Annotated in this window: 51 protein-coding genes (2 of these 51 only partly in view); 20 read left to right on the plus strand and 31 right to left on the minus strand. The window is 60.2% G+C overall.

Annotated features, from left to right (window positions below; genetic code table 11):
• The 6 genes from ACVWYF_RS07370 to ACVWYF_RS07395 form a co-directional block, all read left to right on the plus strand.
• Positions 1–275, plus strand: the 3' end of a protein-coding gene (locus tag ACVWYF_RS07370) for a cation diffusion facilitator family transporter (protein ID WP_457066154.1). Its footprint begins 700 nt before the window's first position; only the last 275 of its 975 coding nucleotides appear in the window; its start codon lies off the left edge, out of view; its stop codon occupies positions 273–275.
• 275 nt (positions 276–550) lie between these two features.
• A complete protein-coding gene (locus ACVWYF_RS07375) occupies positions 551–1,795 on the plus strand; it encodes an MFS transporter (RefSeq protein WP_457066156.1) in 1,245 nt (414 codons plus the stop codon).
• A 107-nt stretch (positions 1,796–1,902) separates the two neighbouring features.
• A complete protein-coding gene (locus ACVWYF_RS07380; protein ID WP_457066158.1) occupies positions 1,903–2,295 on the plus strand; it encodes a hypothetical protein in 393 nt (130 codons plus the stop codon).
• Between the two features lie 114 nt (positions 2,296–2,409).
• A complete protein-coding gene (locus tag ACVWYF_RS07385) occupies positions 2,410–2,859 on the plus strand; it encodes a DUF6526 family protein (protein WP_457066160.1) in 450 nt (149 codons plus the stop codon).
• A gap of 104 nt (positions 2,860–2,963) precedes the next feature.
• Entirely contained in the window at positions 2,964–3,266 is a 303-nt protein-coding gene (locus ACVWYF_RS07390; protein WP_457066162.1) for a DUF4286 family protein, read from the plus strand.
• A gap of 57 nt (positions 3,267–3,323) precedes the next feature.
• The gene (locus ACVWYF_RS07395; RefSeq protein WP_457066164.1) at positions 3,324–3,914 is read left to right on the plus strand and encodes an arylesterase; all 591 of its coding nucleotides are present in this window, start codon (positions 3,324–3,326) and stop codon (positions 3,912–3,914) included.
• A gap of 142 nt (positions 3,915–4,056) precedes the next feature.
• Here the strand turns inward: ACVWYF_RS07395 and ACVWYF_RS07400 are convergent, their stop codons facing one another.
• Positions 4,057–4,983 carry a DUF72 domain-containing protein gene (locus ACVWYF_RS07400; RefSeq protein WP_457066166.1) on the minus strand — a complete coding sequence of 309 codons (927 nt, stop codon included), beginning with the start codon at positions 4,981–4,983 and terminating at the stop codon, positions 4,057–4,059.
• A gap of 346 nt (positions 4,984–5,329) precedes the next feature.
• Here ACVWYF_RS07400 and ACVWYF_RS07405 point away from each other — a divergent pair, with 346 nt between their 5' ends.
• The 4 genes from ACVWYF_RS07405 (at position 5,330) to ACVWYF_RS07420 (ending at position 10,948) form a co-directional block, all read left to right on the plus strand.
• Positions 5,330–6,217, plus strand: a complete 888-nt coding sequence (locus tag ACVWYF_RS07405; protein ID WP_457066168.1) for a septal ring lytic transglycosylase RlpA family protein — start codon at positions 5,330–5,332, stop codon at positions 6,215–6,217.
• A 231-nt stretch (positions 6,218–6,448) separates the two neighbouring features.
• Positions 6,449–8,884 carry a penicillin acylase family protein gene (locus ACVWYF_RS07410; protein ID WP_457066170.1) on the plus strand — a complete coding sequence of 812 codons (2,436 nt, stop codon included), beginning with the start codon at positions 6,449–6,451 and terminating at the stop codon, positions 8,882–8,884.
• 94 nt (positions 8,885–8,978) lie between these two features.
• Positions 8,979–9,701: an energy transducer TonB gene (locus tag ACVWYF_RS07415; protein ID WP_457066172.1), complete on the plus strand. Its 723-nt coding sequence runs from the start codon at positions 8,979–8,981 to the stop codon at positions 9,699–9,701.
• Between the two features lie 185 nt (positions 9,702–9,886).
• The gene (locus tag ACVWYF_RS07420; protein ID WP_457066174.1) at positions 9,887–10,948 is read left to right on the plus strand and encodes an energy transducer TonB; all 1,062 of its coding nucleotides are present in this window, start codon (positions 9,887–9,889) and stop codon (positions 10,946–10,948) included.
• 120 nt (positions 10,949–11,068) lie between these two features.
• On the opposite strand, the gene ACVWYF_RS07425 is transcribed toward ACVWYF_RS07420, so the two are convergent.
• The 4 genes from ACVWYF_RS07425 to ACVWYF_RS07440 form a co-directional block, all read right to left on the minus strand.
• A complete protein-coding gene (locus tag ACVWYF_RS07425) occupies positions 11,069–11,308 on the minus strand; it encodes a hypothetical protein (RefSeq protein ID WP_457066176.1) in 240 nt (79 codons plus the stop codon).
• A 184-nt stretch (positions 11,309–11,492) separates the two neighbouring features.
• Entirely contained in the window at positions 11,493–13,070 is a 1,578-nt protein-coding gene (locus ACVWYF_RS07430; RefSeq protein ID WP_457066178.1) for a DUF1501 domain-containing protein, read from the minus strand.
• 100 nt (positions 13,071–13,170) lie between these two features.
• Positions 13,171–14,919 (minus strand): DUF1800 domain-containing protein, encoded by a 1,749-nt coding sequence (locus tag ACVWYF_RS07435; RefSeq protein WP_457066180.1) that lies wholly within the window; start codon positions 14,917–14,919, stop codon positions 13,171–13,173.
• Between the two features lie 266 nt (positions 14,920–15,185).
• Positions 15,186–15,890: a C40 family peptidase gene (locus tag ACVWYF_RS07440; RefSeq protein ID WP_457066182.1), complete on the minus strand. Its 705-nt coding sequence runs from the start codon at positions 15,888–15,890 to the stop codon at positions 15,186–15,188.
• A 335-nt stretch (positions 15,891–16,225) separates the two neighbouring features.
• Here ACVWYF_RS07440 and ACVWYF_RS07445 point away from each other — a divergent pair, with 335 nt between their 5' ends.
• The 5 genes from ACVWYF_RS07445 (at position 16,226) to ACVWYF_RS07465 (ending at position 24,355) form a co-directional block, all read left to right on the plus strand.
• Positions 16,226–16,588, plus strand: a complete 363-nt coding sequence (locus ACVWYF_RS07445) for a hypothetical protein (protein WP_457066184.1) — start codon at positions 16,226–16,228, stop codon at positions 16,586–16,588.
• Positions 16,589–16,724: 136 nt separating this feature from the next.
• Complete coding sequence (locus ACVWYF_RS07450; protein WP_457066186.1) at positions 16,725–17,531, plus strand: hypothetical protein; 807 nt, start codon at positions 16,725–16,727, stop codon at positions 17,529–17,531.
• Between the two features lie 350 nt (positions 17,532–17,881).
• Positions 17,882–18,463, plus strand: coding sequence for a hypothetical protein (locus ACVWYF_RS07455; protein ID WP_457066188.1), 582 nt, complete (start codon positions 17,882–17,884; stop codon positions 18,461–18,463).
• Positions 18,464–18,497: 34 nt separating this feature from the next.
• Positions 18,498–21,719: a T9SS type A sorting domain-containing protein gene (locus tag ACVWYF_RS07460; protein ID WP_457066190.1), complete on the plus strand. Its 3,222-nt coding sequence runs from the start codon at positions 18,498–18,500 to the stop codon at positions 21,717–21,719.
• A gap of 68 nt (positions 21,720–21,787) precedes the next feature.
• Positions 21,788–24,355, plus strand: coding sequence for a T9SS type A sorting domain-containing protein (locus ACVWYF_RS07465; protein WP_457066192.1), 2,568 nt, complete (start codon positions 21,788–21,790; stop codon positions 24,353–24,355).
• A 91-nt stretch (positions 24,356–24,446) separates the two neighbouring features.
• On the opposite strand, the gene ACVWYF_RS07470 is transcribed toward ACVWYF_RS07465, so the two are convergent.
• Complete coding sequence (locus ACVWYF_RS07470; protein ID WP_457066194.1) at positions 24,447–25,373, minus strand: helix-turn-helix domain-containing protein; 927 nt, start codon at positions 25,371–25,373, stop codon at positions 24,447–24,449.
• 158 nt (positions 25,374–25,531) lie between these two features.
• Positions 25,532–26,692 carry an acyl-CoA dehydrogenase gene (locus ACVWYF_RS07475; protein ID WP_457066196.1) on the minus strand — a complete coding sequence of 387 codons (1,161 nt, stop codon included), beginning with the start codon at positions 26,690–26,692 and terminating at the stop codon, positions 25,532–25,534.
• Positions 26,693–26,868: 176 nt separating this feature from the next.
• Between ACVWYF_RS07475 and ACVWYF_RS07480 the strand changes: the two genes are divergently transcribed.
• Together ACVWYF_RS07480 and ACVWYF_RS07485 are read left to right on the plus strand one after the other, a co-directional pair.
• Positions 26,869–27,231: a DoxX family protein gene (locus ACVWYF_RS07480; protein WP_457066198.1), complete on the plus strand. Its 363-nt coding sequence runs from the start codon at positions 26,869–26,871 to the stop codon at positions 27,229–27,231.
• Between the two features lie 40 nt (positions 27,232–27,271).
• Positions 27,272–27,880, plus strand: a complete 609-nt coding sequence (locus ACVWYF_RS07485; protein ID WP_457066200.1) for a hypothetical protein — start codon at positions 27,272–27,274, stop codon at positions 27,878–27,880.
• A gap of 15 nt (positions 27,881–27,895) precedes the next feature.
• Here ACVWYF_RS07485 and recJ read toward each other — a convergent pair whose 3' ends face one another.
• The 12 genes from recJ to pdhA all read right to left on the minus strand — a co-directional run bounded on the left by recJ (position 27,896) and on the right by pdhA (position 42,490).
• The gene (gene recJ, locus ACVWYF_RS07490; protein ID WP_457066202.1) at positions 27,896–29,635 is read right to left on the minus strand and encodes a single-stranded-DNA-specific exonuclease RecJ; all 1,740 of its coding nucleotides are present in this window, start codon (positions 29,633–29,635) and stop codon (positions 27,896–27,898) included.
• A gap of 217 nt (positions 29,636–29,852) precedes the next feature.
• Positions 29,853–31,679 (minus strand): tetratricopeptide repeat protein, encoded by a 1,827-nt coding sequence (locus tag ACVWYF_RS07495; RefSeq protein WP_457066204.1) that lies wholly within the window; start codon positions 31,677–31,679, stop codon positions 29,853–29,855.
• A gap of 192 nt (positions 31,680–31,871) precedes the next feature.
• Positions 31,872–33,998 (minus strand): SurA N-terminal domain-containing protein, encoded by a 2,127-nt coding sequence (locus ACVWYF_RS07500; protein WP_457066206.1) that lies wholly within the window; start codon positions 33,996–33,998, stop codon positions 31,872–31,874.
• Between the two features lie 164 nt (positions 33,999–34,162).
• Positions 34,163–34,426 carry a hypothetical protein gene (locus tag ACVWYF_RS07505; RefSeq protein ID WP_342296033.1) on the minus strand — a complete coding sequence of 88 codons (264 nt, stop codon included), beginning with the start codon at positions 34,424–34,426 and terminating at the stop codon, positions 34,163–34,165.
• Between the two features lie 21 nt (positions 34,427–34,447).
• On the minus strand, positions 34,448–35,026 hold the full coding sequence (lptC, locus tag ACVWYF_RS07510) for an LPS export ABC transporter periplasmic protein LptC (RefSeq protein ID WP_457066209.1): 579 nt from the start codon (positions 35,024–35,026) through the stop codon (positions 34,448–34,450).
• A gap of 27 nt (positions 35,027–35,053) precedes the next feature.
• Complete coding sequence (locus ACVWYF_RS07515) at positions 35,054–36,385, minus strand: hypothetical protein (RefSeq protein WP_457066211.1); 1,332 nt, start codon at positions 36,383–36,385, stop codon at positions 35,054–35,056.
• A complete protein-coding gene (locus ACVWYF_RS07520) occupies positions 36,372–37,112 on the minus strand; it encodes a type III pantothenate kinase (RefSeq protein WP_457066213.1) in 741 nt (246 codons plus the stop codon). Before ACVWYF_RS07520 ends, ACVWYF_RS07515 begins: the two co-directional genes overlap by 14 nt.
• A gap of 139 nt (positions 37,113–37,251) precedes the next feature.
• The gene (locus ACVWYF_RS07525) at positions 37,252–39,273 is read right to left on the minus strand and encodes a pseudouridine synthase (protein WP_457066215.1); all 2,022 of its coding nucleotides are present in this window, start codon (positions 39,271–39,273) and stop codon (positions 37,252–37,254) included.
• Positions 39,274–39,426: 153 nt separating this feature from the next.
• Positions 39,427–39,810, minus strand: coding sequence for a TraR/DksA family transcriptional regulator (locus tag ACVWYF_RS07530; RefSeq protein ID WP_457066217.1), 384 nt, complete (start codon positions 39,808–39,810; stop codon positions 39,427–39,429).
• Positions 39,811–39,996: 186 nt separating this feature from the next.
• Positions 39,997–40,473 (minus strand): 6,7-dimethyl-8-ribityllumazine synthase, encoded by a 477-nt coding sequence (ribH, locus tag ACVWYF_RS07535; RefSeq protein ID WP_457066219.1) that lies wholly within the window; start codon positions 40,471–40,473, stop codon positions 39,997–39,999.
• Positions 40,474–40,601: 128 nt separating this feature from the next.
• Entirely contained in the window at positions 40,602–41,378 is a 777-nt protein-coding gene (locus tag ACVWYF_RS07540) for a tetratricopeptide repeat protein (RefSeq protein WP_457066221.1), read from the minus strand.
• Between the two features lie 59 nt (positions 41,379–41,437).
• On the minus strand, positions 41,438–42,490 hold the full coding sequence (gene pdhA / locus ACVWYF_RS07545) for a pyruvate dehydrogenase (acetyl-transferring) E1 component subunit alpha (protein ID WP_457066223.1): 1,053 nt from the start codon (positions 42,488–42,490) through the stop codon (positions 41,438–41,440).
• Positions 42,491–42,692: 202 nt separating this feature from the next.
• On the opposite strand from pdhA, the gene recF reads away from it, so the two are divergent.
• Positions 42,693–43,811 carry a DNA replication/repair protein RecF gene (gene recF, locus ACVWYF_RS07550; protein ID WP_457066225.1) on the plus strand — a complete coding sequence of 373 codons (1,119 nt, stop codon included), beginning with the start codon at positions 42,693–42,695 and terminating at the stop codon, positions 43,809–43,811.
• A gap of 71 nt (positions 43,812–43,882) precedes the next feature.
• Positions 43,883–44,194 (plus strand): DUF721 domain-containing protein, encoded by a 312-nt coding sequence (locus ACVWYF_RS07555; RefSeq protein WP_457066227.1) that lies wholly within the window; start codon positions 43,883–43,885, stop codon positions 44,192–44,194.
• 223 nt (positions 44,195–44,417) lie between these two features.
• Here the strand turns inward: ACVWYF_RS07555 and ACVWYF_RS07560 are convergent, their stop codons facing one another.
• Together ACVWYF_RS07560 and ACVWYF_RS07565 are read right to left on the minus strand one after the other, a co-directional pair.
• Positions 44,418–44,804 carry a helix-turn-helix domain-containing protein gene (locus ACVWYF_RS07560; protein WP_457066229.1) on the minus strand — a complete coding sequence of 129 codons (387 nt, stop codon included), beginning with the start codon at positions 44,802–44,804 and terminating at the stop codon, positions 44,418–44,420.
• 277 nt (positions 44,805–45,081) lie between these two features.
• The gene (locus ACVWYF_RS07565) at positions 45,082–45,933 is read right to left on the minus strand and encodes a glycerophosphodiester phosphodiesterase family protein (RefSeq protein ID WP_457066231.1); all 852 of its coding nucleotides are present in this window, start codon (positions 45,931–45,933) and stop codon (positions 45,082–45,084) included.
• Between the two features lie 120 nt (positions 45,934–46,053).
• On the opposite strand from ACVWYF_RS07565, the gene ACVWYF_RS07570 reads away from it, so the two are divergent.
• A complete protein-coding gene (locus tag ACVWYF_RS07570) occupies positions 46,054–46,674 on the plus strand; it encodes a hypothetical protein (RefSeq protein WP_457066233.1) in 621 nt (206 codons plus the stop codon).
• A 104-nt stretch (positions 46,675–46,778) separates the two neighbouring features.
• Here the strand turns inward: ACVWYF_RS07570 and ACVWYF_RS07575 are convergent, their stop codons facing one another.
• From ACVWYF_RS07575 to ileS, 10 genes are all read right to left on the minus strand, one after another.
• Entirely contained in the window at positions 46,779–47,057 is a 279-nt protein-coding gene (locus ACVWYF_RS07575; RefSeq protein ID WP_457066235.1) for a PLD nuclease N-terminal domain-containing protein, read from the minus strand.
• A gap of 95 nt (positions 47,058–47,152) precedes the next feature.
• A complete protein-coding gene (locus tag ACVWYF_RS07580) occupies positions 47,153–47,815 on the minus strand; it encodes a rhomboid family intramembrane serine protease (RefSeq protein WP_457066237.1) in 663 nt (220 codons plus the stop codon).
• Between the two features lie 88 nt (positions 47,816–47,903).
• Positions 47,904–48,875: a polyprenyl synthetase family protein gene (locus ACVWYF_RS07585; RefSeq protein WP_457066239.1), complete on the minus strand. Its 972-nt coding sequence runs from the start codon at positions 48,873–48,875 to the stop codon at positions 47,904–47,906.
• 204 nt (positions 48,876–49,079) lie between these two features.
• Positions 49,080–51,563, minus strand: coding sequence for a ribonuclease R (gene rnr / locus ACVWYF_RS07590; protein ID WP_457066241.1), 2,484 nt, complete (start codon positions 51,561–51,563; stop codon positions 49,080–49,082).
• Positions 51,564–51,888: 325 nt separating this feature from the next.
• Complete coding sequence (locus tag ACVWYF_RS07595; RefSeq protein ID WP_457066243.1) at positions 51,889–53,781, minus strand: ABC transporter ATP-binding protein; 1,893 nt, start codon at positions 53,779–53,781, stop codon at positions 51,889–51,891.
• A gap of 138 nt (positions 53,782–53,919) precedes the next feature.
• Complete coding sequence (locus ACVWYF_RS07600) at positions 53,920–54,210, minus strand: GIY-YIG nuclease family protein (protein WP_457066245.1); 291 nt, start codon at positions 54,208–54,210, stop codon at positions 53,920–53,922.
• Between the two features lie 41 nt (positions 54,211–54,251).
• Positions 54,252–54,596 (minus strand): DUF7668 domain-containing protein, encoded by a 345-nt coding sequence (locus tag ACVWYF_RS07605; protein WP_457066247.1) that lies wholly within the window; start codon positions 54,594–54,596, stop codon positions 54,252–54,254.
• 110 nt (positions 54,597–54,706) lie between these two features.
• Positions 54,707–55,375: a lipoprotein signal peptidase gene (locus ACVWYF_RS07610; protein WP_457066248.1), complete on the minus strand. Its 669-nt coding sequence runs from the start codon at positions 55,373–55,375 to the stop codon at positions 54,707–54,709.
• A 235-nt stretch (positions 55,376–55,610) separates the two neighbouring features.
• On the minus strand, positions 55,611–56,282 hold the full coding sequence (locus ACVWYF_RS07615) for a lipoprotein signal peptidase (RefSeq protein ID WP_457066250.1): 672 nt from the start codon (positions 56,280–56,282) through the stop codon (positions 55,611–55,613).
• A gap of 303 nt (positions 56,283–56,585) precedes the next feature.
• On the minus strand, positions 56,586–57,671 hold the final stretch of the coding sequence (gene ileS / locus ACVWYF_RS07620) for an isoleucine--tRNA ligase (RefSeq protein WP_457066252.1). 2,478 nt of this gene lie beyond the right edge of the window; the window shows 1,086 of its 3,564 coding nt (coding positions 2,479–3,564); its start codon lies off the right edge, out of view — the gene reads right to left on this strand; the stop codon is at positions 56,586–56,588.

A 57,671-nucleotide genomic window follows, 5' to 3' on the forward strand; every position in this document is an offset into this window, starting at 1 on the left:
CCGTGCGCGCCTACCTGCTACAGCAGCCGCAGGTCGAATCCGTCCACGACCTCCACATCTGGAGCCTCAGCAGCGCCGGCCACGACGCCGCCCTCATGGCCCACCTCATCCGTCCCGGCGGGGCCGATGCCGCCTGGCTCGGCACCCTCACCCACGGCCTCGAAACCCAGTTCAACATCCGCCACAGCACCGTGCAGGTCGAAGACGGCCCCCTGCCCGGCGGCTGCCACAGCCACTGCGAAGTGCCCGCGCCAGTGGCTTCATCCGTCGCCTAGCCTCATTGCTGCCCACCGAGCGTCGATTCCTATCTGCTGAGCAACGGTTCCTACCCACGGAACTGAATTTAATCAATGCCGAGCAGGATTTAATTTGCATCAATTAGGATTTCCTTCGAACCGAGTAGGATTTCCTTTAGGCCCGACCCAATTCCTGCCCGCCGAGCAAGATTTTCTTCGCCCCGAGCAGGATTTAATCCAGAACACACCGGCTTATTGTGGTCCTTCCCTTGATTTTAAGGTCTGTATAAGGCTTTCCGGCGCTACATTTCGCCATGCAAGCCTCCCACCCTGCCAAAAACACTGGCACCTTCCTCACTGCTGCCGTCATCGTGGCCGCGCTGGGCTATTTCGTCGACATCTACGACCTGATTCTGTTCAGCATCGTGCGCGTCAAAAGCCTCAACGACCTCGGCATTCTCGACAAAGCCGCCGTCACGGACCGGGGCCTGTTCCTGATAAATATGCAGATGGGCGGCATGCTGCTCGGCGGCATTTTGTGGGGCATTTTGGGCGATAAAAAGGGCCGGCTCTCGGTACTCTTCGGCTCCATTCTGCTGTATTCGCTGGCCAACATTGCCAACGGCTTCGTGCATACCATCGAGCAATACGCCTGGCTGCGCCTCATCGCCGGCATCGGGCTGGCCGGCGAGCTGGGCGCGGGCATCACCCTCGTGAGCGAGAGCCTGCCCAAGGAAAAGCGCGGCTACGGCACCATGATAGTGGCCACCGTGGGCGTGAGCGGAGCCATGCTGGGCTACTGGGTGGGCGAGAAGCTGGGCTGGCGCAATGCTTATTTCGTGGGTGGCGGGCTGGGCCTGGCCTTGCTGCTGCTACGCGTGAGCGTGTTCGAGTCGGGCATGTTCCAGCAGGTGCAGGCCCAGGCTGGCGTCACGCGCGGCAATTTCCTGAGCCTGTTCACCCACCCCGCCCGGCTGGGCAAGTACCTGCGCATTCTGCTGATTGGGGTGCCGCTGTGGTTCGTGGTGGGCATCCTGGTCACGCTGGCCCCGGAGTTTGGGCGGGCGCTGGGCCTCACAGGCGAGGTCACGGCTGGGCTGGCGGTGTTCTGGTGCTACTTCGGGCTGGTATTCGGCGATTTTATGAGCGGGGCGCTGAGCCAGCTGTGGCACTCGCGCAACAAGGCGCTGCAGGTGTTTTTGATTTTTTGCGCCGTGCTGGTAGGCGTGTACCTGTTCGGCATCAAAGGCGCTTCGCCCACTACCTTCTATACCGTGTGTTTCGTATTGGGCATGTCGGTGGGCTTCTGGGCGCTGTTTGTGACGGTGGCCGCCGAGCAGTTTGGCACCAACCTGCGGGCCACGGTGGCCACCACCGCGCCCAACTTTGCGCGGGGCGCGGTGGTGGGACTGGTGCCCGCCTTCAAGTATCTGAGCGGGCAGTTGGGCTTCGTACCGGGCGCAGCGGTGCTGGGCGGCGTGTCGCTGCTTGTGGCCTTCTGGGCTGTGAGTACCCTGCCCGAGAGCTATGGCAAAGACTTGGATTACGTGGAGGAATAGCGCCCCCGCGCAGGAGCTGGACGTTATCCGGAGCTGCCGTTTTGAAAACCTTGCGTTAGGCGCGGCGTACACAGGCCAAACCTAAAGGGGTTTCAAAACCCACTTCCATGAAAAAATTCTTCGGCCTCCTGGCCATTATGGCGGCTTCCGCCTTTTCGGCGCAAGCACAGACTACCCCCGTCCCCGCCGCTGCCGACCCGGCGCTCACGCCCGAAATGCAACAGCAACGGGCTAACGATGCCAAAGCCACCTATGACGCCCAGAAGCAGCAAAGCAACAACAGCGACCAGGCCGTCCGCGACAGCAAGAACCAGCTGAAAGAGCAGCGCAATCAGGAGCAGGACCTCAAAAAGCAAATGAGGGAACAGCGTGATGCTCAGAAAGCCCAGAAAGCCCAGCTCAAGGAGCAGCGCAACGCCGCTTCCGAAGCCAAAAAGCAGGAGCGCGCCGCCCGCGACATGGCCAAGGCCGAAAAGAAACGCGCCAAGGAAATGAAATAACGAAGCGGCCATTCCGTCGTATTCAGAAAAACTCCGGCTCCGGCCGGAGTTTTTTATTGCCCGCTTTCCACAGCCAACTCCCTACTTTCGCCCGCTTCAACCCCGCTGCTTCGTATGGCTACTACGCCCACCAAGAACACCCCCATGTACTACCCGTGGCACCATTTCGTGCTGCTGCCGCTGGCCCTGCTCATGGCCGGCTACACCATTCTGCGTTACACCAAAGTGGCCGGCGACGACGACCAGACGGCCCGGCTCTGGTTCAGCGTGGCAGCGCTGGCCGTCATCGGCCTGGGCGTGCTCGTGATGCTGCGCCAGCACTACGCCCTGCAATTGCAGGACCGCATCTGCCGGCTCGAAGTGCGCCAGCGCTATTTTGAGGTGAGCGGCCAGCGTTTTGCCCCGCTCGAAAAGCAGCTCAGCCTCGGCCAAATCCTGAGCCTGCGCCTGGCCGGCGATGCCGAGCTACCCGCCCTGGCCCAGGCCGCCGCCACGTCCAACCTTTCACCCAAAGACATTCAGGCGCGTATCACCGATTTTCAGTTCGACGCCATGCGCGTCTGATTTGGCAGATTGGTGGGCGAATGGATTAGTGGGTTTGAAACTTATTTACCCCACTATTTCGAAAACCCGCTAATCTACCCACCCACCAACCCACCAAACGAAGTATGATTCTCTACAACGTCACCAGCAGCCTTGAGCCCAGCGCCGCCGACCAATGGCTCGACTACATGCGCTCCACCCACATCCCAGAAGTAATGGAAACCGGTTTTTTCATCAAAAGCCAGCTCCTGCGCCTGCTCGATGAGGAAGAAGGCGGCATCACCTACGCCGCCCAATACTACTGCCTCAGCCTGGAGCAGCTGGAAGAATACCAAGCCATCTGCGCCCCCGCCCTGCGCGCCGACATGGAGAAGCACTTCGCCGGCAAGTACGTCTCGTTCCGCACCGTGTTGGAAGTGGTGGAGTAGGTTAGCTGCAAGCTAAGCGGCACGAAAAAGCCCTCCGTGCTGTTAAAACAGCACTCCATGAAAAACATCATCTTCTTCGGCGACAGCCTCACCGCCGGTCACGGCCTGCCAGCCGCCAACAGCTTCCCCAGCATCCTACAGAAGCGGCTCGATAGCGAGCCGCTTCCTTATAAAGCCTACAACTACGGCGTGAGTGGCGAAACCAGCGCCGGTGGTCGCCAGCGCCTGTCCGCCGTATTGGCCCGCCACCCGATTGACGTATTCGTACTGGCCCTCGGGGCCAACGACGGCATCCGGGGCATCCCGGTCCGCGAAACCACCCAGAACCTGCAGTTCATCACCGATGCCGTGCGGCGGCAGTACCCCGAGGCCCAGCTGATACTGGCCGGCCTGGAGTTTCCCTTCGACCTCGGCCCGCTTGGCGGCCACCGCTTGGCCCACTACGCCGCCGAATTCAAAGCCCTGTTTCGCACCCTGGCCGATAAAAACGCGCTGCCCTTCGTACCCTTCCTATTACAAGGAGTGTTAGGCCGCCGCGAGTTGAACCTAGCCGACGGCGTGCATCCCAACGCGGCCGGCCAGAAAATCCTGGCCGAAAACGTGTGGCAAGTGTTGGGGCCGCTGTTGCAGCAGCCGGTTGCTCAGTAGTTTATGGAGTTATTAGAACGCCATGCCGAGCGCAGCCGAGGCATCTCGCATGTGGTAGTAAATCAATCGTCAGACCAAAGTATTACTACTGCAAGCGAGATGCCTCGGCTGCGCTTGGCATGACGTTTCCGCAAACTCCTGCCTAAAACCCAAACAGATTCCCCTGCACCGGTTGCGGGATGATATGCGGCGGCGGCACCACAATCCCCGTCAACCCCCGGATTTTCTCCAATAAGTATTGGGCAAAAACCGGCGCGTGGCGTACATCCTTTTGATGGATGAAGAAATAAACTTCATGTACGCCCTGCGCCACCCAGGCCGCGATGCGCTCGGCCCAGGCATCGGCGCGCTGGTAGTCGGTGCTATGCAGGCCGTGGCCATTGAAGCGGATAAAAGCCGTGGGCGTGGTCAGGCGCAGGGGCAGTACATCACGCCGGCCGGCCACGTCGGTTATCACCAGCGTTTTGTTGAGGGCTTCGAGGGTGGCGAACACGGCATCGGCCAAAACCCGGTCGGCAAACCAGCGCGGGTGGCGCAACTCCACGGCCAACGGCACGGCGGCGGGGAAGTCGACCAGGAAGCGCTCCAGGCGCGGCAGGTGCTCGGGGCCGAAGTGCGGCGGCAGCTGCAAAAACGCCCAACCCAATTTCTCGCCCAGCCCCTCGAAGGCCCGCGCCGTGGTCACCACCAGGTCATCGGCCTGAAATAACTCCCGCTCGTGGCTAATGCTGCGCGGCAGCTTCGGGCAGAATTTAAAGCCGGAATCAGGCCCCACGGCTTCGCGCCAGCGCCGCACGGTGGTGGCATCAGGAATGCGGTAGTGGGTGGTATTCAGCTCGATGCTGTTGAACTGCTGCGCGTAGTAGCGCAGGTAGTCGGGCTCCTTGATGCCGGCGGGGAAGTACGTACCCAGCCATTCCTTATTGGTCCAGATGGGACAGCCGACGTACAGGCGGGCCGGTGCGGGCTGCATGGGCCGGGCGCGGGCCAGCACCCGGGCCGTCTCGGGATGGTCGGGCGGCAGACTAAAATCAACGTAGCGAAGGTCGGGCAGACGGCCAAAATCCATGGGGCAAAGGTAGCGGCCGGTCTCGGTGGCAGGCTACTACTCTTACGAAAAAAGCCGGACTTATGCAACCCGGTTTTAAAGGTACTCGTAGGGCCGATGCCCAAATTTTACACCCGTCGCATAATCTAATTTTGGCATTTGCGCAATGGCAAAGGCCTCATTCAGCAAAATATACTTTGAGGCAACCTCACGGCTACTTTTACCTCTAACATGAAGATTAATTAAATGCAAGTTTTCTGGATATAGGACAATTTTTAACCCAATTCGATTAGTAGAGGTCAGTGGATTTTTAGCATTGCTCAAATGGATGGGTCTATGTTTGTCGTGCTCACCATCTGCAAGTCGCATGATTTTATTTCGTCGCCTACAAGTACTCGTCCTCTCCAGTTGCTTCTTTTTTCTGCTGACTTTGCTGGGCGCTTCGGCGCGCACCGCCCCCGGTACCACCAAAGCAGTTCCCGCTACCACCACCGCCACCACGGTGCTACGGGGCCGGGCCTCCTGGTATGGCAGTTACTTCCAAGGCCGACGCACCACCAGCGGCGAGCGCTACAACCGCTTCGCCTACACCTGCGCCCACAAAACGCTACCCTTCGGCACCCGCCTGCGGGTTACGAACGTGAAGAACGGCAAGTCGGTCGTCGTTCGTGTTTCAGACCGCGGCCCGTTCCGCCATCAGCGCATCATCGACCTTTCGGAAATTGCCGCCAAGCCTCTGGGCCTGGTTGAATGCGGCGCGGCTACCGTAGTAGCCGAAGTAGTAGCTCCCGAAACGCCTCTCGGCCCGGCTTCTACCCCCGAAAACCTGGCCGTCCTCTTCGCCGCCGACCCCAATCCCAACGCCGCGTTCACGACCTATTCCGTAACCCCGGAAGCCCCCATCAGCCCCGCCGATTCGGTGGCCCGGGTCGGCGCTACGGCAACGCTCATCGCAGCTTCCACCGCCGGCAAGGCGGAGGTTATCACGGCCACCGAATCGGTGAACTGCCCGGCAGGCTTCCTCATTCAAGCTGGCTCTTTCCTTGATGCCGCCAATGCCCAGACGGTGCAGGCCCGTATCAAGTCGCTGCTGCCCGACGTGAGCGTAACCATCTCCCAGGATTTGCTCGATGGCCGCCAGCGCAGCCGCGTGCTCGTGGGCCAGTTCGGCGAGCGCCCCGAGGCCGAAGCCATCCGCCAGCAATTGCTGGTTTGGGGCATCGGCGGGCTGGTGCGCGAAGTTGCGCTTCGGTGAGTTCAGCCCTGCTCTGATACGCCAATACTAGCCGCAGCGCGGCGACATATCGGTAGCAGTAGCAGCACCCCCCAATAATTTTAAAGCCCCAGCGGGGCGACACTTGAATCAACGAGTGTCGCCCCGCTGGGGCTTTTGCTATTTTATCCTCACTTCTTGCTACCGATATGCCGCCGCGCTGCGGCTTCGGGCGTTAGCTTGCGCCCGGAAACCTGAACCACACTTCCTGCCATGATAAAAGCGCTACTAGCCCTGGCTGCGTGCCTGTCTCTCATCTGGGTGCTGAATACCCGGCAGGGCAGCCTGCCCCCCTTCGGCAAGCTGCTGAGCCCGTACCGGGGCTTCTGGCTGAATGGCGAGCGGCCCGAGGACTTCCCGGCCCATCAGCAGCTGGCCCTCACGGGCCTGCAACAGCCCGTGACGGTGCGCTACGACGACCGCCGCGTGCCCCACATCTTCGCCCAGAACGACCATGACCTGTACCTGGCCCAGGGCTACCTCACGGCCCGCGACCGGCTCTGGCAGATGGATTTCGTGGCCCACGTAGCGGCCGGGCGGCTGGCCGAAATCGTGGGGCCGGAGCGGCTGGAGACGGACCGGTTTTTCCGGCGCATGGGCCTGGGTTTCGGGGCGCAGAAATCGGTGGCCGCCGTGCTGGCCGACCCCGTGACCAGCGTGGTAGCGCGGGCGTATTCCGATGGCATCAACGCCTACATCAACAGCCTCACGCCCGCCACTTATCCGTTTGAGTACAAGCTGCTCGACTACGCGCCCGAGCCTTGGGAACCACTAAAAAGCGCCCTCATTCTCAAATACATGGCCTTCGACCTCACCGGCCGTTCCGACGACCTGCGCATGAGCAACGCCCTGCGCAAGTACGGCCCGGCGGTGATGCGCGACCTGTTTCCGGACTACCCCACCCGCGAGTCGCCGGTAATTCCGGCTGGTACGTCCTTGGATTTCAAACCGCTGGCTACGCCGCCCGTGCCACCAGCTTTCGTGGCGGCCGAAGCGCCGTATGCGCCTACTCAGGAGCCTTCGCGCGACCTGGGTTCTAATAACTTCGCGGTGAGCGGGGCACGCTCCGCTACTGGCTTTCCGATGCTGGCCAACGACCCGCACCTGCAACTTAACTTGCCCAGCATCTGGTACCAGGTGCAAATGACCGCGCCGGGCGTGAACGTGTACGGCGTGTCGATTCCGGGCGCGCCGCTGGCCATCATCGGCTTTAACGAGCAGGTGGCCTGGGGCGTGACCAATACCTACGCCGATGTGCTGGACTGGTATCAGGTGCAGTTTCGGGACGCGAACAAGCGCGAATACTGGCACGCCGGCCGCTGGAAACCGGTGCGCCGCGTGATAGAGCGCATCAAAGTACGCGGCCAGCCCGACCGCCTCGATACCGTATTATACACCCACCACGGCCCGGTGGTGTACGACCGTCCCGAGAAGCCTTTCTTAAACTACGTGCCCATCGGCTACGCGGCTCGCTGGACGGCCCACGACGCGGCCAACGAGTTCAAAACGTTTTACCAGCTCAACCGCGCCCGCACCTACGCCGACTACACCGCCGCGCTGGCCAGCTACGGCGCGCCGGCCCAGAACTTCGTGTTTGCCGATGCCGGCCAGGACATTGCCATCTGGCCCAACGGCCACCTGCCGCTCAAATGGCACGAACAGGGCAAGTACCTGCTCGACGGCCGCGACCCGGCCCAGGACTGGCAGGGCTGGATTCCGGCCGCCCAAAACCCGCACGCGAAGAACCCAGCCCGGGGCTTCGTGTCGTCGGCCAACCAGTCGTCGGTGCGACCCCAGGACTATCCTTATTATATGAACTGGGACTACGGCTCGTCGGAGCGCGGCCGGCGCATCAACCAGCGCCTCGGCCAGATGCCCATGGTAACGGCCGACAGCCTGCGCCTGCTCCAGAACGACGTGCTCGGCCTGAATGCCCAGCTGATGCTGCCGCGCCTGCTGGCGCTGGCCGGCGCATCGCCCGCCACCACGCCCGAAGGCCAGGCCCTGGCCGCCCTGCGCGCCTGGAACTACCAGTACACCGCCGATGCCGTCGGGCCGAGCCTATTTGAGCTGTGGTACGACAATCTCGTGAAGCGCCTCTGGGACGATGACTTCCCCCTCGGCCCCCAAGGCCCGGCCTACCGCTACCCCGCCCGCGACCGCACCAACAACCTGATTCTGACCGAAGACAGCAGCCGCTGGATTGACGACCGCCGCACCCGCGCCCGCGAAACCCTGCCCCTGCTGGCCCGCCAAAGCCTGCGCTGGGCCGTGGACAGCCTCACCCGCAAGTACGGCGCGCAAGGCCCCAAATGGCGCTGGGCCAGCCAGAAAAGCACCGACATCCTGCACCTGCTCAAGCTCCCCGGCTTCGGGCAGATGGATGTGGACTGCGGCGGCGGCGGCGGCATCGTGAACGCCACCACCGAGCGCCAGGGCCCCAGCTGGCGCATGGTGGTGGCCCTGGGCCCGCAGGTGCGCGCCTACGGCGTATACCCCGGCGGCCAGAGCGGCAACCCCGGCTCACCCTTCTACACCAATCTGCTGGAAACCTGGCGCGTGGGCCAGCTCGATGAGCTGGTATTTCTGCGCAGCGCGGAGGAGCCACATGCGCGGGTGGCTACGAGTTGGACGTTGAAAGCGAAGTAATTTGCGCGAAGCTGGCCAATCGTCGCCAATTTTTAAGTTTCAACTCTTCAATCTAACCCTGGTGAAACCTGCCCTGCTTTCTACCAAAACCCTTGTGTCTCCCGCCGTTGGTTTGCTGCTGGGGCTGGCGGCACCCCGGTTTGCCGTAGCGCAGGCCACTCCGGCTGCGCCAGCCGGTTCTAAAGTTGAACGGGTTGTGGGAAAAGAATATACATATGTGGAGCAAATGCCGCAATTGCCCGGTGGCGGTGGCAACGCGGCTATTGTGGAAGCGCTTCAGCGGCAGGTGCATTACCCGGCAGCGGCCCTGCGGCAACAGTTGCAAGGCCGGGTATTCGTCAGCTTTCTGGTAACGGAAAGCGGTGAGGTACGGAACGGCAAGATTGTCAAGGGCATCGGAGAAGGATGCGATGAGGAAGTGCTGGCCGCCGTGCAACTCCTACCCCGCTTCATTCCCGGCACCCAGCAGGGCAGGCCGGTAGCCGTTTCCTTCACGGTACCCGTCACGTTCAAGATTCAGGACGCCAAATCCGCAGCTGCCGACACGCTGACGCACATTTACCAGCTGGTCGACCAGATGTCGCGCCTCCCGTCCGGGGATGGTGGCCGCCCCATTGCCCAAGCCATTCAGCGGGCGCTGGTGATGCCCGCTGGGGTAGCCAATGATTCTTTGCTCCGCAAGGTGTTCGTGAGCTTCATCGTGGGGCCGAGTGGGGTGATTCGGGACGTAAAAGTAGTGCGCGGGTTAAACGCGGGCTGCAATGCTGCCGCGCTGGCCGCCGTGCGGCAACTGCCGCGCTTCGTGGGGGCAAGCTGAACGGGCTGCCCGCATCCGTGAGCATGACCGTGCCCGTGCTGTTTGGCCGACTCCCGCAAAAGCCCTGAACGGACGCTTTCGCAACAGATTGAGCACCGCTTTAAATTTGTTGTATGGATAACTGTCAACTCCAGCACCCATGCCCGCCCGTCTGCTGCCATTTCCGAGGCGGCAGGCCGCTCCTCTTGCTGCTCCTCGCCCTCCTAGCTCGCCCCTGCGCCGCCCAGTCCTACGGCCAGTACGCCACCGATACAACCCAGATTTTCAACTACGTAGACCAGATGCCCATTCTGCCCGATGGCGGTGGCAACCTGGCCCTGGTAAAAGCTGTGCAGAAACAGCTTCAGCTACCCGTAGAGGTGCGCGAAGGCCGCACCGAAGGCCGGGTATTCGTGCGCGTCGTGGTGGGAGTGAGTGGCGTGGGGCGGAAGGCAGCCGTGGTGCAATCTCTCAGCCCCGCCTGCGATGCGGCCGCGCTGGCCGCCGTGAAGCGGATGCCGCGCCTGTTGCCGGGCCGCTACCAAGGCCAGCCGGTAGCGGTGCTGCTCACGGTGCCGGTCATGTTCCTGTCGCCGCGCCACGTATTTGCCAGCACGGAAGTTTCCCGGCCGGCCCAGTTTCCCGGCGGCGATGCGGCCTTGGAGCAGTACCTGCAGAAGAACAAGGCCACGCCCGCCGAAGTGAAGCAGCGCGACCTCAAAGGCCGCGTCGTGGTGCGTTTCGTGCTGAAGTCGGATGGACGCGTAGGAGCCAGCGAAGTCATTAACTCCCTTTGCCCCAGCTGCGACGATGAGGCCCTACGCCTCGTGCGCGGCTTCCCGCGCTGGCAGTCCGCCCTGGGCTTCGACGACCAGCCCGTGGCCATGTACCAGAAAGTCAACATCTGGTTCAGCCCGCCCGCGCCGCCCACCGGCCAGGCCGCGCCGGTGCCCGAAAACCAAGTCTACAGCCAGACCGAGCAAATGCCCGTGCTGCCCGGCCGCAGCGGCCAGGATGGCCTGCAAGCCGCCCTGCAAGAGCTGATAGAATACCCCGAGCGGGCCAGCAGCGGCGAGGGCCAGGTCAGCTTCGTGGTGGAACCCGATGGCCGCGTCACGCGCCCGGTCATGCTCAAGCCCATCAACAGCTCTTTGGATGAGGCCGTGCTGGCGGCGGCCCTGCGCCTACCCCGTTTCGAGCCCGGCCGCCACAACGGGCAGCCAGTGGCCGTGCGCCTGGCCGTACTGGTAGTAGTCGCCATTCACTGAGCCGCAGCCGGCAGTTTCCCACCGGGACGGCTGCACAAAAAAAGCGACCCTCGGCCGAGGGTCGCTTTTTGCATCATGTGCCGGGATTCCGCACTTTTACCGCAGATAACCGGCCGGAGCCTAATCGTTGTTGGCGCGGTTGATGAGCACTACCGTCACGGCCGCGATGGCCGCGATGCCGAGCACCATTTGCGTGGGCGTGAAGCGCTGAGCGGCTTTGCGCAGCAGTACACCACCGTTTTTCAGCAGGTCGTCTACGTGCTCGGTTTTGCCTTGAAATACGTGGTAGGCACTCTCGAAAGTACGGGCAAGGTCTTCGGGCAGGATTTGTTCGAGTTGTTTTTCGATTTGCGCTTCCATAAAGCTGGTATTGAAAAAGGGAGGTGAAACAGGGCAGTTACCGCCCTTGATTCGCTGTACGGAAAAGCGTGGGGCCGGGCTGCCTTTTTTCTGTTTTTCAGCAATCTTTCTCCGCAATAAAAACCCGTAAGCATTTCAACTTCAGCATTAATCAACCAACAAGCTGGGCCCAACAATTCCTAACCTACTCCACCACCACAATGCGCGAGCCCGTGCGCCGGTCCTCACGCACCTGGCAGTAGTAAGCGCCTGGAGCCAGCCCGTTCAGGTCGACGGGCAGCAGCTGGGGGCCGCGGGGCAGCACCTGGTCCACGGTGCGGCGCACTTCGCGGCCCAGCGTATCGAGCACCACAATCTGAACGTGGCCACCGGCGCTTTCATAAGCCACGGTGGTGCGGCCATCGCGCGCCACCGGGTTGGGGTACACCGTGAATTCGGCTACCTCGGCCGCCGCATTCGTGGCCGTAACGGCTCCCGGCCGCAGCACGGGCACGTAGGTAAAGGACTGGCCAAAAAGCTGCGTGAGCGTGGCCGGCGTCACCTGAAACCAGTCTTTCAGAATGCTGGTGTAGATGCTGCGGAAATCGAACTGCATGGGAATATTGTCGTTCACACCGGCCGCCGTGGGCAGCACGGGGTTGGCTCCATGCACGATGGGGTTCACCTTGGAGCCAAACACCAGCAACGGTGCCGCCGAACCGTGGTCGGTACCGAAGCCCGAATTGGACCGGATGCGCCGCCCAAATTCCGAGAACGTCATACCCACCACCCGGTCCTGAATGGCCAGCCGCCGCAGGTCGTCCTGGAAGGCATTCACGGCTTCCGCAATCTTGCCCAACAGCGTGGCGTGGGTGCCCACGGTGGTAGTGCCCGTGCTGGGCACCTGCAGCGTGTGCGTATCGAAGCCACCGAGCTGGCACACGTAGATGCGGGTGCTCAGGCCGCCGGCCACCAGCTGGGCCACTATTTTGAGCTGGTCGGCCAGCGAGTTCTGGCCCGCCGCGGGGTACAGCGGCGAGAGGTTCTGGGCGCGTCCGGCCGCCGCCTGAATGGCCGTGGTGTACACCTGCGTCTGGCTCACCACCTGCCGGATAAACGTCAGTTCATGCCCGGCCGGCGTGTTCGGCGCGGCATCGACCCCACCGCTAAGCAGTTGATAGAAAGACGACGTGCTGGCAATGGCCATGCCCATGTTCACCGAAGGGCCCTGCACGCAGTTGCTCACCACCGAGCCGATACTGATGGCCAGCGGGTCGGGGTTTGTGGTGCTGGGGTAGCCGGTGGGGAAGCCCGGAAACTCGCCGTCGAGGTAGCGGCCGGCCCACCCGGTGGTCCAGGTCACGTTCGAATCGGAGCCCGAGGTCCAGATATCGGTGGCTCGGAAGTGCGAGAAGTTGGGCGTGGGGTAGCCCACACTTTGCACCACACCCAGCTTGCCGTTCTGGTACAGGTTCTGGAGCGAAGCCATGGCCGGGTGAATGCCGGTGGCCGTAGTGAGCGGCAGCACGGCCGTTTGGGGCAGGGCAATGTTGCTGCGCGCCGCCATCAGGGCCGGGTACTGGTCAAGCGGGATAATCATGTTCAGCCCATCATTGCCGCCTTGCAGCTGAATGATAACCAACACCTTATCCGATACCGTGGTGGCATTGGTGAGGGCCGCCAGCTGGGCCGAATACCCATAGGCCCCTACGGGCAGCCCGCTCAGGAAAGCAGTGCCAACCGAGGCCGCAGCCGTAGTCTGTAGAAATTCGCGACGTTTCATAATTAGGCCGTTAGCTATTAGCTGTCAGCCATTAGCCAGCAGCCTCAATTGACGAATGATATTTGCGAAAGCCAACAGCCGATGGCTGCCAGCCAACAGCTTAAGAAAGATGGTATTCGGCCAGGCCCATCAGGGCGCGGAGCATGGCTTGCAGCTTGGTGGTCACGGCGGCTTTTTTGGCCGTGTTAGTGGGCGCGGCCAGGTACTGCTGCCATTCCACAGTCCACTCAAAATCGGGCAGGCCGGGCAGCAGCGCCGTTTTCAGAAAGGCAATCTGATTGGTGGTGAGGGCAATGGGCAGCATCAGCTTCACATACTCGTCAATCAGCAAGTTGCAGTCTGAGGCCGTGGCGGCCGGGAACAACTGCGTGAGTGCCAGCACGTCAATCACGATTTTGACCCCGCCCCGCGTGTAGCCCGCGCCGATGAACAGGTCCGTGACCTGGTTGCGGCGCGGCAGCGTCACGGCATTTATCCAGAGCTCGTGGTACTGCGGCGTTTGGTAGTAAGCGGCCCAGCCGGCCACGTTGGGTGGGTCGCCCAGGGTTTGCTGCTGCACGTTGGCCAAGCCGTTGAGGTAGTCCCACATTGTGTACTGGCTGGCTACTACGCTACTGGTCGGGAACACCACCTGCATCTGCCGCATCAGGCCCACCGTAAAATCGAGCGGGCTCTTGATGAGGCAGCCCACATTCAGCGCATCGAAGAAATGCTCGGAGCTGAACAGCGCCCGCAGCACCGGCACGACATCAAAACTATTATTAATGAGGATAGTAGCCAGCGGACGGATAATATCCGTTTCTACTTGCGTATCAATGAGGTAATACACAAACCAGCGGTAGAGCTTGCGCACAATAAACCGCGCCGTTTCCACCTGCTGGAAAATCAGGTTGATAAGCGCCTGGTATTCGGTGTTGCCGCTGGCCACAATGCTGGCATTGCCGAAGGCCGAGGAGAATACCTTGGTCGTGGTGTCGTGGCGGCTGGCCGTAAAGTAGCTGCCTACTGGCACGGTCGCCAGGTCGCGCCAGCCGGTAAGGGCCTTGGCGGCGGCCTGTACGTCGGCCTCGGTGTAGTTGGTGTAGTTGCCCGCCCCGATGAGCGGCCCCTTGCCCACCGTGAACAGCTCCAGCAGCTCGCGGCCGTAGTTCTCGTTGGGCGCGCCCGTTGTGCTCTGGTTGCCGTTAAGATAGCGCAACATGGCGGGCGTCACGGTCACGTCCTTGGCCAGCTGCTTAAAATTGCCCAGCGCGTGCTGGCGCAGCAGGCGCACGTATTCGTACCCCATGCGCGCATCGTTGATGTCGCCCAGCTCTACCACAAAGTGGTTGTGCCAGAATAGCGTCATCTTCTCCACCAGCGTGGTGCCCTGGCCCAGCAGCTGCCCCAGCCACCAGTCGCGCAGCGAAGCCCGCCGCACGCCCTCAAAATTCTGGTCGAACACCTGCGCCGTCCAGGTCTGCCCAATGGGCACGCTGGTATCGGTGGCCGACACGTTTACGGGCGGGTCGGGCGCGGTGGCCGGGGCCGTGAGCAGGCCGTTAAGCACCGCCGTGAGGCTGGAACCAGCCGCCGTCATAATCTCCGTGCGCGTGGGGCCAAACAGGCTGCGGCGCAGCAGGTGCGCGGCCTGCGCATAGCCCCAGGTGCCGGCGTAGGGCGTGAGGGTGCTGGTGGTGCGGGCCAGGCCGGTGGGCAGCGCCTTGTTGGCGTAGCGGCTCACGGTTTCGGGCGGGTCCTGCTGGGCCAGGGCGGCGGCGGGGCCGGGCGACGGCGCGGGTTGCCCGGCCACGGTCGCCGGAGCATTAAGGACGGCCGCGTTTCGTTGGAGGAAATGTCGACGGTTCATAGATAAGCGCAAAAAATGAGGCCAGAAGCGTTGCCACAAGGTACCGCTCAGCAGCCGAATGCTGCCGTATTAATCAGCTGTTTAACAAAGACTATGGCCTGGGCTTCAGGTTTAATGCAAGTATCGTTTTCTTTCAATGGGCATCGCATGAAGCAGCGACCATTTCATGCGGCATCCAGGCCGGGTTATTCTTCCCGACCGGCCATAAAAAAAGCGCCCGACCACCAGGGTCGGGCGCTTTGTCAGGCGCAAATCGGCCGGATTCTTTACTCGGCACGGGCCAGCGCGGCTTCTTCCAGCACGGCGGCATCGGCGGCTACGGCGGCGGGCACGCGGCCGGCAGCGTAGAAATTGCGGTGGTAGTAGGGCTGGTTCAGCGAGCTCACCATCACGCCGCCGTTGCAAGCCGAGTGGGCAAACTTGCCGTCTTTCAAATAGATACCAACGTGGTAAATCGGACCCTTGCCCCGGCGAAAAAACACCAGGTCGCCGGTTTCCATTTCGCTCTTGGCCACGCGCTTGGAGTTGCTGAACATGGCCCGCGAAGAATGAACCAGGTTGATACCGTACACTTCATGGAACACGCGGGTTACGAAGCCCGAGCAGTCGGTGCCCTTGCGCGAGTTGCTGCCGTAGCTATAGGGAGTTCCAATCCAATCAGTTACCGTACGCAGCAGGTCCTTGTTTTCGTCGAAGGCCAGGTGCAAGCCCAGCGTTTGGGCGTAGTAGTGGTAGGTGAGCGAGTCGCGGGAGGCAGCCAGCTCGGCGGCAGTGGGCTTGGTGGCCGGTGGGTTGCTCAGGTCGCTGTCGGGGGCGGGCTCTCCAATCGTCAGGGCCGGAAGCAGCGAAGCTTCGGCTACGACCGGTGCCGCAGTGGCACGGGCCATAACCGAAGCTTCGGGGGCGCGTTCAAAGAAGAAGGAGAGGGCTAGCGAGGTAGCGGCGAGGCAATACAGGAGGCTGTGTTTCATTGTCCGTCGTTGGGGTTGGGGGCAAAAAACCGGGTTCCAAAGTGAGGGCGGAAGAGCCGGAGTAGTAGCTTTCTTAGGCGATAGGCAAGGCTGAACGCAGCCGAGTGAAGAGGTGATGAAAAGCTGTTGTACCCGATAATTTCTATTGTCCGTAGAACAGGTCACAGGGTAAAGCTAGGTTAAACTTTTTGTAAGTCCGTCACTTTTTCTTTGAAAAGGGCTAAAATACTTTACAAAAGATAATTTTATCAGTAAATATTAACCTTAACGCTTGCAACCAAGCTCATCTTTGCTTCGTATCTGCGCGACCAGAATATTCCTATATCTTCCCTCTCATGCAAACGCTCCGAACCTGGACCAACTCCCCGCTTGCTCTCATTGCCCGCCGCGTGCTCAAGGCTCGGCGCGTGGCCATGGTGGTGGGCCAGACGGTGCATCTGAGCGGGGCTTCCCGCGAAGAGTTTCTGGCCGATGCCGAGTGGGTGGCCCATGAGGCCGTGCATCTGCGCCAGTACCAAGAGCACGGCCTACTCCCCTTCCTTTGGAAGTACCTCGTCGAGTCGGCCCGCGTGGGCTACTACCACAACAAGTATGAAGTAGAAGCCCGCGAGGAGGCCCGCCGCGTGGTGCTGGCCGACCCGGCCCACGTACTACGCCCCCTGCCGCGCCACGCGCAGCCCAGCCCTGAAACAACCTGAACAGGCTGGCATTAGCCAAAATAAACCCCGCGAATTGCAACTAACTGGCAGCTGATTACGAATAAACCACGCGCTTTTGGTGCTCCGGTACCCGGCGCTGTTCTATTCCTTACACTTCCCATTCCCGCTCATACTCATGGATAACCAGCAAGACCAGTTCGGGACCCCGAACCCAACCAATACCGGTAATACCGGCCGCACCGATAAGAACCCCGCCACGCCGGGTACCCCCGGCACGGCCAGCGGCGCGGCGGCATCTTCGCGCAAATCGGCCCCCACGCCCAGCGCCCAAAGCTCCGCTCCTACTCCCGACGCTCAGCACCAGACCACGGCCAACGCCGGCGACAACCGCCAGGGCGAAGGCCAGCAAACCAACGCCCAGGAAGGTACTCTGCTCGATACGGCTCTGAACAGCGGCAAAAAATGGATTGAGGACTCCGGCGTGCTCGACAGCGTGAACCAGTTGCCGCAGTCCATCAAAGACCTCGGCAACCGCGCTCTTGATAAAGTAAACGACCTCAGCACGACCCAGAAAGTAGTGGGCGGTGCTATCCTAGCGGGCGGCATTGCCTGGCTGGCTACCCGCAAGGGCAAGTCGGGCGGCAGCGAAAGTAGCGCGTATAACTATGGCCGCCAGCGCGATGCCGGCAGCTACGGCCGCCGCAGCTACGGCTACCAGGCCCCCGATGCCACCACTAATCGCCGCCCGGCCACCGGCACAACCGGCCGCTCCGATAGCGGCGCACCCTACGCTGACAGCGGCAGCCGCTTCGGCAGCAGCGCTGATGCCAGCGCTACTAAGCCATCCGGCAACACCGGCATTCATTCGGGCAGCGGCCGTAGCGAGAGCAGCCCCAGCGCCTCGGCCCACACCGACCACGGTGCGCAAGGCTCTGAACACCGCTCCCATTCGAAAGACGACGGTTTCCGTAGCATGGAATAGGCCGGATATTGTTTGAGTGCAAAGCCCCCGCTTCAGTATTGAGGCGGGGGCTTTGCGTTGCTAGGGAGGCAGTTGGTTGCTAGTATTGGCGACTATACAACGGGTAATGAACTTGACAATCTAAACTTTACGGATAATTTATATCCCAGACATAGATTCGGGGCCGCATTGCGTAGCGTTAGCATTTTGGCCTAAAGCCTTTCGTTACGCCCGGAATAGCTGCGGTATTAAAATAGTAAGTGTCCTACGTATTACCATTCCGCCCTATTTCATTTATTCTTCATCTATTGCCCAACTTTGTTTCAACCCTGCCGTTACGAGTGCGCGGATTCGCTTATAGCTCTACCCCTATGAAACGATTTATTGGTTTGGCCCTGGCCACGGTGTTGGTCGCTAGCGGCTGCAAGAAAGATAACCCGGAAGCCGACCTGCCAGCGGCCACCCACACGGGAGCCAACACGGCCGGCTGCTACATCAACGGGCAGCCCTTTGTGGCCACGGGGTACGGAAGCGGGCTGGGAAAAGTGCAGGGCATCGGCGGGGGATTCGCGTACGACAGCGCCTACTATTTGCGGCTGAATGGGAAGTTTGGCAACCGGGAAGGAAGCTTGCAGATTTTTCTGAATAGTTTTCCGGGTAGCAGAAATCAGAAGTTACTTGGCACATATCCGCTGAATCTGACAACGCCAGTGCTGCCGGCTGCTACATCTAATCAATGTAAGAGTTATGCAGTTTTCCTCCCTAACGATTCGCCCCAAGAGGTATATGCAACTGACGCGAGTCATACAGGAGAGGTTAAAATCACTTATGTGGACTTAAGCGTCGCATACAAAACTGTTGTGGCCGGCAGCTTCGAGTTTACTGCATCTAGCAACCTCGACCCTACCAAAACCCTCAAAGTAACAAGTGGGCGGTTTGACAGACAGCAATAATTCTATTTTTATTTTCACCTTGCCCGTTTAGCCCATGAAACACTTCTTCATGCTGGGCTTGGCGTTGGCAGCTATGTTGCCATACCAGGCGTTTTCTCAAAAGCACAGCAACCCTACCCCGGTCGTTGCGGCTAAAGTAGCTCCCGGCGGTGGGGGCGGCGACCCTTCCGGCGTACTCTACTGTTCAGAGCCCATCAGTGGCTTGCAAGCCCACGCGGATAGCATTTACGCCCCGCTCGACAAAACACCGATACCTTATGGGGTGCTCTACAACCGGGCTTGCCAAATGGCCGACCTGCTGCGTTTCACCGCGCAGGCCCCCGACACTTCCAGCGCCCGGCATTTCCGGCAGGCCCTGTACGAGCTGCACACCACGGCCTATAACACGACCTTGCTGCCCTGCCAGGCCGATGTGCGCGACTACGCCCGCCAAAGCAGCGACCGGGATACGGCCCTGATTGGAATGCTCCACTACGGCTTCGGCTACCTCGACAGCACCGCCGTAGCGAACAACCTGGTGTACTACGACACGAATTTGCCCGCCCTGCTGCACGATGTGCCGGGCCGGCCCAGGTCGCCGTACCTCAGCCGTGAGGCCACGGTGATGGCGGCCCTGCTCGATACGACCCACTTCGGCGTGTTACGCTTTCGGCTCGATACCCGCCTCTGCTACACCAATACGGGCCGCACGCTGAGCAGTGTCAGCGTGGACTTCGCGGATGGCAACGGGTCCCAAACCCTCTTGCCCAACCAAACCCGCACCATTACCTATTCCAGCACCGGCAACAAAGTACTCACTTACACCATCTACTTCACTGACGGCTCGCAACGCACGACCCGCTCCCGCCTGTACGTGGGCGGTGTGGGAGCTTTTTCCAAAGACGACGTGGCGGCAAAAAATATCCGGCCTGCACAACCCAGCTGTTTCTTTCAGCCCTTAACGGCAGATATTACCCATTTCCGCAATCAGCGGGCTGGCATTGGCGAAGTAGAGTATTACTATAGTGCCAACCCGTTAAAAAGCTGTAATCATACGCAGCAGGATGTAACTAAGCCGGTTATTCTGATTGATGGTTTTGACCATGAGGACGAACGGAAAGCCGGAAATATTTACGCAGATAAATTGGTTTATTCAACATTGAATGGCAACATCAATGAGGAGCATAACCTTGCCGACGAGTTACGCCTGCAAGGCTACGACGTGGTCATTCTCAACTTTCCGACCGTTATCACCGGCTATATACTAAATGGCTTTTTCCGGGCACCCCGCTATTACCGGGGTGGCAGCGCCTACATCGAGGCGAATGCTTATGTGCTCGTCAAGCTGATTCAGGAGTTGAATACGCAGCTAACCAGGTCCGGCTCGGCCGAAAAGCTGGTCATCGTGGGGCCGAGCATGGGCGGGCAGATTGCCAGATACGCGCTGGCCTACATGGAAACTAACAGCCTGGTGCATAACACGCGCCTCTACGTTTCCCTCGATTCGCCGCACAACGGCGCGAATACGCCCATTGGCCCGCAGTTGTTTCTCAAGTATTTCGGCGAAGACATTGGCCAGGTGAGCGCCCGCGACGCACTGGGCGAAATCAATTCGCCGGCTTCCAAGCAGCTTTCGCAGCAGCACTACTCCCAGCTTTCGGGCAATACGGTGCCCTTCCAGCAGAACCAGGAGCGCGGCCTCTACTTGAACAACCTGACCAACGTGGGCAACTGGCCGCAACAGGTGCGCCGCATCGCCATCGCCAACGGCAGCCTCACGGCCCAGAAACAGCTCAGAACCTCCGGCAGCGGCACCATCACCGACGGGGAGCAGGCTCTTTACCTACGCGGCAAAGCGCTGGGCATCGGCATTGCCTCGGCCCGCCTCTATTTTTCACAGGGCTATGGCAATAGCCAGAAAGTATTGGAAGGCCACTACCCCATTGGCCGGGGCCGCAACTACTACGCGTTGGGGCCGCCTAGCTCCTGCGGGCGCGATGCCGGGCCGGGCGGGTGGTTTGACGTGCAACAGTCAATCGTGGACAAGGCCAGCGAGCGGGGTATCCTCCAGTCGACTGCCTTTTATTCGGTGCAGAAAAATTCGGCTTTCGTGCCGATGCACAGCGCGTTGGCCTACCAGCCCGCCGGCGGCGGAATAGACGACTATTGCCAGTCGCTGGCCACCAGCAACCTGGTTTGCGACGGCACGATTCCGTTCGATGCCTATTATGGGCCGCGTAGCAACAACGAGGAGCACATTCAGCTCACCAGCGGCAACGTCGATTTTATCCGCAAGGAAATTCTGAACATCACCCCCACCCCGGTTCTGCTAACCGCGCCCGCTGAGCTATGCGCCGGCGGCATTGGCCGCACGTTTGCCATACGAGAGGAATGCACCCTGCCCGGCCGCGGCCAAGCCACTACCTATACCTGGACTGTGGGCGTGGGTGCCACCTTTGGCACCAGCGGCCTGCGCACCGCCACCGGGTCCAGCGTAATCATTCGGGGCGATGCCGGGACTGACAATGCCGTGACGGTGACGGTACGAGCCACCCGGGCGGGCAGCACCATCAGCGCTCCGGTCAACGTTGCGGTGTACGTTACCGATTTTGCCTATTCTTATCTCATCTGTCGGGCACCCGTTGACCTTGTCAATCCCAGCTACATCGTCTGCCAGGATGAATTTTTGAATTACACCCTGGAATCCCAGCTTTACGACGTGGCTTCCATTCAATGGTTTGCCGGTGCCGCAGGCAACGAAACCGCCAATACGGTGGCTTCGGCTACGGCCGCCTCATTCAATGGCAAGGCAACCATGAGTGTCAATGCGTTACGTTATGCCAACTACTTTTCGGTGTATGCCACGGCCATCGACATTTGCACGGGCACGCGGGTGACGGTTCCCTCAGCATCGTCCAGCCCCTTCGCTAGTCAAAGCCCGGCGGGCGGCTTGGTTCTCCAAGTCAACTACGCCTACAATTGCCAGCCCCACCGCCCGGCGGCGGGCAGGGATTTGCCGGCCGCCGGCCTCATCAATATCTACCCCAACCCGGCCAATGGCAATTTGCTGGTGCAGCTGAATTCCTCCTTCAAGCAAGACCCGGGAACCACTACTGTCCGCCTATACAACGGCCAGGGCCACTTGGTGCGGCAGCAGGCATTCGTGGGCGCTCAACACAATTTTGCTACCGCCGATTTATCCGAAGGAATCTATTACCTGATAGCAACGAGTACCGGCGGCCAAATCCTGCGCCAGCAGCTCGAAATCAAGCACTAACGGCTGCTTTTCCTTTTCACCCGCGACCAGCCGACTTCCGTCGGCTGGTCGCCCTTTTATCCGAACCTATGCGATTATTTTTACGCGGACTACTGTTGAATTTAGTGGTGGGCGGCCTGGCCCACGCGCAAAGCCCCACTATCGACCCAGCCTTTGCCCTAGGGAAGGTTTATGCGCCGGGGTACGTGCCACAGGCCGTACAGCAGGCCGATGGCAAGCGGGTGCTGGTGGGCTCGTTCAGCCGGGTGGCCGGCACCGACGTAGCCGTGACGGGTACGTACAGTCTAGCCCGCCTGCTGGCGGGCGGTACGCAGCTCGACGTGGCCTTCCAGGCCAACGTAGCCGGGCTACAAGGGGAGTTGAGCCAAGTGCTGCCATTGGCCAATGGCCAACTGCTGGTGCTGGGCTATGGCCGGGCCAATCCGTTGCAGTCAGGCAGTATTTCCCGAACGGGACTGTTGCGACTGAATACCGACGGCACCCCCGATGCCGCCTTCACCCCATCCACCGTTGCGCCCACGCTCATCCCGCAGGCAGTAGCGGAGCAGGCCGACGGCAAGCTCGTCGTGGCGGGCTTCCTGGAAGCCGCTAACGGCACCCTCTCGCGTGCCCTGGTGCGCCTCAACCCCGATGGCAGCCGGGACCCTGGCTTTCAGGTAAGCCTGAGCAACGGCCCCTCCGACGTGGTGGAAAACGTCCTGCTTCAGCCCGATGGCAACATCATCCTCAGCGGCATCTTTAGTACCGTGCAGGGCCAGGCCCGCCGGGCGCTGGCCCGGTTGCTGCCCACCGGCGCGCTCGACCCCAGCTTCGATGCGGCCCTGCCGGCCAATACCCGGGCGGGCCGTCTGGCCCTACAGCCCGATGGCAAGCTGCTGGTCCTGCTTGGCCCCAATGGGATATTGGCGCTGCGCCGGCTGCTGCCCACGGGCGCGGCCGACGCTACCTGGCAGCCCGGCACGGGGTTCAGCGCCCCCGGTGTTGTCCTCAATTTCGGTGCCCTCGCGGTGCAGGCCGATGGCAACATCCTGGTGGCTACCTCCGCCACGCTGTACAACGGCACGCCCATTGGCCGGCTGGTGCGCCTGCTGCCTGGGGGCACCCTCGACGCTTCGTTTGCCAACCAGACGGCCGCCCCCGTAGCCGAGCGCTACCCGTTGTCTTTGCAGCCGCTGCCCGGTGGGCAAGTATTAGTCGCGGGCTTTCCCTTGCCCTACGGCGACCCGGCGGCGCGGCGCGTCCCGTTGGCGGTGCTGGGCAGCGGTGGCGCTTACCTGCCCGCCGCGGCCCCCGCCGTGCAGCAGCCCGGCACCGTATTCGACGTGGCCCGGCAACCCAATGGGCAGTTGCTGGTAGGCGGCGACTTTACCGAAATAAACGGGCAGGCCGCCGGTTACGTGGCCCGGCTGAATCCCGACGGCACCCCGGACCCGACCTTCGCCGGGGCTTGCAACGACGCGGTTAGAAGCGTGGTTTTGCAGGCCGATGGCAAGGTGCTGCTGGGGGGGCGCTTCGGCTACGTGGGCAGTGCGGGCCGGGCCGGGCTGGCCCGGCTGCTGCCCACGGGCGTGCTCGATGGCGCGTTTGCCCCGCCCCTGGTACCGCCCGCGCAGCCATTCAGCGGGGGCCAAGAAGTGCAGCAAGTGGCTGTGCAGCCCGATGGGAATGTGCTCCTGGCGGGTTCCTTCAACCTGCGCCCCAGCCCAACGGCCCCGCCCCAGGTACTGGCGCGGGTGCTGGGCACCACGGGGCAGCGCGATGCCACGTTCGTGCCCGCCGACTCTACCGGCAACTTCACGCTGCTGGTGCAGCCCAACGGCCGCATCCTGGTGGGTGGTCAGTCGCGGGCGTTACGCCCCAATGGCACCACCTCGGTGCTGGTGTGGCGGCTGCTGCCCAGCGGTGCCCTCGATGCCTCCTTCGCGCTGACCTCCGTTAGCGCGGCCGGCAATTCCAATAATTATACGGCATTGGCCACTGATGCTGCCGGCCGGGTGTACGTGGGTAACCGTTTTCCCGCCTTTGGGGCCGCGCCCACGCACGACGTGGCCTGCCTGCTGGCCGACGGCACCCCCGATGCCACGTTCGTGGCCAACCTAACCGGCACGCAGTACGGCGTGACGGCCTTAGCCGTGCAGCCCAACGGACGGGTCCTGGCTGGTGTGGAGTTGTTGCGTGGCACCGCTTATCGCGGCTTGGTGCGCCTGCTGGTCGATGGCACCGAAGATGTAGGCTTTGACGCAGCCCGTGCCCCCGGCGAGGACGTGCTGCGGCTGCTCATTCAACCAGACGGGGCCATCCTGGCCGCCGGCTCGTTTCAGCAAGTCAGCGGCCTGCCCGTCAACGGCCTCGTGCGCCTGCTCGATGCCAACGTGCTGGCCGTTCGTGCCAGCCAATCGGCGGCCCGGCTTGATGCCTGGCCCGTGCCGGCCCACGGTGCCTTGCACCTGCGCCTGGATGTGACCGCCCAACCGCACCAGGTGCAACTACTCGACGCAATCGGGCGGGTGGCCCTAACGCAAAATGTCACCCAGCCCGAGCTAACGCTAAATACTACCGGCATTCCTGCGGGCATTTACCTGGTCCGGGTAGCGTATGCCCACAGCTTCGCCACGCGACGGGTGGTGCTGGAATAGCCCGCTATCGAAGCTCTTTCACAAGCCAATGTGCCCGCTTCCTGACTGACTCAGGAAACGGGCACATTGGCTTGTGAAAGAGCTTCGGCACCTAGATATTCATGGCCGACTCGCGGCGGCGCATTTTGCCGGCCGGAATGCCGAACATCATCTTGAAGCGGCGGCAGAAATAGGCGGTGTCTTTGTACCCAACTTCCTTGCCGATGTCGCGGATGCTTTTCTTGGTGGTGCGCAGCAGGAACACGGCGCGCTCCATGCGCTGGTATTCGATGTAGTCCTGCGGGTTGATGTTGGTCAGCATCTTGAAATACTGGCCCACGTAGTCCTCGCTCACGTTGGCTACGCCCGAGAGGACTTTGTTCGACAGGTCGCCGCCCAGGTTCTCCTTGATGTAGTTGAACAGGTCAATGAGGCGGGGGTCTTTGAAGTAGGTGCTGTTGGTGGCCAGCTGCTCCACAAACATGTTGTTGCGCAGCACGTAGCGCACTACTTCCACCACGATGTTCTCGGTGTAGATGTTGATGAGGCGCTCGCGGCCGGGTAGGTCCTGCATGCTCTCTTCCACCACCTTAATCACGAGGTTAGCCAGCTTGGGCTGGTTTGAGATGAGGAAGGCCGGCACATCGAGCGAGGCGAAGAAGTTCACCGAATCGAACACCTTGGCCTCGAAGCTCACGAAGCTGTGACTTTCCTCGGCATCGCCGATGAGGTCGAGGTTGTCGTTGGAATGGAAGAACTTATCCTTGTTCGAGATGAGGTCATCGTTGGTAATGACGCGGTTCTTGGTGTCTTCGCCGTAGCTCACGCGGGTGGGCCGGCCGCCGGGGATGAAGAGCATTTCGCCTTCTTCCACCACCATCGTGTCTTCGCCAAACGTGAGGTGGCCTTTGTGCAGAAGAATCAGGTTGTTGCCGACGTCATAAGAGTTGCGCACGGTGAAGGGCTGGTGCAACACCAGGTTTTTGGCCTTGATGTAGCGGACACCTAGCGACTCGATGACTTTATTGTAATCTTCCATAATTCTGGTGGCCGGAAAGGCCCTTGAGGGATGCGGATGGGGTAACTGGGTGGCTACCGCAATGCAATATAACAGCTTGAAATTCACAAAAACTAAAAACCCAGCCAAATAGTGGCTGGGTTTTGTGCAATGAATCTGAATTTTAGGCAATTCCCCCCTTACTTGAGGATATCCCGCGAAATCACAATTTTTTGAATTTCCGAAGTCCCCTCGTATATCTGGGTAATCTTGGCGTCGCGCATGAAGCGCTCGACGTGGTATTCCTTCACAAAGCCGTAGCCACCATGAATCTGCACAGCCTCTACGGCCGAGTCCATGGCAACTTTAGAAGCGAAGAGCTTGGCCATGGCTCCGGACTTGCCATAGTCGGCTCCGCTGTCCTTATCCATAGCAGCTTGCAGGCATAGCAGGCGGGCAGCGTCCACGTTGGTGGCCATGTCGGCCAGCTTAAACTGGATGGCCTGGTGCTGCGAAATCGGCACGCCGAAAGCTTTGCGCTCCTTGGCATACTTCACGCTGAGCTCCAGCGAGCCGGAGGCAATGCCCAGCGCCTGCGCCGCAATGCCGATACGGCCGCCGGCCAGCACCTGCATGGCGAACTTGAAGCCGAAGCCGTCGTCACCGATGCGGTTTTCCTTGGGCACTTTCACGTCGGTGAACATGAGTGAGCAAGTGTCGGAACCCCGGATGCCAAGCTTGTTCTCCTTGGGGCCCTGGATGAAGCCGGGCATGTCCTTATCGACGATGAGGACGTTGATACCGCGCGACTTCAGCTCGGGATGGGTTTGGGCGATGACGAGGTAGACCGAGGCGGTGGTGCCGTTGGTAATCCAGTTTTTAGTACCGTTGAGGAGGTAATGGTCGCCCATGTCCTCGGCGGTGGTGCGCTGGCTGGTGGCGTCGGAGCCAGCTTCGGGCTCGCTCAGGGCGAAAGCCCCGATGATTTCGCCCGAGCACAGGCGGGGCAGGTATTTCTGCTTTTGCTCCTCGGTACCGTATTTTTCCAGGCCCCAGCACACCAGCGAGTTGTTCACACTCATCACAACCGAGCACGAAGCATCTACCTTGCTGATTTCTTCCATCGCCAGCACGTAGCTCACGGTATCGAGGCCGGAGCCGCCGTACTCGGGGCTCACCATCATGCCCATGAAGCCCAACTCGCCCATTTTTTTGATTTGGGCGGCGGGAAATTTCTGGTGCTCGTCGCGCTCAATTACGCCGGCCCACAGCTCGCTCTGGGCGAAGTCGCGGGCAGCGTCGCGCACGGCCAACTGCTCTTCACTGAGTTGGTAAATATTGGAGGATGTGGCGGTTTGCATGGGCGGGGTGGGAATAATTGATTTAATGCCGCAAAAGTACGGCCTTGGGGCACGACAGGCAAGGTGAACCGTGACACTCAGCGCCGCTAACAGTAGTTAGCCGACAAAAGATTCTGGCTTTCCCACTAAACAACCTGCTTGAGCGCCCCGGAGTTTTGTCCGACTTTTGCCTGAATATGACCATTCGCCTCTTCAGCCGCTACGCGCTGGCCCTATTATTTGTGCTGGCCGGAATCTGGCACTTCGTGCATCCGGCCACTTACCTAGCCATTATGCCGCCCATGCTGCCCGCCCCGCTGGCGCTGGTGTACGTGAGCGGCATTTTTGAAATGCTGGGCGGGCTGGGGCTGCTACCGGCCCGGACCCGGCGGCTGGCAGGATGGGGCCTGCTGGCGCTGCTGGTAGCCGTGTTCCCCGCAAATGTGTACATGGCCCTGATTCATGAGCAGCTGCACATTCCCGGCTGGGTGGCCTGGGGGCGGCTGCCGCTGCAACTGCCGCTATTGTGGTGGGTGTGGCGGGTGATGCACCAACGGTAGCATCACTTATCTTGCAGCCGCATTTTCTACCATTTGCTGTATGTTGACAAACGCAAAAAGCAATTCCTTGGGCCTAATGGCCCTGCTACTGAGTGCCTGCCCGCAAGCCTACGCTCAGACCGCCCCAGTCGCTCCGCAAGCACCCACGCCGGCCATCCAACCGGTAGGCCTCACGCTGAACTCCTTTGCAGCGGCCAATGACACGCTCCTGCACCGCGTGGCACGCGCCCGGAGCCAAGCCGAAGCCCGCATCTCTTCTTTCAGAGCCGTACAAGGCTCGTTCGGGGGGCTGCATCGCAAAGTGCGGAGCTACGCCGGTACCCCCAAGAGCATGGCTAATGCCGTGGGCGTTCAAACCATTTCGGGCATAGTTAAGCAGCAGACCATCAAGCACCGCTATGGTATCGAGCTGGAAAAAATAGTGTACCGCGACGTCAAGGGCCGCAATGTTCTCACGGAGCGCTACGAAGGGCATCAGCTTACCCGCCTCGAACTGTTCGAGTACGCTGAGCCCTTCGGCGCGCCGGTGGGCAGTTGGCTGCTCGTGCGCGGCGACTACCTGCGCTATACTTTCTCGCCGATTTCGCTAATTTATAAAGGCGGGCAGCAAAAGAGCTACTTCTTCCGCCCCCGCCCGGTGAGCGAGTAGCGGAAGAAATGAAAGCTACTCCCAGCGCACATCCAGCAAGCGCAGCTGCACGCTGCGCTGGCCCCGATACTCGTTCAGCTCCACGGTATAGCAGGCGCTGAAGGGCCGGCCCTGCTCAATCTCGGGCAGATAATCGGCCAGGCCGAAGCCAATGGCGTCCACGGCCGGACCCTGCACATCGGCCAGGGCCAAGCGCAGCTTGAGGTGGCCTTGGCCCACCACGCGGGCGCTGTGCGGCACGGCTACCAGCCCCTGCGAGGCGAATACCGGGTTGGGATTGCCGGGACCAAAAGGCTCCATACGGCGCAGTTCGTTGAAAAACTCCTCGCTGATGCGGCTCAGAGGCAGCACGGCGGCTATTTCCACGGGCCGCACCAGGTGCTCGGTGGTGAGAGTGGCGGCCACTACCTGCTCGAACTGCCGCTGGAAAGCGGGCACGTTTTCCACCTTCAGGGTGAGGCCGGCGGCGGCGCGGTGCCCGCCAAACTGGTCGAGCAGCGCCGAGCAGGATTCGAGAGCCTGATGTACATCAAACCCCGCCACGGAGCGGGCCGAACCGGTGGCCTTGCCGTCGCGTTGCGTAAGGATGACGGTGGGGCGGTAATACTGGTCAAGGCAGCGCGAGGCCACGATGCCGAGCACGCCTTGGTGCCAGTCGGCCTTGTAAAGCACGGTGGCGCGGGCATTTTGCAGCGCGGGGTCGTTGGCAATCATGTCCAGCGCCTCCTGGGTGGTGTGCTGGTCTGAGCCGCGCCGCTGCTGGTTCATCTGGTCCACCACTTCGGCGGTGTAGCGGGCTTCCTGCTGGTCGGGGGCCAGCAGCATGGCCACGGCGCGGCGAGCATCGCCCATGCGTCCGGCCGCGTTGATGCGCGGCGCAAATCCGAATATCAGGCTGCTGATGCCCAGCGGGCCTTCGCGCAGGGTGGCCAGCTCGCGCAGGGCGGCCAGGCCGGGGCGCAGCAAGTGGGCATCTTCGTTGAAGCGGCGCAGGCCGTAGGAGGCCAGAATCCGGTTTTCGCCGGTGATGGGCACGATGTCGGCGGCAATGCTCACCGTCACCAAATCTAGCAAGTCGTGTAGCGGGGCCTGGGGCAGGCCCAGGTGTTCGCCCAGCGCCTGCATCAGCTTGAAGCCCACACCGCAGCCCGACAGCTCTTTGTAAGGATACTCGCAGTCGTCCCGCTTGGGGTCGAGCACGGCCACGGCGGCCGGCAGCTCCTCGCCGGGCAAGTGGTGGTCGCAAATGATAAAATCGACGCCCCGGCTGCTGGCGTAGGCCACCTGCTCCACGGCTTTGATGCCGCAATCGAGTGCGATGATGAGGGCAAAACCCTGGTCGGCGGCCGTGTCAATGGCTTTTTGCGAGATGCCGTAGCCCTCGGTGTAGCGGTCGGGGATGTAGTCGCGCAGGCGCTCGGCCCCGAACAGCGGCGTGAGGTAGCTCATCACCGTGGCCACCGACGTAATGCCGTCCACGTCGTAATCGCCCAACACCAGCACTTTTTCGCCGGCTTGCAGGGCGTGGGCCAGGCGGGCCACTGCGCGGGCCATGTCGCGCATCAGCAGCGGGTTGGGCAGCTGGCGCAGGTCGGGATGGAAAAAGGCGGCGGCAGCTTCGGGCGTGGCAATGCCGCGCTGCACCAGCAGGGCGGCTATCTCGGGGGCAATGAAGAGGGCCTGGGTGAGGCTGTGGACCTGGGCAAGGTCGGGTTCGGGGATATAATTCCAGCGCTTACTAGCGGATACGGGCATTGGATACTTCGTCAAAATGGGTCCAAAAGTACGACCAAACCCCTCCCCCGCGCCGACGGCCGTACCTTCACCCTTCGTTTTGCCAGCCCCACGCGCCATGAAGAAGCTCCGAGATTTCTACCGCCAATACCGCCAGTACATCGGAACCGATGTGCTGATGTACGGCGTATTTATCATGGCGCTGGCGCTGATGTTCGTGTTTTTTCGGTAGGCTGGCCTACTGCACACCATCGCCCCGCAGCTTGCGAAAGCGTTTGCGGGCTTCGGCCACGTAAATACTGCCCGGAAACCTGGTAATCACCTGGTTGTAGAGTTCCTGGGCTTTGCCCTTGTCCTTCACGTCTTCTTCCTGAATGCGGGCCAGCAGATACAGCGCGTCGTCGCTCAGCACGTCGGTTTTGGGGTTGGCAGTGATGCGCTCCAGCGTGGCAATGGCCCCGGGGAAATCGCCGGTGCGACGCTGGAGCTGCGCTTTGAGATAGTACGTGTCATCGGCCAATGAATGGCCGGGGAAACGTTCCAGCAGCGCGTCCAGGCCTTTAATGGCTTCCGGAATCTTATTCTGAAACACCAGCTGCTCCACGGCGGCGTAGGCCTTCAGGCCCAGGCCGAGGGTGTCCTCCACGGTGTTGTCCTGAATCAGCAGCGAGAGCTGCATAGCGTCGTTGGCAATTTCGCGGGTGGTGGCTTCTTTCAGGATGTCGAGGTGGCTTTGCGCTAGTTTAAAATCGCCGGCGTAATAGCTCAGGCGGGCGTTGCGCAGCTTGGCTTCATAGCCTAGCGGCGAATCTTTATGCGATTTCTCGACCTGCGAATAGAGCAGCGTGGCCTCCCAGGGCTCCCCTTTCAGGATGTATAAATCGCCTTGGGTAACCTTGGCCTCGTCCACCACCTCATCGCTGGCACGAGGCATGTCGATGACTTCCTGGAGCAAAGTCATGGCCCGAGCGCGGTCGTTCAGCTGAAAAGCATACAGGTTGGCCAGGTTCCGGATGATGGAAGCCGTTTCGGGCGTGCGGCCCAACTCGGCCAGCAGCTGGTCGTAGTCCGTCACCAGGGCGCGCACCTTTGTCACATCCACCGGGTAGGTCTCGCGCACCTGGGCCTCGCGGGCTTGCAGCAGGCGCTGGCGGGCGGCATTATAATACGGGCCGTTGCGGTACTCTTTGGCCACGTAAGAAAAGCCTTCGATGGCTGTTTCGTAATCCTTGTTTTGCTGCGCGATGGCGGCCAGCTCCAACACCCGCACGCCCTCGCCGCGGCTGCGGCGGTCCAGGGCGCGGGCCTGCATCAGCGCCCCACCGAAATCGCGCCGCTGCACCTGGAGCCACAGCAGCAGCTCGCTGTACGCCGCCTGGTCGGGATGCTCCTGAATGGCCGTAATCAACTGCTTTTCCAGCGCGTCAAAGTCTTTTTCCTCGTGCAGGGCATTTTGCAGCATGTTGCGCACGTAGGGCAGCTGCTTGTCGTCCTGGGCTATCAGGCGCAGGGTTTCGGCCAGCACCTGGGGCTGATTGCCTACCTGGGTGTAAAGCTGAATGAGTTGCGGGGAGTATTCAGTGTCGTTTTTGGCCAGCGCCCGGCCGCGCAGGTAGGTGCGCTCGGTCCATTCGGGCAGCTCGCGGCGGCTGAACTCGGCCGCTACCGGCTGCACCTGCGTGGGCGTGAGTTGAGCCAGTACCTTCTGCCACTGCTTTTCGGCCGCCGGCTTGTCCCCGGCCGCCTGATACACGCCACCCAGCGTCACGCCCAGCGTGGCATCCTCGGGCCGCAGCTTAATGGCTTTTTTGGTCAGCTTCTCCGCATCCTTGTGGCGCTTCAGCGCCTGCAACGACGCGATGTAGACCGGAAAGGTCGCCAGGCTGGTTTGCTCTTCCAGCGGCAGTTTTTCAAATAGAAAAACCACTTTCTCATGTTCGCCCCGACGGGCGTAGTCCTGGGCCAGCGCGGTATTGCTCACGGGTGCCCAGCCTTTGGAGGGCTGCGCATAGGCAGGCAGGCTGAGGAGCAGAGCAGCAGCGGCGAGGAAGGAAGGCGAACGCATAGATTCAAAAGTCGATTCAAGAAGCACCAGTTGGCCGCAAAGCACCGCCAGCAGACAGCCCCAAAACGCCGGACTGCGGCTGCTTCGTTCAAAGTAAAAGCACCAGTCCGGACCCGCAACCCCCCACGTCCGAAAAACGAAAAAGGGCCGCCCCCGAAGGTACGGCCCTTTTCAAACTCGCGGATTGACGACCTAGAAAAACTTCGTGCGGTTGTCTTTCACGTTGGCGTGGGCCTTCACGGCCTCGTAAATCTTGCCATCCTGCGCCTGCGCGCGCTGCTGGGCCAGCTGCTGTTGCACGGCTTTCAGGTTGGTATTGGCCACCTGAGGCTCGGCTACGCTCACGGGCTCAACCACCAGCACACCCTGCTCGCCCTGAATGGGGGCCGATTTCTGGCCGGGCTTCAGCGCGTAGGCTTTGCCCACGGCCAGCGGCTCGAAGCCAATATTGGCAATGCTGCCCTGGCCCAGAATCACGTTTTCGGCGGTGCCTACCTGGGCGGTGGGGCCGTATTTGGCGGCCATTTCCTCCAGGCTGCCGGTCTTAGGCAGCTTATCCACAATCAGCTTAGCTTTCTCCTCGTTGCGTACCATGGCCGACAGCTCGGGCTTCAGGTTAGCAATGGTAGCCGTGCCTTTGGCGCGCTCATCGGTGAGGGCAGCAATGACGTACTGGTCACCCATTTCGTACACTTCCGAAACATCGCCCACCTTGGTTTCATCACCGTTCACGTTGAAGCCGAAGGCCCAGCGCACCAGTTCGCGGGCGTTTTGCAGGTTGTTGACGCTACGGGCACCACGGTCCAGGTTTTTGGCTTCCTGCTTTTGCAGGGTCTTGTCTTTGGTGGTCAGGGCGCGGAAGCTGGCGAGGTCCGTAACCTGGCCTTTCAGCTCTTGGGCTTTGGCGTAGGCAGCTTCGCGGGTAGCATCGCTCGGGGCGATGGTTTTCTTTACCTCGGCAACCTGATAGGTCTGATTGGTAGGCGCAGCGGTCACTTTAATGATGTGGTAGCCGAACGAAGTTTCTACCACGTTGGGCAGCAGGCCGGGAGCCGTAGCACCAAAAATAGCTTTCTCGAACTCCGGTACCATCCGGCCTTTGCCAAACCAGCCGAGGTCGCCGCCCTGTTCCTTGGTACCGTCGGTGCCGAACTGGCGGGCCATGGCCGCGAAATCAGCTCCGCCCTTAATTTTATTCAGGATGTCCTGGGCCTTGGCTTTCGCGGCGGCTTTGGCTTCGGGCGTGGTGCCGTCGGCCTTGATGAGGATGTGGCTGGCACGGGCGGCGGGCTCTTTGCCGGTGCTGGTGCCCGTCACTTTATACAGCGAGTAGGTGCCGTTTTCGGCATACGGGCCGTAGATTTTGCCTTGCGCTAGCGGCAGTTGCTTGCGGAGCTGCTCGGGCAGGTCGGCGGGGCTGCGGAAGGCCTTGTTGTAGGGCTGCTCCGAGTTCTGCATCACAAACAGCGAGTCGACCGGGGCGGCGGCAAACTGCGTGGTGAAGTCCGCCATCGAGGTTTTCACGGCGGCGCTGTCCTCTTTCGAGGCCACCACCGGCACGGTGATGTACTCCACCGAGCGGCCATCTTCCACCTTGTACTTGCCCTTGTTCTTGTCGAGGTAGGCCTGGAGCTGCGCGTCGGTCACTTTCACGGCCGAGTCGGAGATGCTGCCGTAGGGCACGAACAGGTACTTCAGCGTTTCCTTGGTGTTCTGGCTGGCGTCGAAGCGCTTGGCTTCGGCCGTGGTCACGTACACCGAGTTTTTCAGCAGGGCGTTGTACTTGTTGGCGAGGCGCTCAGCGGGCAGGTTGGCTTCGAAGTTGTGCCAGGCGGCCTGGTTTTCGGGGGGCAGTTTGTCGAGGTTTTTCAGGTACTCAACCAAGCGGGCTTTGTCGAACTGACCGGTTTTCTGGTCGGTAAAAGCTTGCTTGATGCCGGGGCTGATGTTGTCGCCCTGCACCATGTCCACCAGTTCGTCGTCGCTCACGGTCAGGCCCAGCTTGTCCCACTCGGGCCGGAAGGCCATGCGGTAGATGGTCTGGTTCCAGGCCTGGTCGCGCAGGTAGCCTAGGGCCTGCTCGTCGGGCTGGCGCTGCTGCTGGGCCACAAAAGCCTGCTTAGCCTGCTCCAGGGCGTTGTTATAATCGGCCAGCTCTACTTTTTGGCCTGCTACCTCGCCCACGGACTGGTCGTTGCGGCCGAAGAGCTTGTTTTTGCCGCCCACCAGGTCGCCGCCCACAATGAAGAGTAGCATCCCGACGGCTACGGTACCCACCGCCCAGCCAGATTTTTCCCGAATCGTGTTAATTAAAGCCATTTACTTGTCAAAAGAATCGAAGTCTGTGTTGGTCAAAAGAGGCGCAAAATAACCAGAATTTGGCCGGCAATCAAAGTTTTACCGTTTTAAAAGTCCTTACCTAAATTATCCCAACCGATTGCATTACCCATAGTATCAGGGCTGCATTCCAACTAAATAGTGGCCTAACGGCGTTTTTTAGTTGATTTGGCTGGGGTTTTAGCGCGGGCCTGCTGGGCCAGCTTGGCTTTTTGCTCGGCAATTTTTGCTTCCAGCCGCTCCTGCTGCCGCCAGTAAAGCAGCGGCATCCAGCAGGCCATCGCCACCATGAAAATCCAGTAGTTACGCATCAGGTCGTTGAACAGCAGCGTCTGATAGATGCCAATTACCATGGCTACCACGCCCACGGCGAAGAGCACGGTGCGCAGCAAGTCTTTGTCGAATTTCATGGGAATGCTGTTAATGGGCCGCTAACGAGCCGGCTGAGACGGGGCCACGGCCTGGGGCGCGGCAAACACGCCGGTGGGCCGGGTAATCTTGTACCGCGAGAAGTTCTGGTTGGCCTTCAGGCCATAGCCCGTCAGGTACTCGGTGGGCGTGGTCACCTTCACAAACATGGCCGAATCGGTATAAATCAGCTGCTTGGTCTTGTCATAGAACAGCTCCTCGGTGTCCATGTTCTGCTGCTCGGGCACGTTCATGACGTGTACCTTGCCGCGCATGGTGTAGAGGTTTTTGCCCTTATCGGACTTGCCGTAATCCGCCTTCAGCGTGTTGATAACGTTCTTCTTGCCATCGGCCGAATAAAACGTGAGCAGCATGCCCTTGGGCCAAATAATGTCGCCATTCTCGAACTGCTGCTCCACCGGGGCCGTCAGCTGAAACTTTAGCTTAGCCGAGTCGCTCACCAGCGTCAGCACGTTGGTGGTTTCCATTAGCGGGCCGGTGTAGACCTGCATGGGGCCGGTGGCCGCTTTTTTGTCGCAGCCGGCCAAGGCCAGTGCGGCCAGCATCGCCTCCACTCCTGCCACGCGCCACGATGCTTTCACTTGGATATCGATTAGTTATTCCCGGCCTTATTGCAGACGGCGCTTTATGAACCAACGGTTGTTGAGCGTGACGCCCAGTTGGCCCCGGATGTAGTTTTCCTGCACGTTGCTGCTGCCGGTGGTGCCGCCCACCAGGTCCGTGTTGCCGCGCACGCCGTAGGTGAAGGCCAGGCTGATGGTGGTCGATTCGAGCGGCGTGGCTGTGGGCAGCGGGAAGCCGAAGCCCCAACTCACGGACCGGTCGTAGAGCATTTTGCCGCCCGGCTGGTACGGCAGCTGCGCCAGCGAGATGCCGGCCCGGTAAGCCACCCGCTGGAAATAGTGCTCCACCGAGCCCGGGTCGGGGGTAATTTCCCCGCCCAGCCCGAAGCGCAGGGTGTTGCTCAGGGCCTGCCCCGTGCCATCGAAGCTGCGGTATTTCGACCACTGCTGCTGCGCCACATCCAGGTTCAGACTATAGTTCTTATCGTTATCAAAGCTGACGCCGAACTGCGCCAGGGCCGGCACAAAGGTGCTGCCACGGCCGGCGCTCACCACCGTGGCCGTGCTGATGAGGGTGCCGTTAGTGTCCTCGGTTTCCTTGGTAATGGTTTGTTGCCCGTTCAGGTTGTGGGCGAAGCTATACACGCCGCCCAGGTTCATGTTCAGGGCCTTGCCCAGTTTCTGGCGGTAGTGCGCGCCGGCCCGGAAAGCAAAGTCGGAGTAGCGGGTATGGGTGCGGTCCACGGCTTTTTGCAGCGAATTGGTGCTGTTGGTCACCACCACCGTGGTACCGGCCGTTTCATCCACCACGCCAAACACGTAGGAAGCTGTGAAACCCAGAGTCAGGGCCTTGGTGATGCGAACCCCCTGGCCCAAGTAGGCTTCCGAAACGCCACCCGTGCCTTTTAGCTGCGTGAGCGACTGCGCCGGCTGCCCGGCGGGCGTATTGCTTACGTCTTTTACGATGTTCGACTCGTAATCGACCGCGCTGAGCGGTTTCAGGCCCACGGCCGCGCCCCATTTCGTGCTCAGCGGCACCGACATAGCGAAGTAGCCCAGCGTCCCGTTGCCGCTGCGGCTGGAGGCGCTGGCGTTTTTCACCGTTTTATACTGGCCGCTATAGCCAGCCTCAAACGTAGTCCGGCCCGTGTAATACAGCAAGGCCGGGTTCAACTCATTCACATTGATAGAATTGGGTGCCGCCAAACCGACGCCGCCCATGCCCATCTGGCGCACGCCGCCGGTGTTGGCGTTGTATTCGCCCAACCCGATGCGCGAGTACGGCGAGTTGCCGAGGCCCTGCGCCTGCGCACCGCCCGCCGCCACTACCGCCAGGCCTGCCAGCACCAAACGCTTCATCTCTTTATTTGTCAACATGATAAACTAAAATCCGATTAAGACCAAGCAGCACCAGCTCGGAGACTACAAAGATACGAGCCGGGAGCCGGGCCGCCAGAAACGCGGCATCTCCCCCGGTTAGCAATATCCCAATGCCGGGGTGTCGCTGCTGATATTGAGCCATTAAGCCATTGATTTCGGCAACCGTGCCGTTCACTACACCGCTCAGCAGGCTCCCGGTAGTGGAGTCGCCCACCAGCGGAATCGTTGCATCGGGAGCCGGCAATTCCAGCAGCGGCAGCCGCCCCGTGAAGGAGTGCAGCGCCCGCAGCCGCATGGCCAGACCCGGCGCGATGCTGCCGCCGTGGTAAGTGCCGTCGGCTGTCACGAGGTCGAATTTCAGCGCCGTGCCCGCGTCGATGATGAGCGTATCCTGGCCGGGCCGCAGCCCGGCCGCGCCTACGGCGGCGGCCAGGCGGTCGGCCCCCAGCGTGTGAGGCGTAGCGTAGGCATTGCGCAGCGGCACGGGCGTGGTGCCGGGGCTAAAGCCCAGCACCACGCCCGGCACCAAATCCTGTAGTTCCTCCACGGCCAGCACCGCCGCCTCTGCTACCGAAGCCACAACAACGTGCTGCGGCTGCCAGCGCAACACCAGCTCCCGCACGGATGCCGGCGTGAGGCCGGCCACCATTTCGCGTAGCAGCGGGCCATCGAAGCAGCCCGCCTTCACGGCCGTATTGCCAATGTCCAGAACCAAGGTCCGCATCAGATTGGGATTGAATAAAAACACGTCATGTTGAGCGAAGTCGAAGCATTTCTACCGCAATAGTAAATAATTACTACTGCGGTAGAAATGCTTCGACTTCGCTCAACATGACGTGCTCTATCGATTTATTCGACAAACCTTACAGGAAGTATTTCATGCGAATAACCTCCTGTTCGCTCAGGAAGCGCCATTTGCCGCGGGGCAGGTCCTTCTTGGTGAGGCCGGCATACTGCACGCGGTCCAAGGCCACCACTTCATAGCCAAGATGCTCAAAAATGCGGCGCACGATGCGGTTGCGGCCAATGTGGATTTCAATGCCCACAAAATGGGCGTTGCCAGCCACTACGGCCACGTCGTCCACCTCGGCTTTGCCATCTTCCAACTCCAGACCTTGCGCAATCTTGCGCAGGTCCTCCTCGGCTAGCGGCTGGCTCAGTTCCACTTGGTAGATTTTTTTGTTCTTGTGCGAAGGGTGCGAAAGCTTCTGGGCCACTTCGCCATCGTTGGTGAAGAGCAGCAGGCCAGTGGTGTTGCGGTCGAGGCGGCCCACCGGAAAGATGCGCTCCTTAGAGGCGCTGGCCACGAGGTCCATCACCGTGCGGCGGCCCTCGGGGTCTTCCGTAGTCGTGATGAAGTCCTTGGGCTTATTCAACAGCACGTACACTGACTTCTCGCGGTTGAGGTTGGTCTTGCCGTACTGCACGGTGTCCTCGGGCAGCACTTTGTAGCCCATCTCAGTCACTACTTCGCCGTTGACTTTGATTTCACCGGCAGCAATCAGTGCATCGGCCTCACGGCGCGAGCAAATGCCCGCGTTGGCGATGTAGCGGTTCAAGCGGGTCTCGTCGGGGTTGGAATCTTCTTCCTCTTCGCGGCGGCGCTTGTTGCCGCGCGTTTTGTCTTGCTCGTAGTGCTTCAGGTTTTTGTAGTCGGGAGCCTCACCGGGGCGCTCGCCGAAGCGGGGCTTGTCGGCGCGGTTTTCCTGCACGGTGGGGCGGGCCGGCCGGGGTTTGTCCACGCTGGCTCCGTAGCCCGTGCCTGAGCGGCGCACGCTACGCTCCTGAGCCTTCAGGGCCTCGCGGCGCTCGGCAAAACTGCCGGGGGCCGGGCTCCAGCGCTCGGTGCTGCGCTTCTCGTAGCCACCGGGGCGCTCGCCGGTGCTGCGGCCAGCAGCCGGCGCACCATCGCGGCGGCCAAAGGCACCGGGCGTGAACTTGCGGCCAAACGCGGCTTGGTCGGCGCGGTAGTCGGCATTGCCAGCGTCGGCGCGCTCGATGTTGGCATCGCGGCGCTCGTTGCGCTCGCCACGCTCCTCGCGGGGCTGCGGCGGGTTGGCCTCAAACGGGCGGGCCGAGCGGATGGGCCGGTTCGGGCCGCGCTCGTCGCTACGGCTTTCGCTGCGGTCGAAGCTCTCAGTCTCGCGGGGCATGCTGCGGCCGAAGCTTCCACCGCTGCGCGGGCTGCTGTCGGCGGCCGGCTCGTATGGGTTGCTCTTCTGAAATTTGCGGTTGCGCTCACCGGGTTCGCCCCGGGGCACGGCCTTTTCGCCGTCGCGGCGGTAGGGCTGGCCGTTCCAGTTCTCTTTGGGCTGATACGGGCGCACGGGCCGGGCATCGGTGGCGGGGCCACGCTGCTCGCCACGGTCGCTACGGTCACGGTCGCCGCCGAAGCTGCCGCGCTCGGGACGGGGCTCGGCGCTGCGGCCGTAGCTGGTGCCGGTACGCTGCTCCTTGCCCAAGCGGGGCCGCTCATCGCGGCGCTCGAAGGGGCGGTCATTACCGAAGCTTTTGCCGCCACCAAAACTCTTGCCGCTGCTGCCGAAGCCACTGCCGCCTTCGCGACGCTCGCCGCCACCGTAGCTGCTGCCATAGGGGCGCTTCTCGCCTCCCTCAAATTTCTTGCCGCCACCAAAGGCCCCGCCCGACGGGCGGCCAAACGCGCCACCAGTAGCCGGACGACCAAATGCGCCATTGCTTGCCGGCCGGCCGTTGCCCCGGTCGCTGCCGCCGAAACTGCCACGGTCGTTGCCGCGCTCACCGCCCCGGCTGGCACCGGGCCGCTCGCTCCGGCCGGTGCTATTGCCACCAAAGCCGCCGGGGCCGCCGGCACTGCGGCCGCCGCGACGGTCCGCCTTATCTTCTGAAAAATGTTTCTTGCCCATGGGGAGAAAAGTTGCGTGCCGTATCGCTACGGTACAGGTTAAAAAAAGCAGTCGGTACTGAGTAGTCGGTAGTCAGATGGGTTGAACATGGCCAACCAAAAAATCATTCTGACTACTGACTACCCAATACCGACTACGCCAAATAAATCGGCACTAGTCGCGCCGGGCCATTTTGGCTTCGATGGAATGCTGGGTGTGGGGCACGGCGCGCAGGCGGTCCTTCGGGATGAGCTTGCCAGTGCCTATGCACACGCCATAGGTACCGTTTTTGATGCGAACCTGGGCGTTTTCGAGTTGCTGGATGAACTTCATCTGGCGTGAGGCCAACTGGTTCATGCTCTCCTTCTCGGCGGTTTCGGCACCATCTTCCAATACTTTGGCCGAAGAGGCCGTGGTGTCGGTGCCCGAGTCGTTGCTGCGGTTCAGGGTCTCTTTGATAAACGACAACTCCTTGCGGGCCGCCGTCAGTTTTTCCTGGATAATCTGGTCGAACTCATTCAAGTCCTCCCGCGAATAGCGAATGTTGTCGTCGTTCATTGAATTGAGAAAAAAGGACTGCTGGAGAGTGTTAAGTAGTTATCAAAGGCAATCACCTCGCAACGCCGGGCGCTGCTAAATGGTTTGGCAAGTTAGAAAAGCCGTTAGTACCATCTTTCCAATCCCTTGAATGCCTGATTTTGCGGGTGCAAAGTTACGCGCTTCGGTCCGCTTTTCCTTCCAATGCTAAAAGTCCAGCATTTGGATGGCGGCCACGGCCGCTTCCACGCCCTTGTTGCCATGCTTTCCGCCGGCCCGGTCCCAGGCCTGCTCCAGCGTATTGGTCGTCACCAAGCCAAAAATAACGGGCTTGTTGAATTTCAGGCCCACTTGGGTAATGCCCTGCGCCACCGCGTGGCAGATGTAGTCGTCGTGCTTGGTTTCGCCCTGAATCACCACGCCCAGGCAAATTACCGCGTCAATCTCCTCATGTTGGGCCAGGAACTGCGCCCCCAGCGTCAGTTCGAAGCTGCCGGGCACGGTGTTGCGGTAGATGTTGTCGGCCACGGCCCCGTGCTTTATTAGCGTATCATAGGCCCCGGCACTAAGCACGTCGGTTATCTCGCGGTTCCAGTCGGCCACCACCAGCCCGAAGCGCTTGTTGCTGATATCAATGAACGTAGAAGCGTCGTATTCGCTCAGGTTTTGCAGAGAAGTCGCCATGTTATAAAATCATTAAAAAAGAGTCATCCTGAGTACAGCGCAGGACCTTATCACGATTGAACGGGCTGCGTTCGGGTGCAATAAGGTCCTGCGTTGCGCTCAGGATGACAAGGTATTGTCCGGGATGTTTATTTCTCCAGCTTGGCTTTATACTGGCGGGCTTCCGCCACTTCCTGGGCCGTGGGGTAATCGGTGATGATGCGGTCGTAGGCTTTCACCGCGCCTTGGTCGTCCTTGGCCAGCTCGCGGGCCGTGCCTTCCTTCAGCAGGTAGCCGGGCGAGAAAAACTCGTTGGCGTTGTGGTCGGCGGCTTTGGCGTAGAGGTCGGCAGCTTCCTTGGGCTTGTTCAACTCCAGCTGCGCGTCGCCCATCAGCGAGTAGGCGCGGCTTTGCACCAGATAATCATCCGAACTGAAGTCCTCCAGATAGTCGAGGGCAGATTTGTAGTCACCCTTTTTCAGCGACGCTACACCAGCATAGAAGTTGGCGAGGTTGCCGGCCTTCGTGCTGCCATACTCGTTGGCCACAGTGGTCAGGCCGGGAGCCTTACCATCGCCTTTGATGGCTTTGTTGAGCGAGTCGGCTTCCCAGTTGTTCACGGCACGGAACATGCTGGCCTGCGCCTTCGAGTCCTGCTGGTTGCGCCAGGTGTAGTAGCCGAAGCCGCCTACCACAGCCAGTACCACCACGGCCAGAATACCCAGCAGCAGGTTCCGGTTATTGCGCACAAAATCCTCGGACTCGGCCAGGCGGGCAGCCAGCGCGTCCGGGTCTTCCAGCAGCGGGTTTTCGGACGGCACAAATTCTTCAGCCGGGGCCAGCGGGTCGGCGGGCACGTTGGTTGGCTGGTTTGCTTGCCCCTGGCGGGCCTGCTGGCTTTTGCCAGTGTACGGAATCTTCGACATTACAATGGGTATTGCTACGGCGGCCTGTAAGCAGGCCGGGGGGCGTGGTGCCCGGTTAATTAGTCGTGGATGTAGGGATAATCGGCCTGCACGTACACGTCCTTGTACAGTTCGTCGGGCGTGGGGTAGGGCGAAGCTTCAGCAAACTCAACCGAAGCCTGCACGGCGGCCTTGATGCGCTCATCAATGGCTTCGAGGTCGGCTTCGGTGGCGAAGTTATTGGTGAGGATGGTGTGGCGCACGCCCTCGATGGCGTCGCGGTGGCGATAGTCTTCCAGCTCCTCTTTGGTGCGGTACTTGGCCGGGTCGCTCATCGAGTGGCCCTTGTAGCGGTAGGTCTTGAACTCAAGCAGCGTGGGGCCTTCGCCGGCACGGGCGCGCTCGGCGGCGCGGGCCACAGCCTCGTGTACATCCTCTACGCGCATGCCGTTCACGGGCTCGGATGGCATGTCGTAGCTCAGGCCAATCTTGTAGAGGTCCGTCACGTTCGACGTGCGGGCCACCGACGTGCCCATGGCGTAGCCGTTGTTCTCAATCACGAAGATGACCGGCAGCTTCCACAGCATGGCCATGTTGAAGGCCTCGTGCAGGGCACCCTGGCGCACCGCACCGTCGCCCATCGAGCAGATGCAGAGCTTGCCCGTCTTGTTATACTTTTCGGCGAAGGCAATGCCCGCGCCCATCGGGACCTGGCCGCCCACGATGCCGTGGCCGCCCATGAAACCAACCTCCTTATCGAACATATGCATCGAGCCACCCTTGCCTTTCGAGCAGCCGGTAGCCTTAGCAAATAGTTCGGCCATCACGGCATTAGGCGAGGTACCTAGCGCCAGCGGATGGGCATGGTCGCGGTAGGCAGTGATGTACTTGTCGCCTTTCTCCAGCGCCGATACCTGCCCGGCTACGCAAGCCTCCTGGCCGATGTAGAGGTGGCAGAAGCCCTTGATTTTTTGCTGACCATATAGCTGCCCGGCCTTGTCCTCAAACTTGCGCATGAGCTGCATTTGCTCGTACCACTGCAGGTACGTTTCCTTCGGGAACGTAGCCGTAGAGGCGGGCACAGTCGTAGCAGAACCTGACGCCGCCGCAGTGGGCTTGTCGGTTCCGGGCATGACGGGGTCGGGCTGGGCCACGGTGGTTACACCATTGCTCTTTCCTTTGGCAGCTTTCGCGGCTGAACCATTGGTAGCCTTTGGGGCCGTCGTTTTTTTAGAAGCAGCTTTTACTTTCGTATCCGCCATAGCACTTTAAGGAAAGAAATAATTCGCGTTGGGAGGGCGAAATTACGTAAAACTGCTGGCAAATCCGCACCTTATGACTCTAGACTCCCTCCAGCTTCTTTTTTTTAAAAATTACGATGACGCCGCGCTTCGCTTATCGCCCGGCCTCAATTGCTTCATCGGCGATAATGGAAGCGGCAAAACCAACTTATTGGATGCGATTCACTACTTATCGCTAACGAAGAGCGCCATTACCGCTTCCGATGCGCTTTGTATCAAGCAAGATGCTGATTTCTTTGTAGTTAAGGGTATTTTTTCTACTAATATTGATTCTGAGAAAGAAACCATCCAAGTAAGCCTCCGGCAAGGCCAGAAAAAGACTGTTACGCACGACAAGCAGGCCTACGAACGCATGGCCGACCACATCGGTCGCTATCCGGCCGTGCTTATTTCGCCTTACGACACGGACCTTATCCGCCAGGGTAGCGAGGAGCGTCGCAAGTATTTCGACAGCCTGATGGCGCAGCTCGACCATGAGTTTCTGGAGCAGCTCATTGCCTACAACTCTTTGCTGCGCCAGCGCAATGCGGTACTCAAACAAGGCAGCGGCCAGAGCAACGCCCACGGCTTCGACCGTGAATACCTGCTGGCTCTCGATGAGCAACTCGCGCCGTTGGGTCAGCAGCTCACGGCGCTACGCGAGGCCTTTCTCGTCGATTACCTGCCCATCTTTCAGCGGCACTACGAACAACTGGCCGACGGCCGCGAGCAAGTTATGCTTTCTTATAAAAGCCAGTTGGCCGGAGTTGATTTTGCTCAACTGCTCCGCCTGAATGAACGCAAGGACTTCGTGCTGCAGCGCAGCACCGTGGGCTCTCACCGCGACGACTTCGTTTTTCTGATGAATGACCAGCCAGTGAAGAGCCATGCTTCCCAAGGGCAGCAGAAGTCGTTTGCCATTGCGCTCAAGCTGGCCCAGTTTGAGCTGCTGGCAGCCAAGCAGCAGAACAAACCCCTGCTCCTGCTCGACGACATCTTCGACCGCCTCGATGATAAGCGCATCGCCCGCCTGCTGGAACTGGTAGCCGACGAAACATTCGGCCAGGTTTTCCTGACCGATACCAACCTGGAACGCACCGACCAGGCACTGGCACGGGTGACCGTTCCCATCCTCCGATTTCGGGTGCAGAACGGCACCGTGGCACCGGTTTAGGCTCCTGCCGGCCGTACATTTGCGGGCACTCAACTGGCATCCTTTCGTCAGCTGACTTTGCCCAAAGCCTTGTGAAAAAACCTTCCGCTTCTTCCCGCTCCGGCGATATCATTCCACTCAAGGAAGGCCTCGAAGCGCTGGTCCGGGCTTACCGGCTTCAGGGCAAGCTCAACGAGGTAACCGTAGTGTCGAGTTGGGAGCGGGTGATGGGCAAAGCCGTCGCGTTGAAAACCCAGGAGGTCTATGTGAACAAGGGCCGTCTGTTTGTGCGTCTCAGCTCTGCTCCGCTCAAGCATGAGCTCCTTATGGCCAAGACCCGGGTAGCCGAACTTATCAATGCAGCGGTTGGAACAACGGTGGTAACAGAAGTCATCTTTCTGTAGGCACTGAGCGTTTATTAATTCACAGCCGGGGATTCAAGAACAGATAGCACAGCGAGGCTGACGTTTGGCAGCCCAACTATGCTCCTGCATTAGGTCCCGGCTGGATAACTATTACGCCCCGCAACACCCTATATTTTTTTTGCGGCTTACCCCCTAGTGAGTCGCTCGTCCCTAACGTATCACATAGCATCACGACAAAATTGTTTCACGTGGAACATTTTTGTCACTTCGGGCCATACACTTTTAGCAGGAGCTCATTGTAGGCTTCCAGAAGCGCTATGTACTTAGTCTGGAGCGTCAATAGCTGTTTAGACAGGTCAGGGTCAGTATTAAGTGTTTGTGTTACACGAGGTGTAACACTATTGACAACAGATGGCCTTGGGACACTTGTTACAAATGGAAATACAGGTTGCTGTATGTTTGTAAAGTTGTCCGAAAAATTATGGTTGATTATTTCGCCAACTTTCTTTACAAAGCTGTAATCAATAATTTCATCTTTGAATTTACGGTATATGGTCGGGCGTGTAATGCCCAACTCCTCGACGATACGAGTAATTGAAATACCACTGTTTTTGATGGCTTCCTGAAGGATTTCGCCTTGGTGTGGCATAGAGAGTGTGTTGCGTAACGCTTATGCAAATATGTTAAACGCAACCCGATTAAACAAGGGCATGCGAACAATAATTACAGGTGTTACAGACATGCAACACCCGGCTTGTATTGTTACATCATTACAGAATACATTATACAATAATTACAGATATGCTTTACAATACACTATTGTAATACAAAACACCTTTTCACTGATACACTGAAGCGCTTACATAGACAGGGGTCACATGAGCAATTCAAGCACAAAAGCACTCCTCTGTAATTTCCTGCTGATTTTATTCGGCGGTCAGAGCCAGAAATAGGTTGGGATAATCAGTGGTTATGCCGTCTACGCCTAGTGCGATTAAGTTCATCATATCGGCTGGTTGGTTTACGGTCCATGGTACAAGCCGGAGGCTGGGGTACTGGCTCCGCAACTGACGTACAGCGGCAGTTGTAACGCTGGTAAAATCGGGGCCTAAGGTGGTGGGCACAAAGCCTAGTTCCTGCACACCGCCAAGCCAGGACTGTTCAGCCTCGAGCAGCAGGCAGGTGTTCAGGTCGGGCGCATACTGATGGGCAATGAGAAGAATCCGCTGGTCAAAACACAGTAAGGTGGTGCGGGCTGAAACCTGGGCATTGCTGATTTCAGCCAAGACCAGGGGCAGGAAATTTTCGGGGGCGGGATGGAATATGTTGTCCCCTTCTGGGCTACTCTTTATTTCGATAGCATACCGGACAGGCGGGCGGCCGGAAGTGCGGGTCGCGGCCTCGGTGGCAGCCAGTACATCGCGGAGCAAAGGCTTGTAAGCCGGCGCAGAAAGTTGCTCTGGAAAGGACGGATGACGCCGCTGGCCGCAGTCGCATTGGCGAATGGTGGCATAGGGCATCTGGTATAGATTAAAGCGTGGAGAAGAGCTGTTCTCGATGGCTTGGCCTTCCGGGTCTAAGCAAATAGCCGGATTGAGCCAGGGCTCGTGGGAGACAACAACCTGGCGGTCGGCCGAGATAACCACGTCCATTTCCAGCACATCGACGCCAAGGGCGAGAGCGTGCAGAAAGGCGGGCAAGGTATTCTCGGGACGCAGGCCCCGGCAGCCGCGATGGCCATGGAGCTCGGGGATTCGAGGATGAGAAGGGGCAGGCATGAAATAAGAGGCTAAGTGAAAAGCGAAGCTGGAACGGGCTACGTGCATCAGGTAAGCAGAGAGGTATTCACTACGGGGTTTGGGGTAGTTTTGTAGCTCACCCTAACCGTTTACGATTTCATGAAAAAACTACTGCTACTTGTTGTACTACTAGTTCTCGCTGCCGGCGGGTACTATTACTACCGAAGCCTGAAGCAAGGCCCGAGTGGCGCATTGGTTTCGGCCGCCGCTGCGGTGCAGACGCACGACATGGCGATGTTTGAGAAATACGTCGACGTGAACAGCGTAACTACCCACCTTGTAGATGACGTGGCCCAGCAGAGTTCGGCCCTGACCTCGCTGCTGCCCGGCGGCAGCCTGATGATGGGAGGAGCCATGCGGCTGCTGAAGCCAGCCCTGGCCAAAGCCGCGCACCAGGAAGTGCAGCGCTATGTGGAAACGGGCTCGCTGGAAGCAGCAGCGGCGGCAGCCCCAAAGCGCCTAGTAAACGTCTCGCTAACGGGATTGGCCAGCAAAATTGTGAACCCGGATAGCGAGTTTAAAGGCATCAAGTACACCCGCGAGGAAGGCGACAATGCTTTCGTAGGCCTGGAGGTGACGCAGCCCAAATATGACACTACGATGGTGGTAGAAGTGAAGATGCGCCGCCAAGGTGACCATTGGCAGATGACGCAGATAACGAACAGTGGCGAGCTGCTGCGCGGCGTGGCGCGGCTGGAAAAGAAGCGACTACTGAATTAGCCGGCGTTAGAGCCCGGCCTGAATCGGGAGGCTGATTTTAACATTTACTTCAACAAAAAACCCCGACCAGAGTGGCCGGGGTTTTTTGTTGAAGCGGCAACTGTCTAGCTGCGGCCGGAGAAGAGGAAGTAGATGATGGAACCACCGAAGGGGAAGAACCAGATGATAAGACCCCAGATGATTTTCTTACCAATGGACCAATCCTGCTTGATGAGGCTGATGAACGCAAAGACGGCGAACAACAAATACAGCACGCCAAAGATGGTGAGGGAACCATCGGCGCGGCGGCCGCTACCGCAGGAAGTCAGAAGGACCGAAGTGACCAGGCTCAGCAGGAGAGCCAATGAGGGGATGCGGTTGCGAAGGGAGGAGAGCAGTTGCATTTCAGGTTGGGGTAAGAGGTGAATATGGCCCTGTACGCAAACCTGCTCAAATAGATATAGAAAAAGGCAATTAAATCAAATTAATTAACTGATTATCAAATTATTGACTTCAAAAACAGGCCTATTTGCCGGACAAATTCATTGCCAGCAGCCGGTGTGAAGAGCAAGGTGAACACCACGCCGTAGATGGCCCCGTAGAAATGGGCGTCGTGGTTGATATTATCGCCCCGACGGCGGCCTTGGTAGTAGGAATAGGCCAGGTAGAGAAAGCCGAAGATGAAGCCGGGAATACCCACCGGGATAAACATCATGTAGATTTTATTCAGGGGCGAGTAGACAACCCCGGCGAAAAGTACGGAAGCCACGCCGCCGGAGGCCCCAAGGCTGCCATAGTCGCGGTCGTCGCGGTGGCGGAAGTAGGTGGGGATATCGGATACCACGATGCCGCCCAGGTAGAGGAGCAGGAAGCGCCAGATGCCGCCCACGGCCCCGAAGCCATCGAGGCCGGGCGCGCCGGTGCCGCTGGCCAGTACACTCAGCACAAGTTGGCCGAAGGAATAGAAGGCAATCATGTTGAAGAGCAGGTGGCCCCAGTCGGCGTGCAAGAAGCCGGAGGTGAGGAAGCGATACCACTGGCTGTTGTCGCGGGCCATGCGGTAGGGCCGCAGTATCCACGACTCCATGAGTTCGTGGTTGGACCAGGCGTAAGCGGAAACGAGGACCGTGAGGCCGACGAGAATCAGAATTGGGTTGAACACGGGATATAAGGGGTGTCGCACATGCTTTCGCTTGTGCATCGTGAGCACGGGCACAAGCGAAAGCATGTGCCAGAAGGGAACGAAGCACCTAGCTTTCGCGGTCCATCAACTGGAGCGCCAGCTGATGCAGGGGCTGCTTGCGCTCGGCGGGGGCCGCTACGCGCTCCAGATGTTGCAGGGCATCCTGGAAATAAGAGTTGATGAGAGCTTCGGTCTGGGGGCGAATTTCGAGCTCATCGTAGATGGCGCGCACGGCCTGCACTTTGGCGTCGGCATCGGATACGGGCTGGCCGATGTGCTGGGCCAGGATGGCTTGCTGGGCGGGGCCAGCTTGGGCCTGGGCGGAGAGCAGGAGGAAGGTTTTCTTGTCGGAGATAATGTCGCCGCCCACGCGCTTGCCGAAGGTGGCGGTGTCGCCGTACACGTCGAGCAGGTCGTCGCGCAGCTGGAAGGCCAGGCCGATATCGGTGCCGAACTGACGGAGGTGCTCGGCATCCTCCTCGGAAGAGCCGGCGAGGCGGGCCCCCAGCTCCAGGCAGAAGCCGAGGAGGACGGCCGTTTTCAGGCGAATCATATCCAGGTACTGGGCAATGCTGACCTGGGGTTCTGTCTCAAAATTCATGTCCCACTGCTGGCCTTCGCACACCTCGGCAGCCGTCTGGCTGAAGCGGGCGAGGATGCGCGGGAGCAGCGCCGGCGGCACGTCCAGGAATAACTCATAAGCGCGCACCAGCATCACATCGCCGGAAAGGATGGCCACGTTAGGGTTCCACTTTTCATGCACGGTGGCCTGGCCGCGGCGCAGGGGGGCCTGGTCCATCAGGTCGTCGTGGAGGAGGGTGAAGTTGTGGAAGACTTCGGTGGCGAGGGCGGGCTTGATGATGCCGCTGAGGTCGTCGGTGAAGAGGTGGGCCCCTAGCAGCGTAAGCAGCGGCCGGATGCGTTTGCCGCCCAAGCCCATGATGTAGCGGATGGGGGCGTAGAGGGTTTCCGGCGCCTGCCCGTAGTCGAGCTGGGCGAGGGCGGCGGTGATGTTAGCGGGGAAGTCGGCTGGGGTCATAGGTGGTGCAAAGAACGGCAGGCGCGGGGAACCTCACATGACACCTGCGGGGCGGGCCCCACTCCTTGGGGAGATGGGAGCCCAGAAGCTTTTGGTTATAAAATTTGATTCTGCTGGCATCAACAAAAAAGTCCCGACTCTAGCTTGAGTCGGGACATTAAGAACCGTCAGGCCCCCTTCTTCCCAAGGAGAAGAGCGAGGAGGTTACCGGCGCTTGCCTTTGAAGCCGCCACCCTTGCTCCCACCCTTACCGCTGCTGTGGTCGCGGTAGCCGCGGGGCTCGCTGCTGCGCTGCTTGCGTTCCTCGGCTTCGCGCTTTTTCACGTGGTCGGGACGGTCGTCCACCAGCTCGAAGTCGATGGTGCGGTCGAGGAGGTTGGCAGACTTTACGACCACCATCATTTCGTCGCCGAACTGGATGATGCGCTTGTTGTTCTTGCCGACGATGCGGTAGTTGTCCTTATCGAGCTCGTAGAAGTCGCCGGGGATGTCGCTGATGCGGACCATGCCCTCGCACTTGTTCTCCTCGATTTCGATGTACATGCCGCGCTCCGTCAGGCCCGACACCACACCCTTGAAGGTATTACCGATTTCATTGGCCATGAACTCAACCTGCTTGAATTTGATGCTGGCGCGTTCGGCGTTGGCCGCTAGTTTCTCGCGGGCCGAGGAGTGCTTGCACTCTTCTTCCACGGGCTCGACGGGCACGTTCTTGCCGCCGAGGAGGTAGTGCTCCAGCAGGCGGTGGGCCATCATGTCCGGGTAGCGGCGGATGGGCGAGGTGAAGTGCGAGTAGTGCTCGAACGCCAGGCCAAAGTGGCCGAGCGGCTCGGTGGTGTAGATGGCCTTCGACATGGTGCGAATGGCCAGCCCTTGCAGCACGTTTTGCTCGGGCTTGCCCATCACCTCGGAGCTAAGGTTGTTGAGCTCGGTGCTGATTTTCTTCGGGTTTTCGAGCTTGAGCTTGTAGCCGAATTTCTGGGCGAAGAGGGCGAAAGTCTGGAGACGTTCGGGCTCGGGCGCGTCGTGGGTGCGGTACACCATGGTGAAGCGCGGCTTGGTCTTTTTGAGGTTGAACACGAACTCGGCCACCTTGCGGTTGGCCAGCAGCATGAACTCCTCAATCATCTTGTGCGCATCCTTCCGCTCCTTCACGTACACGCCGAGCGGCTTGCCGTTGGCATCGAGCCGGAACTTCACTTCCTGGGTTTCGAAGGTGATGGCCCCCTGCTTGAAGCGCAGCGCACACAGCTTATGCGCCATGTCGTTCATGATATTTATCTCCTCGGCGTACTCGCCCTCCTTGCTTTCGATACGCTCCTGGGCGTCCTCGTAGCTGAAGCGGCGGTCGGAGTGAATAATGGTTTTGCCGAACCACGACTCGTAGAGCTTGCCGGCTTCATCGAGCTCGAACACGGCCGAAAAAGTCAGCTTGTCCTCATTGGGGCGCAGTGAGCAGAGGCCGTTGGAGAGGCGCTCGGGTAGCATCGGAATCACGCGGTCGACGAGGTACACGGAGGTGGCCCGGTGCTTGCCCTCGCGCTCCAGCTCGGTGCCTGGGCGCACGTAGTGGGTAACGTCGGCGATGTGGACACCGATTTCCCAATGGCCATTTTCCAGCTTCTGAATGCTCAATGCATCATCGAAATCCTTGGCGTCGGCGGGGTCGATGGTGAAGGTGGTGATGGCGCGGAAGTCGCGGCGGCGGGCAATTTCATCGGGCTGAATCACCTCGCTGATGCCTTCCGATTCGGTCTGCACTTCCTCCGGGAATTCGAAGGGCAAGCCGAACTCGGCCATAATGGCGTTTATCTCGGCCTCGTTGCCGCCGGCCGCGCCGAAGTTGCGGATGACCTCGCCCACCGGCTGCCGGCTGCTGTCCTCCGGAAACTCGTTGATGCGGACCAGCACCTTGTCGCCATTCCGCGACTCGTGCAGCAAATGCGGCGGCACGAACACATCGAAATACACCTTGCGGTTGTCGGGCTTCACGAAGCCAAGCGTCCCCTGAATCTGGATGCGGCCCACGATTTCGGGGCGCACCCGCTTGAGCACTTCCACCACGTCGCCCATCGGGCGGCCATCGCGTGAGCCGCTGCGCAAACGCACCCGCACCACGTCGCCCTGCAGGGCAAACTTGAGTTGGTCGGTGAATACACGGATGTCGTCGGAATCACCCGTGCCCTCCGGCACCACGAAGGCGAAATTGGGCGTAGCCAAATCGACGGTGCCGATGACGGTGTTGGACGGGGCGCGCTCGGGACGGTCGTCGCCGTCCACGTAGTCGAAGCCGGCTTCACGGCGGCGGTGGACAATGGGGTCGCGGCCGAACTGGTCCTGCACCGAAAGGGTACGCGGGGGCTTCACCAACGACCCGCCTTTTTTGCTCGATTTTTTGGCGCTGGACGGCATCAAAGCGGCCGCCACGGCATCGGTGTCAGCGAGGCGGTATTCGTCGTTTTGCAGCAGCGTAATAAGGCCGTTTTTGCGCAGCACCTTGATGTGGGCAAATATTTCCTCACGCTGGCCCTTGGTGGTGACGCCGAGGCGGCGCGAGAGCTGGCGGTAGGCAATAACTTTGGTCGGGTTATCGGCGAAGACGTGCAGGACCTGGTCCTGGGTAATGGCCGCGGGTTCGGGCTTTTCGCGCTGGGCGCGGGGAGCCTTGGGGTTTTCGGGGGTATTCATGTAAAAAGGTAGCCGCCGAAAAGTTGATTGGTCGCAGGCGGCGAGAGCGGAAAAATGAGTGGCTGGCTGGGCCGCGCCGCTTAGTGAAACGCGGGCCGGGCCGGTAGGTTGTAGCGTGGACTCTGCGAGTCCACGCGGGATTGAGATTGACGCAGTAACAGCCAGAATCTGGAGCTTCGTCAGCGCTACTTAAGTAGCGTCCGGCAGCGCAAGGTATAAGGGCTGGCTGAGATGTAGCGCGGACTTTGTAGTCCGCGTCCCCGCGCAGCTTGGTATTCGTTCGGGTTTCCGTCGGGGACGCGGACTACAAATTCCGCGCTACAGCTTACGCCCGGCTGGCTACGGCGGCTTCGATATCGGCCAGACTATCCTTTGGGATGGCGGCTAGCAGGCCTTGGGTGTATTCGTGTTGCGGGTGGGCGTAGATGGCCGCCGCCGGGCCGCTCTCCACGATGCGGCCCTGGTGCATGACCAGCAGCCGGTCGCTCATAAACCGGGCCACGGACAGGTCGTGCGTGATGAATAAATAGGTGATGCCGAACTCGCGTTTGAGGTCGTTGAGCAAGTTCAACACCTGCGCCTGCACCGAAACGTCGAGGGCCGAAACAGACTCGTCGCAGACAATCAATTTGGGCTGCAAGGCCAGCGCCCGGGCAATGCAGATGCGCTGCCGCTGCCCGCCGCTGAACTCGTGCGGGTAGCGCTGGAAATGCTCGTCGCGCAGCCCCACGGTACGCAGCAGCTCCAGTACTTTCGCCTTTTGCTGCTGGCGGGTGCCGCCCACGTTATGCACGCGCATAGGCTCCCAGATGGCCTCGCCCACGGTCAGCATCGGGTTGAGGGCAGCGTAGGGGTCCTGAAACACCAGCTGCAAATCGCGCCGACGACGGCGCAAGTCCCCGCTCGACAGCTTCGCCAAATCGGTCCCTTCAAACAGGATGCTGCCCGCCGTTGGTTCCGTGAGGCGGAGCAGCGCCCGGCCCAGCGTGGTCTTGCCGCAACCGGACTCGCCCACGAGGCCGATGGTTTCGCCGGGGTAGAGCGTGAAGCTGACGTCATCCACGGCCCGCACGTAATCAGTAGCGCGGCGGAAGAAGCCCTTGCGGAGCGGGAAATAGACCTGGAGGTTCTGAACCTGGAGAAGCGGCTCAGAACCGTTAGGCGCAGCGGCCACAGTGGGCGCAGCAGTAAGCTCGACAGGGCGTGGAACATCCCCCAAAACGCCATGTTCCACGGGGAACGTTTTGGCGGTTTCAATTTTATCGTGTAACTGCTGGGCCTCCACTTCGGGCGAAGATTCCGCAAGTGCCTCATCTGGAAGCGAAACAACCGGCTCGGGCTGGGCCAAAAGCTGCCCGCTGGCGTCTTCCCGCATGAAATCGGCCACCACGGGGAGGCGTTTTTTGCCCACCGAGAGGCGCGGACGGCACGCCAAAAGGCCTTTTGTGTACGGATGTTGCGGATTTGAAAAAATATCCAGCACCCTCCCCTGTTCCACGACCCGGCCCCGGTACATCACCAGAATGCGGTCGGCGATTTCGGCCACCACGCCGAGGTCGTGGGTGATAAAAAGGACGGCCGTGTTGTGCTGGCGGCGCAGGTCGTCAATCAGGCGCAGCATGCGGGCCTGCACGGTCACGTCGAGGGCGGTGGTGGGCTCGTCGGCGATGAGTAAAGCCGGGCGGCAGGCCATGGCCATGGCAATCATGACGCGCTGCTTCTGGCCGCCCGAGATTTCGTGCGGGTAGCTGCCGAAAATGGCTTCGGGGCGCGGCAGCTGCGCCTCGGTGAATAGCTCGATGGTGCGGGCCTTGGCGCCGGCTTCGCTGAGGTCGGTGTGCAGGCGCAGGGCTTCCACCACCTGGCTGCCGCAGGTGTACACGGGGTTCAGCGAGGTCATCGGCTCCTGGAAAATCATGCCGATGTCGTTGCCGCGCACTTGGCGCAGGTCGGTTTCGGAGAGTTTCAGCAGGTCGGTCTGGCCCAGCTTTTCGGACTGGAAGAGGGCCTGGCCGTTGGCAATGCGGCCGGGCGGCATCGGAATCAGCCCCAGCAGCGCCAGCGAGGTCACGGATTTGCCCGAGCCGGATTCGCCCACAATGGCCAGCGTTTCGCCCCGGTGCAGCTCAAACGACACGTTGTCCACGGCCCGCACGTCGCCGCGGTGGCTGGAGAATTCAATGGTGAGGTTGGAAACGGTGAGCAGCGGGTTGGGCACGGAGGGAATTATGGGTGGCAGTTTGGGTGATTTTGAGCGGCTGTAGGCTGTTTTGAGCTATTCAGGTATGCAAGAACGTCAACACATGTGAACGGTCATGCTGAGCGCAGCCGAAGCATCTCTACCGCTTCGTTGGGGTCAGCCTTCCCAAGTCTCTAAATCAACGGCCTGCCAGGTCGGATTAAATGCTGTAATCAGTGCGTCTTTCTTCCGGCGTGTCCAGCCTTTCAATTGCTTTTCACGGGCTATGGCCTGCATAGCGTCAGGTGATAGTTCAAAGTAAACTAGCAAATCAGCCTGATACCGCCCAGTAAATTTCCCTGCATCTCCCCGGCCGCTACTGTGCTCATAAAGCCGTCGCGAGAGGTCGTTGGTGACGCCGATGTACAAAACGGTTTGGGTTTGATTTGTCAGGATGTAGACGTACATGCTGAGGCATTTAGAATGTTATGCTGATTCTGTCAAAACGATTATAGTATGTCTAATTCGGTAATTGAGAATCGATAAAGGCCATCCAGTACTTTGTCTATGTGGAAAGTACATTGTAGAGTTAAGTCACTTTCTTGATTATCAAACCACAGTAAGATATCTACAAAAATCCTATCCGGTATATCTGCATGTCTAATCACACCGATTCTGTAGGTTTTATCGTCTGGAATTAACGTCACTGCACCACCATATGCCTCAACAGCATTCTCAATATAATTTGGTGGTGATTCCTGACTACAATCAAGCTCGTGTAGCAGAGCATAATTCTCATCAAACAAACAGTTTACGATAAAGGAAGCAGTAGCTTTTATTCTGTTCTTTTTCATTCACTGTTGAATTTTATCGCATTCACTCAACGAAGCGGTAGAGATGCTTCGACTTCGCTCAGCATGACCGTTGTTACGATTACCGTTCAACGTTCTGCCCCTCTCCCCTACTACGCCAGCTTCTCAGCATCGGCGGCGACTAGGGGCTGGGGCTCGTTGGGAGCGGCTGCGGGCTGCGATTCGTTGAAAAAGCGGCTCTGGTTGAGCAGAATCAAGGCAACGCCGATGAAGATGGACGAATCGGCGATGTTGAAGATGGGGAAGCCGCCGCTGTACGAGCCGCCGATGAGGGGCCAGGATTTAGGGAAATAACCCACGTACAGCGGCACGAAAATCATGTCGATAACCTGGCCGTAGAACCAGCGCGTGGGCGAGCCTACCGGGGCGTTATTGTAGATAATTCCGTAGAAAATCGAGTCAATCAAGTTTCCGACCGCGCCGCCGAGGATGAGAGCCATACAGGCGATGTAGCCGGCCGCCACGCGCTGGCGGCAGAGGCGAACAATGTAGTAAATCAACCCACCCACGGCCAGCATGCGGAAGCCGGTGAGCACCAACTTGCCGTAGGGCGCGGGCAGTTCGGCCCCGAAAGCCATGCCGGGGTTCAGCGTGTAATTCAGTTTGGCGAATTGACCGAGAACGGGGATTTCGCCGGCCGAACCAAGCTGCATGTAGGTGTGTACCAAATACTTCGATAGTTGGTCGAGCGCGATGATGAGCAGGGCCAGCAGGAAGAATTTAGCCGCGGAATGCTGGCGGGTGGTGAGCGTTGGGTGCATTGTAGAATAGGCAACGGGAATGCAAAGAACGGCAGGAAGTGTCGCCCTCCGCGTTCACCTCACCCCCGCCCCCTCTCCCGCGGAGAGGGGGCACCGGTCTTGCTCCTGACGAATTCTAATCCATAAAATAGAGCCCAGCGCATTGCGCCAGGCTCTTTCATTTTAATCCTGCTCCAAACCGGTGCCCCCTCTCCGCGGGAGAGGGGGTCAGGGGGTGAGGTTGACGGGCGCGCAGCTACCCCAGATTCTCCGAATCAGGAGCTACCAGCGGCTCGCTGCGATTCTCAGCTACCGCTACCGGCTCTTCCTGCTTAAAAAACCGGCTCTGATTGAGCAGAATAATGGCTACACCGATGAAAATGGAGGAATCGGCGATGTTGAAGATGGGCCAGAGCGACACGTACTTCCCTCCTAGCAGCGGCCAGTTTTGGGGCAGGAAGCCTTCGTAAATGTCGACGTAGAGCATGTCGATGACCTGGCCATATAACCAGCGCGTGGGCGAGCCAAATGGCGCGTTATCGTAGATGACACCGTAGAAAACCGAATCAATCAGGTTGCCCACGGCCCCACCGAGGATGAGGGCCATGCAGGCGATGTAGCCGCCGGCGGCGCGCTGCTTGCAAAGGCGGATAATGTAGTAGCTCAGGCCAAACACGGCCAGCAAGCGAAAGCCACTGAGAACCAGCTTTCCATATGGTGCGGGCAACTCGGCACCGAAGGCCATGCCAGGGTTCAGCGTGTAGTGCAGCTTGGCCCAGTGGCCGATGAGGGGGATTTCACCCGCCATACCGGGCTGCATGTAGGTATGCACGGCCCACTTCGAAAGTTGGTCAATAGCAATAACGAACAGCGCCAGCAGGAAAAATTTGGCCGCCGTTTGCTGGCGAGTGGTGAGGATTGGGTGCATTCAGGCAGGGCCGAAAATCTAGGGAATTGAAGTCGGAAAGTGGGTACGGTCAGGGGCTTTCAGCGCGTCATGCTGAGCGTAGTCGAAGCATATCTACCGCTTCGTTGAACGGTTCAAATGGCGTGGTAGAGATGCTTCGACTACGCTCAGCATGACGTGCGATTGAAAGTCGTTCCTTTTACCTTGTTTTGTACTTTTTATAACTGACTATCTGATGTTTTGAACGGATAAAGACGAGCTTACCGAGCATTTGTGCGGCGGAGGACTCGCTGGGGATTTCACCTCACGGCGAGTCGTTCAGCATCAAGCAGTTGCGACCTCCAAAAAGACCGGCACGGAGTAGTCATCAAATTCGAGCACGGAACCGCCGTTCACATCGGCCGCGAAGGTGAGAGCGAGGGCCTGCGTTTCGGTGCGGATGTAGTCGCCGAATGCGGCCACGGCGGCCGTAAGCTCGGGCTGCGCATCGGCCAGGGTGACGCGGATTTTGTCCTGCACTTCCAGGCCCGAGTCTTTGCGCAGGTTCTGGAGGCGGTTCACTAGCTCGCGGGCGAGGCCTTCCTGGCGCAGCTCGTCGGTCAGGGTCACGTCGAGGGCCACGGTGAGGGGGCCGTCGGTGGCCACGAGCCAGCCGGGCAGGTCGTCGGTGCGGATTTCCACATCGTCGGGGGCCAGGGTGATGGGCTGGCCATCGACCTCCACGGCGAGGCTTCCCTCCTTCTCCAGCTTCGAAATTTCGGCCGCCGTCATCTGCTGAATGCGGGCACCCACGGCCTTCAGGCGCGGGCCGTATTGTTGGCCGAGGCGCTTGAAATTGGGCTTCACCGACTTCACCAGCACGCCGCTTTCGCTCTCATCGTCGAGGAATTCGATGTGCTTCACGTTGATTTCGGCGCAAATCAAATCCTCCACGAGGCCGACTTGCTCCTTGGTCGAGTCGTTCAGCACCGGCACCAGGATGCGCTGTAGGGGTTGACGCACCTTCAGCACCGACTTTTTGCGCAGCGAGTGGGCCAGCGAGCTGATGCGTTGGGCCAGTTCCATGCGCTCCTCCAGCTTCGGGTCGATGCGGGCCGTGTCGGCTTCCACCAGCAGCGTCAGATGCACCGATTCCGGGGCCAGGGGCGTGTTTTTGGCCACGGCTTCGGCGCGCATGCCGTCGGTCATGTTCTTGTACAGCCACTCGGCGAAGAAGGGCGCGATGGGCGACATCAGCTGGGCCACCACCACCAGGCATTCCTGCAGGGTTTCGTAGGCGGCGCGCTTATCGGCGCTCAATTCGCCTTTCCAGAAGCGGCGGCGCGAGAGGCGCACGTACCAGTTCGAGAGCTGGTCGGTCACGAAATCCTGGATGGCGCGGGCGGCCTTCGTGGGGTCGTAGCTGTCGAG

Source organism: Hymenobacter sp. UYAg731 (assembly GCF_054061335.1).

Bases quoted from the DNA above. Each gene is read 5' to 3' on its own strand.
- ACVWYF_RS07375 (WP_457066156.1), top strand. From the start codon at position 551: ATGCAAGCCTCCCACCCTGCCAAAAACACTGGCACCTTCCTCACTGCT.
- ACVWYF_RS07380 (WP_457066158.1), top strand. From the start codon at position 1,903: ATGAAAAAATTCTTCGGCCTCCTGGCCATTATGGCGGCTTCCGCCTTT.
- ACVWYF_RS07385 (WP_457066160.1), top strand. From the start codon at position 2,410: ATGGCTACTACGCCCACCAAGAACACCCCCATGTACTACCCGTGGCAC.
- ACVWYF_RS07390 (WP_457066162.1), top strand. From the start codon at position 2,964: ATGATTCTCTACAACGTCACCAGCAGCCTTGAGCCCAGCGCCGCCGAC.
- ACVWYF_RS07395 (WP_457066164.1), top strand. From the start codon at position 3,324: ATGAAAAACATCATCTTCTTCGGCGACAGCCTCACCGCCGGTCACGGC.
- ACVWYF_RS07400 (WP_457066166.1), bottom strand. From the start codon at position 4,983: ATGGATTTTGGCCGTCTGCCCGACCTTCGCTACGTTGATTTTAGTCTG.
- ACVWYF_RS07405 (WP_457066168.1), top strand. From the start codon at position 5,330: ATGATTTTATTTCGTCGCCTACAAGTACTCGTCCTCTCCAGTTGCTTC.
- ACVWYF_RS07410 (WP_457066170.1), top strand. From the start codon at position 6,449: ATGATAAAAGCGCTACTAGCCCTGGCTGCGTGCCTGTCTCTCATCTGG.
- ACVWYF_RS07425 (WP_457066176.1), bottom strand. From the start codon at position 11,308: ATGGAAGCGCAAATCGAAAAACAACTCGAACAAATCCTGCCCGAAGAC.
- ACVWYF_RS07430 (WP_457066178.1), bottom strand. From the start codon at position 13,070: ATGAAACGTCGCGAATTTCTACAGACTACGGCTGCGGCCTCGGTTGGC.
- ACVWYF_RS07435 (WP_457066180.1), bottom strand. From the start codon at position 14,919: ATGAACCGTCGACATTTCCTCCAACGAAACGCGGCCGTCCTTAATGCT.
- ACVWYF_RS07440 (WP_457066182.1), bottom strand. From the start codon at position 15,890: ATGAAACACAGCCTCCTGTATTGCCTCGCCGCTACCTCGCTAGCCCTC.
- ACVWYF_RS07445 (WP_457066184.1), top strand. From the start codon at position 16,226: ATGCAAACGCTCCGAACCTGGACCAACTCCCCGCTTGCTCTCATTGCC.
- ACVWYF_RS07450 (WP_457066186.1), top strand. From the start codon at position 16,725: ATGGATAACCAGCAAGACCAGTTCGGGACCCCGAACCCAACCAATACC.
- ACVWYF_RS07455 (WP_457066188.1), top strand. From the start codon at position 17,882: ATGAAACGATTTATTGGTTTGGCCCTGGCCACGGTGTTGGTCGCTAGC.
- ACVWYF_RS07460 (WP_457066190.1), top strand. From the start codon at position 18,498: ATGAAACACTTCTTCATGCTGGGCTTGGCGTTGGCAGCTATGTTGCCA.
- ACVWYF_RS07465 (WP_457066192.1), top strand. From the start codon at position 21,788: ATGCGATTATTTTTACGCGGACTACTGTTGAATTTAGTGGTGGGCGGC.
- ACVWYF_RS07470 (WP_457066194.1), bottom strand. From the start codon at position 25,373: ATGGAAGATTACAATAAAGTCATCGAGTCGCTAGGTGTCCGCTACATC.
- ACVWYF_RS07475 (WP_457066196.1), bottom strand. From the start codon at position 26,692: ATGCAAACCGCCACATCCTCCAATATTTACCAACTCAGTGAAGAGCAG.
- ACVWYF_RS07480 (WP_457066198.1), top strand. From the start codon at position 26,869: ATGACCATTCGCCTCTTCAGCCGCTACGCGCTGGCCCTATTATTTGTG.
- ACVWYF_RS07485 (WP_457066200.1), top strand. From the start codon at position 27,272: ATGTTGACAAACGCAAAAAGCAATTCCTTGGGCCTAATGGCCCTGCTA.
- recJ (WP_457066202.1), bottom strand. From the start codon at position 29,635: ATGCCCGTATCCGCTAGTAAGCGCTGGAATTATATCCCCGAACCCGAC.
- ACVWYF_RS07495 (WP_457066204.1), bottom strand. From the start codon at position 31,679: ATGCGTTCGCCTTCCTTCCTCGCCGCTGCTGCTCTGCTCCTCAGCCTG.
- ACVWYF_RS07500 (WP_457066206.1), bottom strand. From the start codon at position 33,998: ATGGCTTTAATTAACACGATTCGGGAAAAATCTGGCTGGGCGGTGGGT.
- ACVWYF_RS07505 (WP_342296033.1), bottom strand. From the start codon at position 34,426: ATGAAATTCGACAAAGACTTGCTGCGCACCGTGCTCTTCGCCGTGGGC.
- ACVWYF_RS07515 (WP_457066211.1), bottom strand. From the start codon at position 36,385: ATGTTGACAAATAAAGAGATGAAGCGTTTGGTGCTGGCAGGCCTGGCG.
- ACVWYF_RS07520 (WP_457066213.1), bottom strand. From the start codon at position 37,112: ATGCGGACCTTGGTTCTGGACATTGGCAATACGGCCGTGAAGGCGGGC.
- ACVWYF_RS07525 (WP_457066215.1), bottom strand. From the start codon at position 39,273: ATGGGCAAGAAACATTTTTCAGAAGATAAGGCGGACCGTCGCGGCGGC.
- ACVWYF_RS07530 (WP_457066217.1), bottom strand. From the start codon at position 39,810: ATGAACGACGACAACATTCGCTATTCGCGGGAGGACTTGAATGAGTTC.
- ribH (WP_457066219.1), bottom strand. From the start codon at position 40,473: ATGGCGACTTCTCTGCAAAACCTGAGCGAATACGACGCTTCTACGTTC.
- ACVWYF_RS07540 (WP_457066221.1), bottom strand. From the start codon at position 41,378: ATGTCGAAGATTCCGTACACTGGCAAAAGCCAGCAGGCCCGCCAGGGG.
- pdhA (WP_457066223.1), bottom strand. From the start codon at position 42,490: ATGCCCGGAACCGACAAGCCCACTGCGGCGGCGTCAGGTTCTGCTACG.
- recF (WP_457066225.1), top strand. From the start codon at position 42,693: ATGACTCTAGACTCCCTCCAGCTTCTTTTTTTTAAAAATTACGATGAC.
- ACVWYF_RS07560 (WP_457066229.1), bottom strand. From the start codon at position 44,804: ATGCCACACCAAGGCGAAATCCTTCAGGAAGCCATCAAAAACAGTGGT.
- ACVWYF_RS07565 (WP_457066231.1), bottom strand. From the start codon at position 45,933: ATGCCTGCCCCTTCTCATCCTCGAATCCCCGAGCTCCATGGCCATCGC.
- ACVWYF_RS07570 (WP_457066233.1), top strand. From the start codon at position 46,054: ATGAAAAAACTACTGCTACTTGTTGTACTACTAGTTCTCGCTGCCGGC.
- ACVWYF_RS07575 (WP_457066235.1), bottom strand. From the start codon at position 47,057: ATGCAACTGCTCTCCTCCCTTCGCAACCGCATCCCCTCATTGGCTCTC.
- ACVWYF_RS07585 (WP_457066239.1), bottom strand. From the start codon at position 48,875: ATGACCCCAGCCGACTTCCCCGCTAACATCACCGCCGCCCTCGCCCAG.
- rnr (WP_457066241.1), bottom strand. From the start codon at position 51,563: ATGAATACCCCCGAAAACCCCAAGGCTCCCCGCGCCCAGCGCGAAAAG.
- ACVWYF_RS07600 (WP_457066245.1), bottom strand. From the start codon at position 54,210: ATGTACGTCTACATCCTGACAAATCAAACCCAAACCGTTTTGTACATC.
- ACVWYF_RS07605 (WP_457066247.1), bottom strand. From the start codon at position 54,596: ATGAAAAAGAACAGAATAAAAGCTACTGCTTCCTTTATCGTAAACTGT.
- ACVWYF_RS07610 (WP_457066248.1), bottom strand. From the start codon at position 55,375: ATGCACCCAACGCTCACCACCCGCCAGCATTCCGCGGCTAAATTCTTC.
- ACVWYF_RS07615 (WP_457066250.1), bottom strand. From the start codon at position 56,282: ATGCACCCAATCCTCACCACTCGCCAGCAAACGGCGGCCAAATTTTTC.